This window comes from Brachybacterium vulturis (assembly GCF_002407185.1).
Lineage (GTDB): Bacteria > Actinomycetota > Actinomycetes > Actinomycetales > Dermabacteraceae > Brachybacterium > Brachybacterium vulturis.
Genome location: NZ_CP023563.1, coordinates 1,536,486 through 1,590,908, shown reverse-complemented (window position 1 = coordinate 1,590,908; position 54,423 = coordinate 1,536,486). Strand labels below are relative to the sequence as shown.

Sequence of the window (54,423 nt, the reverse complement as noted above, 5' to 3'; positions counted from 1 at the left end):
GACCACCACGTCCCCCGGCAGCACCCCGGCGAGCCGGGTCACGAGCGCCTCGGCGGGGGTGCGGTCCGAGCGTCCGGGAAGGGTGGCGAGCACGGCATCGGGCAGGTCCAGGTGGCAGACCTGTCCGCGGGCATGCACCCCGGTATCGGTGCGGCCGGCGACCGTGACTCGGGCGGGGACCCGGGCGATCCTGCCCAGCGCCTTCTCCAGCTCGCCCTGGACGGTGCGCTGTCCGGGCTGGGCGGCCCAGCCATGGAAGTCGGTGCCGTCGTAGGAGAGGTCCAGTCGCACGCGGGTGGTGACGCGGTCGCGGGCAGCGGGAGCCGGTGCGGGCGCGGACACGTGCGGGAGGTCGACGGGCATGGGAGCGATCGTAACGGCGCGGGAGCGGAACGTCCCCTCGAGCGCCGACGCGAGCCCGCAGGCCGCTCCTCCGGCTCCGCCGTCTCCGCAGTACGGGCAGGTCTTCGGCGCCGGAGGTCTGCTGGGTACGCTGAGCCGCGTGAAGATCCTCGTCATCGGCTCCGGAGGTCGCGAACACGCGATCATCCGGCGTCTCGCCGCAGACCATCCCGCCCCTGAGCTGCACGCCGCGCCCGGCAACCCCGGCATCGCGCAGCTCGCGACCTGCCACGACACCGCCACCAGCGATCTCGATGCCCAGGTGCGCCTGGCCCGCGAGCTGCAGCCCGATCTGGTGGTGATCGGCCCCGAAGCACCGCTGGTGGCGGGGGCCGCCGACCGTCTGCGGGAGGCCGGTCTGACGGTGTTCGGCCCGTCGGCCGCGGCCGCGGTGCTCGAGGGCTCCAAGTCCTGGGCGAAGGAGATCATGGCCGCAGCCGGGGTCCCCACCGCCGCCTCGGTCACCGTCACCGGGCTCGAGCAGCTCGAGGCCGGACTGGACCGGGTCAACCCCCTGGGCGATGTGCCCTTCGTGGTCAAGGCCGACGGGCTCGCCGCCGGCAAGGGCGTGGTGGTCACCGAGGACCGTGCGGCCGCGATCGTCCATGCCGAGGCGGTGCTGACCGCTGGCGGCCAGGTGGTGCTCGAGGAGTACCTCGACGGTCCCGAGGTCTCCCTGTTCTGTGTCAGCGACGGCACCCGCGTGGTCCCGCTGGCCCCCGCGCAGGACTTCAAGCGCGCGCTGGACGAGGACGAGGGACCCAACACCGGCGGGATGGGCGCCTACTCCCCCCTCCCCTGGGCACCGGCGGGCCTGACCGAGGAGGTGCTGGAGACGGTGGCCCGCCCGACGATCGCGGAGCTCGCCGCCCGCGGCATCCCCTTCACCGGCGTCCTGTACTGCGGCCTCGCGCTCACCTCGCGCGGGATGCGGGTGGTGGAGTTCAACGCCCGCTTCGGCGACCCCGAGACCCAGGTGGTGCTCGAGCGGCTCACCTCGCCGTTCGCCCCGCTGCTGCTGGCCGCCGCCCGCGGCGAGCTCACCGAGGACGTGGAGCTGAGCTGGAGCGAGGACGCCGCGGTCGCCGTGGTCGTCGCCTCGGCCGGTTACCCGGCCGCCACCCGCTCCGGGGACCCGATCACCGGGATCGAGGCCTGCGAGGCCCGCGGCGCGCACGTCATCCACGCCGGCACCGCCGCCGCGGACGACGCCCTGGTCAGCGCTGGCGGCCGGGTGCTGTCGGTGGTCGCCACCGGCGCCGACCTCGAACAGGCCCGGGCGCGAGCGCTCGCGGCGACCGAGGAGATCGTCCTCGAGGGCAGCCACCACCGCACCGATATCGCCCGCCGCGCCGCGGCTGCTGCGCTTACCGCCCCCGGGGCGTCGGAGGAGACCGCATGAGCACCACCACGACGCCCCTGATCGAGGCCCCACAGCTGGAGGGCTGGGACCACATCGTCTCCGGCAAGGTCCGTGAGCTGTACGTCCCCACCGGCGTGGAGCCCTCGGCCGCCGAGGAGGTGCTGGTGGTCGCCACCGACCGCATCAGCGCCTATGACCATTCCCTCCAGCCCGGCATCCCCGACAAGGGCCGGCTGCTCACCGGGATCAGCCTGTTCTGGTTCGAGCAGCTGGCGGAGATCGTCCCCCATCATGTGCTCTCCGGGACCGACGTCCCCGGCGCCGTGGCCGGTCGCGCGGTGCGCTGCCGCGGCCTGGACATGGTGGAGCTGGAGTGCATCGCCCGCGGCCACCTGACCGGCTCGGGCCTGGCCGACTACCGTGCCGGCGGCTCGGTGGGCGGTCACGTGCTGCCGAGCGGGCTGGCCGAGGCCTCCCGCCTGGAGCCTGCGATCTTCACGCCCTCGACGAAGGCCGCGCCCGGGGAGCACGACGAGAACATCACCGTCGCCCAGGCCCGGGAGCTGCTGGGCGAGGGTCTCACCGAGCAGCTGGAGTCCCTCACCCTGGCGGTGTTCGAGCGGGCCCGGCGGATCGCCGATGAGCGGGGCATCATCCTCGCCGATACCAAGCTCGAGTTCGGCCACTCCCGGATCGACGGCACCCTGATGCTCGGCGACGAGCTGCTCACCCCGGACTCCAGCCGGTTCTGGTCCGCGGAGACCTTCACCCCGGGTCGCACCCCGCCCAGCCTGGACAAGCAGTTCGTGCGGGACTGGCTGACCTCCCCGGCCTCCGGCTGGTCCAAGGGCTCCACCGACGCACCGCCCGCGCTGCCGGCCGAGGTGGTCGCCCAGACCCGGCAGCGCTACGTCGAGGCGTACGAGCGTCTCACCGGCCAGGACTTCTGAGCCGGGCCACCGGGCGGGCGGCGATGCCGTTCCGCCCGGTGGCCCCCTCATACCAGGAGCAGTACGGCGATGACCACCGCCGCGATCCCGCCCGCCAGCAGCGCATCCCCCCGACCCAGCGGGACCGGCCGCCAGAGGGTCCGCTCCCCCTCGCCGAGGCCTCGTGACTCGAGCGCGAAGGCGATCCGCTCGGCGCTGCGCACCGCATCGACCAGCAGGCCGAAAGCGCAGCGCAGCAGGTGACGGGGCCGCAGCCGGGCCACGGTCCCCTCGGCGGTCAGCGGCAGCCGTACCCGATGAGCGCGGGTGAGCGTCTCCCACCGGCGCGGCAGCTCCTCCAGCAGCCGGTGCCCGGCCAGCAGCGCGTAGGCGAACCGGGCGGGCAGGCGCGCATGCTGCTGCAGGCTCACCATCGTGGTCCGCGGCTCGGTGGCCCACAGGACGGTGAGGGCGCCGAGCCCGATCACCAGCGCCCGCAGCGCCAGCGCCGCGCCCAGCACGATCCCCTCCTCGGTGATCCGGATCGGCAGCTCGGGCCAGGGTTCGTGCCCGGGACGGCTGACCACGTTGACCAGGAAGATCCCGCTCGCGAACACCACGAAGGGCAGCTGGGCACGCAGCAGGGCGAGCGGTCCGCGGCGGCAGCCGACCATCACGCCGACGCCGAGCAGGGCGTACAGCACCAGCAGCGGGGCCGGCTCGGTCAGCGCGATGCACACGATGCTCAGCCCGGTCAGCAGGGCCAGCAGCACGGTGGGATTGCGCCGGGCGAGCCATCCCCGGGGGCGGGTCCTCGCGGCAGGGTCCGCGGCCGGCGGGGGCTCCGCCGCGGCCGGCGGCTCGTCCGCAGCCGGCCCTCCCGCGACGAGCCCGGCGCGCTGCAGCAGCGCCTCGTCCTGCAGCAGGGCCGCGGGCGGCATCGGCCCGTGCAGCCGGCCATCGGCGATCACGGCCACCGCATCGGCCGCTTCCACGGTGCGCAGGTCATGGGTGGCGATGACCACCCCCTGCCCGGCATCGGCCGCCTCCCGCAGCTGCTGGAGGACGGTGCCCGCGGCGGCCCGATCCAGGCCGTAGCCGGGCTCGTCCGCCAGCAGCACCGGCCGCTCGGCGAGCAGCATCGCACCGAGGGAGAGACGACGCTGCTGACCGCCGGAGAGCGCGAAGGGGCTCGCCTCCCGCTGCTCGTCGAGCCCGAGCCGGGTGAGCATCGCCGCGACCTGTGCGGTCTCCGCCCCGGAGGCCGCGAGCTCCCCACCCACGGTGTCGGCCACGAACTGGGCTTCGGGCCGCTGGAACACGAGGCCCGCCGCGGCCCCCTCCACCTCACCGCGACGCGGCGGGTCCAGCCGGGACAGCGCCCCCAGCAGGGTCGACTTGCCGGCACCGTTGCGGCCGACGACGGCGAGCAGCTGCCCGGAGCGCACGGTGAGGTCGACCCCGGTCAGGACAGGACGGCTCCGAGGGCCGAGATCCGCGCCCCGCACGGTCAGCAGCGGCTCCGTCGCGGGTCCCGGGGCCGGGCCCGGGGCGGGGCTCGTCCCCCGCTCCGGACCCGGCTCCGCCGCGCCCTCCAGCTGCTGCTCGAGCTCGCGCGGCAGCCAGCATCCGGCCTCACGCAGGGTGGCGCCGTGACGGGCGAGGACGTCCCCGGTCGGCCCGTCGGCGAGCACCCGTCCGGAGGCGTCCAACGCGATGGTGCGCGGCGGCAGCCCCGCCACCCCGCGCTCCCCCGCCCAGTCGTCGAGCCGGTGCTCGACCAGCAGCACCGCGACCTCGCCGCCGGCGGCGGCCGTGACGGCCTCGCGCACCGCGGCCACCCCGTCGGCGTCGAGCATCGCGGTCGGTTCGTCCAGCAGCAGCAGGCGGGGCCGGCCCACCACGGCCGCGGCGAGCCCTGCCCGTTGCAGCTGCCCGCCGGACAGCGTCGCGGCGCTGCGCTCGCTCAGCTCGTCGATCCCGGCCTCGGCCAGAGCATGGTGCACGCGCTGTCCGATCTGCGCAGGCGGGAGGCAGCGGCTCTCGAGCGGGAGCGCGACGTCGTCGGCCACCTGCGGCAGGCAGACCCCGTCGGCCGGATCCTGCCCGAGGAATCCGACGGCCGCGGAGGTGGCGAGGACGCCGCCGGCGATCGGATCGATGTCGCCCACCCGCAGCGTCCCGGTGACCCGGCCCCGCTGGTGGGCGGGGATCGCACCGGCGAGCGCACGCAGCAGCGTGGACTTGCCGCAGCCGCTGGGTCCCAGCAGCAGCACCTGCTCCCCGGCCCGCAGGGTCCCGGTCCAAGGGCCGACGCCGGCGCCCGAGGGCAGCACCACCTCGAGGTCCCTCGCCTCGACGACGAGCTCGGCGGGCGCGGCGGACGCGGCGGACGCGGCGGCCTCGACCGGGCGCGACGCGTCCCGGACCGTTCCCCGCTCAGCGGACACGGCGCTGCGGGATCCCGTCGGCCTGCGCCGACGCACCGATCGCGAAGTTCGCCAGCACCCCGGTGCGCTCCAGCGCACGGACGATCACGCGGGCCAGCAGCCCGCCGAGGACGATCCCGGAGAGCACCTGCATGCCCAGCCGCAGCGTGAGCAGGTCCTGCCCGTACCAGCCCAGCCGGTACGCGGACCAGAAGAACACCAGGCCCGCGCCGAGCGCGCCCGAGGCGGCGAACACGCCCCAGCCGAAGCGGCGGTAGCGGGTCAGGGCGAAGGGCAGCTCGCTGCCGAGCCCCTGCAGCGCGGCCGAGAGCACCAGCAGCGGCCCGACGGGGCTGCCCAGGAACACCACTTCGATGGTCCCGGCGAGCATCTCGGCGAGGATGCCCACGCCGGGTCGGCGGACGATGGCGATCGCGATCGGCGCCACCAGCAGCCAGGAGCCGAAGATCAGGTGCTGGGCGACGTCGCCGGCGGGGCCCATCGCGATCGCCAGCCAGCTCCAGGCCTGCACGAACACCCAGTACAGGAATCCGAACAGCACGCCGAGCACGACGACCAGCACGATCTCGCGCAGACCGAGTCGGGAGCGGGCGGCCGTGGGATCGGGGTCCGGGCTCGCAGCGGGCGGCGGGCCGCCGGGATCGACGGCAGGAGCAGCGGTGGGTGCGGAGGCATCACGAGAAGCTGGGATCACGGTCCGTGCCTTTCCAGACGGGCACGGGCGCGCAGCGACATTCGCTCGGCGGAGCTCCCTGCGCCGGCATGATCCGGATCAGGTTCTACGGTCGGAGTTCGAGAACTCCCTCTCAGCCCGGCCTACCGGACTCCCGTGCACGGGGCCACCCTAACCGGAGCGTCCCCTCCCGTGCACGGCGTCCAGGCGGCGGACCCTCCCGTGCCCGGCTCGGCTCACGGCCGGTCCTCGATGAGGGGCACGAAGAGGTAGGCCCCGTGGACGGTCTCCTCCAGTGCGTCCCCGCGGCGGGCGATCCGTCGCAGCTGCTGCGCGACGGGGATGACCAGGATCCCGCCCTCGCCCAGCTGCGCGGGCAGCGCCGGCGGCAGCTGCTCGGCTCCGGCGGAGACGAGGATGCGATCGAAGGGAGCGTCCTCGGGGGCGCCGAGCACGCCGCGCCGGGCGGTGCGGATCCGCGCCCGGCCCTCGGGCACGGTCTCGGCGAGCGCGGCGCGGGCCGGGCCCAGCAGGCTCTCCTGGCGTTCGAGCCCGAGCACGGTCCCGGTGGGGCCGACGAGATGGGCGAGCAGGGCGGTGGTCCAGCCGGAGCCGGCTCCCAGGTCGAGCACCCGGTGCCCCTCGCGCACATCGAGCAGGCGGAGCATGTTCTCCACGGTGGTGGGCTGCGAATTGGTCTGCCCCTCGCCGATCGGCAGCGGGGCGTCCTCCCCCGCCCGATGACGGAGCGAGGCCGGGAGGAAACGGGCCCGCGGCACCGCCCGCATCGCCCGGGCGACCCGGTCGGCGGGCCTCGCCCTGCCCCACAGCTCCTGCATCTCGCTCCCCTCCTGATGTCCTCTGCCCGGCGTGCTCAGTCGGCGCCGACCTCGATGACCCCGTCGGCCGGCCAGTCGCGCACCTCGGTGCCCTCCGGGGCGAGGGACGTGGACTGGCGCAGGAAGATCGGGCGGCCGACGTCGGAGGCGATCGCCTCGTGCACCGGCAGTGCGAGCACCGGGCCGACGGCCCGCAGGAAGTCGATGGTCTCGCCGATCTTCGACCAGGGAGCGACCACCGCGAAGGCGAGCACCTCGATGCCGCGGAACTGCGGGACCGGTTCGAGCGAATCACCGGTGATGCCGAGACGGGGACCGTCCCCGGCGGAGAGCACCAGGCCCGAGTTCCCCACCCGGGGGATGTCCGGATGGATGATCGCGTGCCGGCCGCCGACGGCCTCGAGGCGCACCGCCTGCTCCCCCGGGGCCGCGGGCAGCTCGTGCACGTCACCGGCGGCGAGGGCCAGCAGGCGCCGCGCGGGGACCGCGGCGGCATCGCTTGCGGGCTCGGCGAGCAGCGCAGCCGTCTCCGGCTCGGCGATCACCTCGGCGCCCTCGGCCCGGTCCAGCACCTCCTCGAGCAGCGCCCGGTCGAGGTGGTCGGGATGCTGGTGCGTGATCAGCACCGCGTCCAGGCCCGACAGCAGCTCAGCGTCCAGGCCGCGCACGGCATCCGCGCTGAAGCCTCCGGGATCCACCAGCAGGCGCCGCCCGGCGATCTCCACGAGCAGGCAGGAGTGGACGAGGTGGCGGATCTTCATCGGGTCCTCCCGGGGGCGAGGTCAGGTGTGCCTCGAACATATCGCCGCGGACGGCTCCGTGCCAGGGCCGAGCGGTCCGGAGGCGCGATCCGCAGCCGGCGGACGGCGGGTCACGGCCCGGTGCCGCCGTCCCCGGGCCCCGCGCCCTCCACCGATCGGTGGAGGGCGGGAGGGCCGCTCGACGGTGTCGGTCCCGGCGCACCATCACCAGACTCGGGGGATGACCAGCACCCGCACCGCACTGCCGCCGCCCCTCTGCCACCGACCTGCCGATCCAGGCTCCGGCGGCACTACTGTGGGGGGCGTGGAGCCCTCATGAGACCGGCTGAGACGCGCACCTTCATCGCCGGCGGCAATCTCGACGTTCCCGACGTCTCCCCGCGGAGCTGGGCCACGAACTGGCCCCTGCACCTGGTGGTCGCCGGGACCACGCTGCTGGGGCTGGTGGCCGGGCCCGGCCCGGTCCCGACGCTGCTGGTGCTGCTCTGGCTCGTGGTCTACGCCGCCGCTCACTGGGCGGTGGTGCTGCGCGGCCTGCTCGGCGCGGGCGCGGTGAGCGGCATCCTGCTCGGCGCGATCGCCCTGGCCCTGCTGGCGTTCTCGCACCAGGGGATACACCTGTTCGCGGCCTTCATGCTGATGTGGGTGCTGCTGTCCAGCTATCGCACGGGACTGGTGGCGACCCTGCTGCTGGCGACCGGGATGACCCTGGTGCTGCTGCCCGACGGGCTGGACCGCGGCCCGGCCGGCGTGGCGGTGGTGCTCGCCGTCGGCCTCGGCAGCGCCCTGTTCTCCATCCTCATGGCCTCCTGGATCTGGCAGACCGAGCTGCTCTCCCACGAGCGCCGGGAGCTGGCCGAGCAGCTGGCCGCCACCGTGGCCCGCCTCGAGGACACCCGCACCGAGCTGCTCGCTCTCGAGCACCGGCGCGGGGCGGACGAGGAGGCGAGCCGCTTCGCCGCCGAGATCCACGACACCCTCGCCCAGTCCTTCACCTCGATCACGATGCTCTCCCAGGCCGCCCGACAGACCGACGCCGCAGGCCGCGCCGACGCCGTCCCCTCGGCGCTGCTGGCCCAGATCGAGGAGGTCTCGCGCGAGGGTCTGGCCCAGGCCCGTGCGCTGATCGCCCGCACCCAGCCGCCGCTGGATCTCGCGGCCGGTCTGGACCGGCTGGCCGCGGACCTCGAGGAGCGCACCGGCGTGCGCACCCGCGTGGACGCGTCGGGCTGGTCCCCGGTCGCCACCCGTGCCGAGGTGGTGCTGCTGCGGACCCTCCAGGAGGCCCTGCGCAACATCGAGCGGCATGCCGAGGCCGCGACCGTGCGCATCCACCTCACCCGGGAGGACGCCGTGGCGCTGCTCGAGGTCGCCGACGACGGCATCGGTGTCGATACCGGTCTGCCCACCGCCGGGTACGGGCTGGTGGGGATGCGGTCCCGGCTCGAGGCGGAGGGCGGCGCTCTGCACCTCCGCTCCTCCCGCGGCGGGGGGACCACGCTGCGGGCCTCGCTGCCGGTCGCCCCGGAGGACGGCCCGAGTGGCGGGACCGGCCACCAGGGCGACGGCGCCGCCGCGATGCCGTCGGTCCCCGGCCACCCGGAGGTGCCCCGTGCCCGGTGACCCCCTGCGCGTCGTCCTGGCCGATGACCATCCGCTGTTCCGCTCCGGGGTGCGGGCCGTGCTGGAGACCGCCGGTCACCAGGTGGTGGCGGAGGCCGGCACCGGTGACGAGGCGGTCGAGGCGGTCGAGCACCTGCTGCGCGAGGGGCGGCGAGCCGATGTGGTGCTGATGGATCTGCGGATGCCCGGGACCGACGGGGTCGAGGCCACCCGTCGGCTCAGCAGCGCCCGGGAACCGGTCCCGGTGCTGGTGCTGACCACCTATGACACCGATGCGCTGATCCTGCGGGCGATCGAGGCGGGCGCGACCGGCTACCTGCTCAAGGACACCCCGGCACCGCAGCTGCTCGAGGCGGTGGCCAGCGCCTCCACCGGGTGCACCACCCTCGCCCCGGTCGCCTCCGCCGCGATCGCGTCCTCGCTGCGCGCTCCGCGGCCCGAGGCGCTCACCGCCCGCGAGCTGGAGGTGCTGCGCCTGGTCGCCACGGGCCGCTCGAACGCACAGATCGGTCGGCAGCTCGCGATCGCCGAGTCGACCGTGAAATCCCATCTGCTGCGGGTGTTCGAGAAGCTCGGCGTCGCCGACCGCACCCGCGCGGTGACGCTGGCCCTCGAGCGCGGGCTGCTCTGACCATCCACCACGCCCGGCCAGGAGGCGGAGCCCACCATGGGCAGCCCGCCGCCGCTCGGCTCCGGCTCGGTACCATGTGGGGGCCGGGCCCGTCCCGTCGGCCGCCCCGCGCGCCGGCCGTGCCCGCCCCGCAGCCCTCACCCGCCAGGACCGCATCCCGCGGCCGTCGTCCCTCAGGAGAGCACCCATGCCACGTGTCGTGGTCCACGTCATGCCCAAGCCGGAGATCCTCGACCCGCAGGGCAAGGCGGTCGCCGCCGCGCTCCCCCGCCTGGGCTTCGAGGGCATCGCCTCGGTGCGCCAGGGCAAGCGGTTCGAGCTCGAGGTCGAGGGCGAGGTCACCGAGCAGGTGCTCGCCTCCCTGCGCGAGGCCGCGGAGACCCTGCTGTCCAACCCCGTCATCGAGGACGTCGTCTCGATCGACGTCGAGGACGCGGCCGACGGGAAGGCACGGGCCTGATGCGCATCGGTGTGGTGACCTTCCCGGGCACGCTGGATGACCGGGACGCGCTGCGCGCCGTGCGGATCGCCGGCGGAGAACCGGTCGCGCTGTGGCACGGCGAGGACGACCTGCAGGGCGTCGAGGCCGTGGTGCTGCCCGGCGGCTTCTCCTACGGCGACTACCTGCGCGCCGGCGCCATCAGCAGTGTCGCCCCGGTGATGGAGAAGGTGGTCGACGCCGCCACGGGCGGGATGCCGGTGCTCGGCATCTGCAACGGCTTCCAGATCCTGTGCGAGACGCACCTGCTGCCCGGCGCGATGATCAAGAACGCCCATCGTGCGTTCCTCTGCCGTGACCAGCCCCTCACGGTGGAGAACCACCGCACCGCCTGGACCACCGGGTACGAGGCGGGTCAGGTGATCCGCATCCCGCTGAAGAACCAGGACGGCCAGTACGTCGCCGATGAGCGCACGCTCGCCGAGCTCGAGGGCGAGGGCCGGGTGGTGTTCCGCTACGCCGCCGGCGCCACGCACGGCCCCGCCGGTTTCGAGGCGAACCCCAACGGGTCGCGCCATGACATCGCCGGGATCACCAACGCCGCCGGCAACGTGGTGGGCCTGATGCCGCATCCGGAGCACGCGGTCGAGGCCGGTTTCGGCCCGGACCAGCCCGGCGAGGGCACCCGTTCCGGCACCGACGGCCTGGGGATGTTCACCTCGGTGCTGCGCAGCCTGGTCAGCTGACCCGCGGCGCACCCCGCGCCCTCGGCCGGCGAACGGTCGGGTCAGCGCACCGCGCTGAGCACGGTGAAGCGGCGGTCGCGGCCGCGCTGGCTCACCGCACCGACGCGGGCCTCGAGCTCATGGCGGTAGCGGAGGTGGGAGTTGTGGACGAACCACAGCTGCCCTCCCGGACGCAGCACGCGGGCCGCGGCGTCCAGCAGACCGTGCACGAGGGTCGCGTCCACGACGGTGCCGTCGTGGAAGGGCGGGTTCAGCAGCACCAGATCGGCGCTGCCGTCGGCCTCCTGCGACAGGGACTGGTCCCAGCTCACGCGGACCCCCTCGCGGGAGAGCCCCGACGCCTCGAGGGTGGCGCGGGTGGAGGCGACCGCCTCCGCATCGTCGTCGCTGCCCAGCACCTGCGCCTCGGGCAGGGCCGCGGCGAGGTGGGCGGTGAGCAGGCCGTTGCCGCTGCCGAGGTCCACGGCGTGCTCCGCGGCGACCTCGCCCCCGACGAGTGCCCGATCCAGCGCGTCCAGCAGCAGCAGACTGCCGGCGTCGGCCCGGGCACCGCCGAAGACCCCGCCGCTGCCTCGCAGCGCCAGGTCGAGCTGCTGCCCGTGCACGCTCACCGTCGCGGCACCGGTGGCGGGCGCCGGCGCCGGCGCGTCCGGACGGGGCCCGGAGGCGATCAGCGCCCGGGACTTGCCCACTCCCCGTGAGGCGCGGACCTCGGTGAACGAGCCGGCCAGCACCTCGTTCTGGGAGCGGGTCATGTGCTTGACGCGGCCGCCCGCGACGAGGGTGAGGTCCTCGCGCCCGCCCTGGCCGGCGAGGCGGGCGAGGCGGCGCGCGAGGTCCTCGAGCCCGGCGAGGGACGTGGGCAGGCGGGCGAGCACGAGGTGGGCGTCGGCCTCGGCGGCGAACTCCTCCAGCGGCAGCGGGTCCGCCCCGGCCACGAGCACCAGCCGGCCAGCGGCCACCGGGTCGGCGAAGCGCTTCGCGAGCGCGCTGGTCCCGGCGCGGGAGGCGTTCCAGGACCAGACCCGGGCCTCCGGCTGCTCGGCGAGCGAGTCGAGGGCGGCGGCGGTCAGCGCTCCGGTGCTGTCGGCCACGACGATCAGGTCGCGGGGACGGCCGGTGCCGGTCTCCTCGCCGGCGGCCTGCAGGATCACCCGTTCCGTCTGGTCGGGCGCGGTGCCGGCTTCGTCGGCGCTTCGCGGATCGGTGCTGCTCATATCGGTGCGGTTCATCTCTGCGCTGTTCATGTCGGTGCGGGTCACATCGTCCTTCGTCGGTGGTGCGTCGCGGGGGTCCGTCGACGATCGGGGTGGGGGTCAGAGGGTCATGCGGGAAGCCCGCGCCGGCCGCGGGAGCGCAGGCGGCCATGCGGCAGCGTCGGTGCCGGCAGGGCGTCCGGGGTCTCCGCGGCGAAGGGGCCGAACTGCTCGTCCTGCGCGTCGAGGCCCCCGCGCTCGAGTGCGATGTCCGCGATCGGCGCGTCCGCGAGGGAGAGCTCGAGCCCGATCTCCGCCTGGTAGCGGGCGCGGAACTGCTCGATCTCCTCATGGGTGCGGCCCACGAAGTTCCACCACATGATGATGTCCTCCCCCAGCGGCTCCCCGCCGAGCAGCATGGCCCGCAGGTCCTCGCCGGGCTCGGCGCGGATCGTCAGCTGCGTCGCGCCCTCGGGCAGCACCCTCAGCTCCCGGCTCGTGATCGTGGTCCCGCGCCCTCCGGCCTCACGCGGCGACCCCGCTGGCAGGTCCATGCTCGGCAGCTCCGCACGCAGCTGCGCGGCGCCGCGGTCGACGAGCAGTCCGTACTCGTGCTCGGGATCCAGATCGATGCGCAGGAGGCCGCCGGCCCGCAGATCGAGCTGGACCATGCTCAGCGCTGTATCGGTCCGCACCTCGCTGCGGTCCTCGAGCACGACGCCGTCCTCGCTGGTGGCCCGGAAGCCGCCCAGGCCCACGCGGGCGCGAGCTCCGGCGGTCCCGATCTCGGGCGGAGCGGAGACCTCGAAGCGCGGGTCGCGGAAGCGCGAACGGTCCGGCAGCGCATACCAGAGCTGGATGCCGTGCAGGATCGTGGTGTCGGCGACGGAGAACTCGGAGTGGGTGATGCCGGAGCCGGCCACCATGATGTCCACCTCACCGGGGCGGACCAGGGCGTGGCTGCCGATCGAGTCGCGGTGCGTGATCGCGCCCTCGAACAGCCAGGACACGGTCGCCAGGCCCGTATGCGGGTGGCGGGGCACCTGCATGCCGCCGGAGGCGGAGACGTCATCGGGACCGAAATGGTCCACGAAGCACCAGGCGCCGATGAGGGAGGTGCGCCGAGCCGGCAGCGTGCGGTGCACGCTCATGCCGCGGGGGCCGCCGAGCGGCACCTCCCGCGGCTCCAGCAGCACGAAATCCTCGACGGGGCTCATGGGACGAGTGTAGAGAGCCCGGCTCCGTCGACCCTGTGCCGGACCTCACCTCACCCCTACGCTGTGGCCATGTCCTCGCCGACCTCGCCCGCCGCACTGCTGACCCGCGCCGTCGACGACGGCATCGTGCCGGGAGGCGTGATCGCCCTCGGCCAGGACCCGGCACCGATCGCCGTCGGAGCGATGGCCGTGGGCGGCCCGCCGATGAGAGTCGAGGCGATCTTCCGCATCCAGTCGATGACGAAGCTGGTCACCGCCGTGGCGGCCCTGCGCCTGGTCGAGCAGGGCGCGCTCACCCTCGACGAGCCGGTGGCCACCTGGCTGCCGGAGCTGCGTGCCCCGCGGGTGCTCACCGCACCGGAGGCCCCGCTCACCGACACCGTCCCCGCGGAGCACCCGATCACGCTGCGCCACCTGCTGACGAACACGTCGGGCTGCGGGATGATCCTCGCCCGGTCACCGCTGCAGCGCGCGATGGCGGAGACGGCCACCGAGGCCGGACCCCTGCCGCCGACGCTCGGGGCCGATGCGTGGCTGGCGGCGCTCGCCTCCCTCCCCCTGGTCGGTCAGCCCGGGCAGGTCTGGCGCTACCACCATTCCTTCGGTCTGCTCGGGATCCTGCTGTCCCGGATCAGCGGCACCCGCACCGGAGAGCATCTCGAAAAGTCCCTGTTCACCCCTCTGGGCATGTCCGACACCGGGTACTTCGTGCCGCGGGACCGAGCGCACCGCCTGCCGGCCAGCTACGCGGACGAGGGCGGAGAGCTCGTAGGACGAGAACCCGCGGCCGGCGGACCCCACGTCGGCCCGCCGCCGTTCGACATGAGCCACGGCGAGCTGCTCTCGACCGCGCCCGACTACCTCCGCTTCCTGCGGACCCTCCGCGACGGCGAGCTGATCGGCAGGGAGCACCTGAGGATGCTGAGCAGCGATCAGGTGCCCGCGGACGCGAAGTCCCGCGAATCGTTCTTCCCGGGATTCTGGGAGCACACGGGCTGGGGCTTCGGGGTGTCCGTGGTCGCCGACGGACCGCACCGGGGCCGCTGGGGGTGGTCCGGCGGCGCCGGCACGGACTTCTTCGTCGACCCCGACGGCACGCTCGGCCTGCTGCTCACGCAGGTGGAGATCGGTCCCCGCCTCGCACCGCTGCTCGAGGGGTACGGCGATCTCACCGCCACGCAGGATCCGCTGCCTCCGCGCTGAGCCGCAGCGCTCCGACCCTCCGGCGGCCCTGCACCGCCGCGCCGCCCGGACGCATCGACCCTCGTCCCCTCCTCCCCCGACGCGACGCGGCGTGCGAGCATGGAACGGTGCGTGATGCACATCATCCCGGTGTCCGCTCCGCCGCGGTCCGGCGGAGACCGGATCCGGGGGCGCCCAGCGACCCCGAGGAGATCCTGATGTCCCGCTCGTCCCTCCGCACCACCGTCGCCGCCGCCCTGGGCGTCGCCGGCACGGCCGTGGGCGCTCTGGCCGCCCATGACCTGACGCAGAAGCGTCACACGATCCTGCGCATCTATCCGGTCATCGGCCACATGCGCTACCTGCTGGAGGGCCTGCGCCCGGAGCTGCAGCAGTACTTCATCGAACGCAACTGGGACGGCAGACCCTTCGATCGCGACATCCGCAGCATCGTCTACCAGCGCGCGAAGGGCATCCACGGCGAGCAGGCCTTCGGCACCGAGCGCGACGTCGACGCCGCCGGGTACGAGTACCTCGTCCACTCCATCCATCCGGCCCCCCAGCCGGAGTCCGTCCCGCGCGTGCAGATCGGTGGCCCGGACTGCGCCCGCCCGTACTCGATGGCGCTGCTGAACGTCTCGGCCATGAGCTTCGGCGCGCTGTCCGCCAACGCGGTGCGCGCCCTGAACCAGGGTGCGCAGAGGGGCGGGTTCGCCCAGGACACCGGCGAGGGATCGCTGACCCCGTATCACGAGGAGATGGGCGGAGATCTGATCTGGGAGCTGGGCACCGGCTACTTCGGTGCTCGCACCGAGGACGGCCGACTGGATGAGGACATCTTCCGGGACAAGGCCACCAAGGACCAGGTCAAGTGCATCTCCGTGAAGCTCAGCCAGGGTGCGAAGCCCGGTATCGGTGGAGTGCTGCCGGCGCCGAAGGTCTCGGCGGAGATCGCCGAGATCCGCGGTGTCCCCGCAGGCGAGAAGTGTGTCTCCCCCGCCTCGCACACCATGTTCGACACCCCGGTGGGGCTCATCGAGTTCCTCGTCCGGCTGCGGGAGCTCTCCGGTGGAAAACCCGTCGGCATCAAGCTCTGCGTGGGCAGCAAGGTGGAGGTGCTCTCCCTGTGCAAGGCGATGCTCGAGGTCGGGACCGCACCGGATTTCATCATCGTCGACGGCTCCGAGGGCGGCACCGGCGCGGCCCCGCTGGAGTTCGAGGACCACATGGGGATGCCGCTGACCCAGGGCCTGATGACGATGCACAACGCCCTGGTGGGGACCGGGCTGCGGGACCGCATCCGGCTGGGGGCCTCCGGGAAGGTCGCCGCCGGCAACGACATCGTCAAGCGGATCATCCAGGGGGCCGATTTCACCAACTCCGCCCGCGCGATGATGATGGCGATCGGCTGCATCCAGGCCCAGCGCTGCCACACCGGTCACTGCCCCACCGGGGTCACCACCCAGGACCCGTATCGTCAGCGCGGTCTCGTCGTCGAGGACAAGTCCGTCCGGGTGACGCAGTACCAGCAGGGGACGGTCGCCGAAGCCGTGAAGCTGATGGCGGCGATGGGGGTCTCCAGTCCCTCGGAGCTGCGTCCGTGGATGCTGCGGCGCAACCTCTCCCAGACGGCCAACGCCTCCTATGCGGAGCTGTACGAGTGGCTGGAGCCGGAGCAGCTGCTCACCGACCCGCCGGAGGACTGGGCCGCCGCCTGGGCCGCCGCCTCGGCGCAGTCGTTCCGCACCCACCACTGAGGCCCCGGGTCACCGAGGACCTCCCGCCGCGCTGACCCGCTCCCTCACTGCCAGGTCGCGGTCTCCGGGTCCACGCCGTGGGTCCGGGCGTTCTCCTCGATCACGCGCCGCAGCCAGGCGGCGAGCCCCTCGGCACGCTCGTCGTAGTGGGCGGCGAAGCGCGGATCCTCGGTGTACATCCGGGCGAGCACCACCTGCATCGACGGCGTGCAGTCGTAGTGACGGGCGATGGTGGCCCGATGCCGCTCGGCGAGCGCATTCGCCTCCTCGCCGCCCGGCGCGACGCCGCGGCCGAGGGCCTCGGCGAGCGCGGCCTCGACGGCATCGGTCTCGTCCTTGATCTCCTGCCACTGCGCGGCGCCCCAGTCCCGGGTGCGGGCCGCGGCCTGCGTCCAGGCGTCGGTGCCGCCCCAGCGCTCGCGCGCCTCGTCCTGGTAGGCGGGGTCCCAGTCGGTGCCGAAGATGCGGGCCTGCTCCTCGGGGCTGATCCCGATCGTGCTCTCGGTGCTGTCGCTCATGTCGGTCCTCTCGATCATCTCGTCGACGGCCAGTGCCGTCTTCTCGAGCCGGCGGATCCGCTCCTGGAGCAGGGCCCGCTGGCGCTGGAGGTGCTCGCGCGGGTCGACGGAGGGGTCATCGAGGATCCTTCCGATCTGCGCGAGCGCCAGACCGAGCTCGCGGTAGACGAGGACCCGGTGGATCCGGGCCACGTCGTCGGCGTCGTACAGGCGGTACCCCGACCAGCTGCGCCCGCCGGGGCGCGCCAGGCCGATCGCATCCCAGTGGTGCAGGGTGCGGACGCTCACGCCGACCAGGTCGGCGACGCGCCCCACGGTGAGGTCCTCGTGCACTGTCGTCTCGGTCATGGGCACCACCGTCCTCCCTGACGTCGCGTGACGGTCAAGCGGGGTCATCGGGCCGTGTCATCGAGCTGAGCCACCAGCCGCGTCGGCGCCACCGTGCGGTAGGACTCCTCGATCAGCTCGGCGAGCTCCTGGGCATCGGTCCGCTCGTCCAGATCCACGCCGATCCAGCCGGAGGGGCCGAGGTACGCCGGAACGAAGCAGCGCGCCTCCTCCAGCAGGGCCGCGGTCTCGGCCGTTGGCAGGTGCAGCACCACGGCCCGGTCGTGCGCGTGCCAGTGCCCGTCGGTCCTCACCGAGCCGCCGTAGTAGCAATGGACCCTGGTGGTGAAGAAGGCCGGCCTGCCGTGGCTGATCTTCTCCTGCGCCCCGGGCAGGGCGAGCGCGATCGCACGCACCCGTTCGAGCAGCGGGTCGTCGTCATCGAACATCTGCGGATGCGCCATCCCCCGATCCTCCCGCAGCAGCGGCGACGGCGCCAGCGCCCGCGCGGCCCGCGGCGACCGTACGCTGGTGGCATGACTGTCCCCTTCCTGGTCGACTGCGACACCGGCATCGATGATGCGATCGCCTTGAGCTACCTCGCCGCGCATCCGCAGGCCGAGATCGCCGGCATCGTCTCCACCGGCGGCAACGTCGCGGTCACCGCCGTGCACCGCAACAACCTGGTCCTCGCCGAGCTGCTCGGCGTCGACGCGCCGATCGCCCGCGGCGCGGACCGGCCGCTGGTGCAGGAGCCGATGTTCGCCGACGACACCCACGGTCCGGGCGGTCTCGGCCATGCGGTGCTGCCCGAGTCCGCGCATCCGGGAGATCCGCGCACCGGCGCGCAGCTGTGGGTGGACCTCGCCCGCGCGCGTCCCGGCGAGCTGGTGGGCCTGGTGCTCGGCCCGCACACGAATCTCGCGCTGGCCCTGGAGATCGAGCCGGAGCTCCCGCACCTGCTGCGGCGTCTTCACTTCATGGGCGGCGCGATCAATCACCGGGGCAACACCGGGCCCACCAGCGAATGGAACATCGCCGTGGATCCCGAGGCCGCCCAGCGCGTGCTCTCCGCCTTCACCGGCGCCGCGCAGCGCCCGGTGATGGGCTCGCTCGAGGCGACCGAGACCGTCCGCTTCACCCAGGACACCCTGGACCGGGTCACGGAGCTCGCGACCGACGGCGGTCACCCGATCGCCCGGATCCTGGTGGAGGCGCTGCGCTTCTACTTCGAGTTCCACCAGGCCGACGGCTTCGGCTGGATGGCGCACGTCCACGACCCGCTGGTCACCGCCCACGCCGTCACCGGGGACTTCGCGTCCACCCGACCGCTCGCGGTGGACGTCGAGCTGGCCGGCACCCTGACCCGCGGGCAGACCGTGGGCGATGAGCTGGGCCGCTGGGGCCGTGCCCCGAACCTCGAGGTGCTCACCGAGGTGCGGCCCGACGAGTTCGTCGAGCACCTGCTGGAGACGCTGCGGGCCGGGCTGGGCCGGCTCAGCGATCCAGCGTGGTCACCTCGGCCGTGAAGCACCGGCGCGGGCCCTTGTCGCCGCGCCCGGCACGCCAGCCGAGGCAGCGGACCGCGCCCCCTCCCGGATCGTCCTCGTAGGCGACGAGCACGGTGCCGGGGATCGTCACCGGCGCGTCGAAGGACACGTCCCAGCGCAGCGGCCGCGAGAGGTCCGCGCGAGACTCCGTGAAGGCCCGCGAGGCGGTGTACATGCCGTGCGCGATCGCGCGGGGGAACCCGAAGGCCTTGGCGGAGACCGCCGAGAGGTGGATCGGGTTCACATCCCCGGAGACCGCGGCGTAGCGGCGGCCGGTGTCACCACCCAGCGTCCAGCGGCCCGTGGGGCGGGGCGGCTCGAAGTCCCGGCGATCGGAGGAGGTCCCGGCGGCCGACGGGGCGGTGCCGGACGGCTCCCCGGCCGAGGGCGCGTCGCCGCGCACCAGATAGGTGGAGACGTCGGTGGCGATGATCACTCCGTTCTCGCCGAGGATGGTCGAGACGGCCTCGAAGGTGCGGCCCTTGCGATGCGGGCGCAGGTCCCGCACCCGGCACTCGACGTCGACCAGTTCGCCCACCTGCACCGGCCGGTGCTGGAGCACCTGGTTGCGCAGGTGCACCAGCCCCAGCAGTGCGAAGGGGAAGTCCCGACGGGCCATCAGCGCGAGCGAGAGGGGGAAGGCGAGCACGTGGAGTACCCCGGGATGGACCAGGTCGGTGGCCGGCCCGCCCATCAGGTGGTCGAAGTCGCGGGCGCGCTCGGCATCGATCCGCACCGCGCGCACCCGATAGGCGAGCTGCGGGAGCTCCGGCTCCCCGCCGCTCCTGCCGCCGCCGCGCCTGCCTCGACCGGAGCGGGGATCCAGCGCCGCGGCGTAGATCGTCGGGAAGGAGGGGAGGTCGGCGAGATCCTTGACCTCCTCCGACGACGCGCCGGCGGGGGTCGTGCCCGGGGCGGTGCGGGACATGGCGCTCACTTCCCCACCATGTTCTGGCCGCACACGCGCAGCGTCTCGCCGCGGATCCCGCCCGCCTCGGCGGAGCACAGGAAGGCGATCGCCTCGGCCACGTCCACCGGCAGACCGCCCTGCTGGAGGGAGTTGAGCCGGCGCGCGACCTCGCGGGTCAGCGCCGGCATCCTCGCGGTCATCTCGGTCTCGATGAAACCGGGGGCGACGGCGTTGGCGGTGCCGTCGAGGGCCTCGAGCCGCGCGGCGAGCGCGCCGACGAGGGCGATCACCCCGGCCTTCGAGGTCGCGTAGTTCGTCTGCCCGCGGTTGCCGGCGATCCCGCTGGTGGAGGCCAGCGACACCACGCGCGGCTGCTCACCGAGCACGTCCCCGGCCTCGATCAGAGCCTCGGTGAGGGTGATCTGGCTGGTGAGGTTCACCGCCAGGACAGGATCCCAGCGGTCCGGGGTCATGTTGGCCAGCAGCTTGTCGCGGGTGATGCCGGCGTTGAGGACCACCACGTCCAGGGTCAGGTCCCGGTCGCGGAGGAAGGAGACCAGGCGCTCGCCGGCTCCCGTCGCGGTGACGTCCAGCTGGATCGGCACCGCGCGCAGCTCGTTGGCCAGGCGTGAGAGCTCCGTGCCGGCACCGGAGACGTCCAGCACCACGAGCTGGGCGCCGTCGGCCGCGAGCGTCCGCGCGATCGCCGCTCCGATGCCGCGGGCCGCCCCGGTGACCAGTGCGGTGCGGCCGGCCAGCGGCAGCGAGCGGTTCTCGGTCGCACTGCCGGCCTCGCCGGAGACGGTGAGGAGCTGTCCGGTGACGAAGGCGCTGCGGGCGGAGAGGAAGAAGCGCAGTGCCCCGATCACTGCCGGGGCGTCCAGCGCCACCCCGTCCTGGACCAGGACGCCGTTGGCCGTCGCGCCACCGCGCATCTCGTGGGCGAGGGAGCGCAGGAAGCCCTCGACGCCGCCGCGGGCGGCGGCTCGGGCGGGGTTCTGGTCCCCGGCGGGGCGGGAGATCGTGACCACCCTCGCGCCGGGGGCGAGGGAGCGCATCGCGCCGGCCAGCGGCAGCATGATCGGTCCGATCTCCGCCGGGGCGGAGATCTCGTCGAGCACCACGATCACGGAGCCGACGCGGCGGAGCTCCTCGAAGCGGCGGCGCACATCGGCACCCTCCTCCAGGAGCAGATGGGCGATCCGGTCCGCGCCGGCGGAGTCGCCGAGCACCACGACCGGCCCGAGCACCGGCTCGGGGCGGTCCGGGCGGCGCAGGAGCCGTGAGGGGCGGGGCAGGCCCAGCTGCTTGGCCAGGGCCCCGCCGGGGGCGGAGCGGATGAAGCGGGTATAGGCATCGGTCATGAGGACCTCCGGGTCGAGAGTGCGGTCGCGGGCGGCGGTGGTGCGGGTGCCGCGTCAGTCGGTGACGGACTCGAGCAGCACGACGGTGCCCTGCCCGGCGGCCGCGCACACCGAGAGCAGGCCGCGCTGGACGATCCCGGTCTCCTTCGCCCGCTCATGCAGGAGCTTGGCCAGGGTCGCGACCAGGCGCCCGCCGGTGGCGGCGAAGGGGTGGCCGGCCGCGAGGGAGGAGCCGGCGACGTTGAGCTTGGAGCGGTCGATGCTGCCGAGCGCTCCGCCGCGGCCCAGGCGCTCACGGCAGAACTCCTCGGACTCCCAGGCCTTCAGGGTGGCCAGCACCGTGGAGGCGAACGCCTCATGGAGCTCGTAGAAGTCCAGATCCTGCAGGGCCAGGTCGTTGGCGTCCAGCAGTTCGGGCACGGCATAGGCCGGGGCCATCAGCAGGCCCTCCTCGCCGTGCACGAAGTCCACCGCGGCGCTGCGCGCGTCGACCACGCGGGCGAGCGGGGTCAGGCCCTTCTCAGCGGCCCAGTCGGCGCTGCCCAGCAGCACCGAGGAGGCGCCGTCGGAGAGCGGGGTGGAGTTGCCGGCGGTCATGGTCGGCTCGGCGACCTGCGGCGACCTCGTGCCGAAGACGGGCCTGAGCGAGCCGAGCTTCTCCAGCGTGGAGTCGGGGCGCAGGTTCTGGTCCCGGGCGAGGCCGCGGTAGCCGGTGACCAGGTCGTCGAAGAAGCCGGCGTCGTAGGCGGCGGCGAGCTTCTGGTGCGAGGCGAGGGCGAGCTCGTCCTGGGCCTCGCGGGTGATGCCCCACTGGGCGGTGGTCTGCGCCTGGTGCTCGCCCATGGACAGACCGGTGCGGGGCTCGCCGTTGCGGGGCGGGACCGGGGCGAGGTCGGCGGGCCTGAGCGTGCTGAACGCCGTGATCCGCTGCCTCGCGGTCTTCGCGGCGAAGGCGCGGTGCAGGATCCGGCGCAGCCGCGGGGTGACCTCGATCGGGGAGTCCGAGGCGGAGTCCACGCCGCAGGCGATGCCGGAGTCGATCTGGCCGAGCTGGATCCGGTTGGAGACGTGGATCAGGGTCTCGAGGCTGGTGGCGCAGGCCTTGGACATGTCGATCGTGGGGGTGCGCGGGTCCAGCGGGGTGCCCAGTGCGCTCTCGCGGGTGAGGTTGAGGTCCCCGGCGAGCTTCAGCACGGCGCCGCCGGCGACCTCGCCGAGCTTCTCTCCCTGCAGGCCGAACCGGGCCACCAGACCCTCGAGGGTCGCGGTGAGCATGTCCTGGTTGGAGATGCCGGTGTAGGGGCCGCCCGAGCGGGCGAAGGGGATCCGGTTGCCGCCGAGGATCAGGGCGTCGCGCGGGAAGTCGGGATGGGTCACTGTGTGCACCTCTTCGTGGTCACTGCGGGTGATCGTGGTTCTGCGGGAGCGGAGCACCGCGGGATCGGGTGGGGGACGGATGTCGTCCCGCGAGAAGACTTTACATAGAACCGGGGGTACTTGATACCCTAGGTTCTGTGAATGCGACGACGCAAGCCCCCATGGACGGCCGATCGGCCCGCTGGGCCCGCCACCGGGAGGAGAGGCGGGCCGAGCTGCTCGACGTGGCCCGCCATCTCATCCATGAGAAGGGGCCCGAGGTGACGATGGAGGACATCGCCGCGGCCTCCGGCACCTCGAAGTCCATCGTCTACCGGTACTTCGAGGACAAGGCGCACCTCCAGCGGACGCTGGGCCGCAGCATCCTGTCCACGATGCACGCCAAGCTGCTGGAGGAGATGCGCGCGCTGGAGGCCGACGTCGGCCGTGAGGCAGGAGCCGACGAACGCATCCACGCGATGATCCGCGCCTACGTCGAGACCGCGCAGCGCTCCCCCGGCGTGTACCGCTTCGTCACCCGGCCCAGCGACGGGCTGAACCACTTCCTGTCCGCTGTGTCGCGCCTGGTGGCGACGTTCCTGCCGGCCGACATCCCCGCTCCGCAGGTCTGGGCCCATGGCGCCGTGGGCTTCGTCGAGCGGGCGGTCGACACCTGGATGACCACCCAGGAGACGGCCGCTCGGACGGCCGACGAGCCCGGGCCCGCCGAGGTGGGGGACACCGATCCCGCCACCGCTCTCCCCCGCTCCGCCCCTGAGGCCCACCCCACTCCGCTCACCGCTGATCAGCTGGTCACCCATCTGGTCACCTGGCTCATGAAGGGACTGCACGCATGACCACCGATTCCCGCACCGCCACCACCCCGGCGGCGGACCTCACCGACGAGTCCGCCACCGCCGATCCCACCGGCCCCATCCCGGTCCTGCCCGGCGGGGCCCCCCGCCTCGACGTCGCCCAGGTCTCCGAGGCGCTGCTGGGGCGGTGGGCCGAGGCCCGCCTGGCGGCCCGCGAGCGCGCGGCCCGTCCCGAGCTGCACCGACCGCTGGACGCCAGCGTCGCCGAGCACCGCGAGCGCGTCTTCCAGCAGCTGCAGATCCTGGTCGACGACGACGTCTCGCACCCGATGCTGCCCGAGCACCTCGGCGGCCCCAACGACAACGGCGCCAACGTCGCCGGCTTCGAGGAGCTGATCGTCGCCGACCCCTCCCTGCAGATCAAGGCCGGGGTGCAGTGGGGCCTGTACACCTCGGCGATCATCCAGCTGGGCAACGAGGAGCAGCAGCAGGCCTGGGTGCCGCCGGCGATGACCCTGCAGACCCCCGGTGCCTTCGCCATGACCGAGATCGGTCACGGCTCCGACGTGCAGTCGCTGGCGACCACCGCCACCTTCGACCCCACCGGCGGGGACGACGGGGAATGGGTGCTCCACACCCCGTTCCGCGCCGCCTGGAAGGACTTCCTGGGCAACGCCGCGATCCACGCGCGGGCCGCGACGCTGTTCGCGCGCCTGATCACGGGGGGCGTCGACCACGGGGTCCACTGCTTCTACGTGCCGGTGCGTGATGCCGAGGGCGAGCTGCTGCCGGGCGTCTCCAGCGAGGACGACGGCGAGAAGGGCGGGCTCAACGGCATCGACAACGGTCGCCTGGCCTTCGATCATGTGCGCATCCCCCGCACGAACCTGCTGAACCGCTACGGCGATGTGGCACCCGACGGCACCTACACCTCCCCCATCGAGTCCCCGGGACGGCGCTTCTTCACCATGCTCGGCACCCTCGTGCAGGGCCGCGTCTCCCTGGACGGCTCGGCGATCCGGGCCAGCGAGCTCGCCCTGCACATCGCGATCACCTACGCGACCCAGCGCCGCCAGTTCAGCGCCGCCGATCCCACGCAGGAGACGGTGCTGATGGACTACCAGGCCCATCTGCACCGCCTGCTGCCCAAGCTCGCCGCCACCTATGCCGGCGCCTTCGCGCACGAGCAGCTGCTGCAGGCCTTCGACGACGTCTTCTCCGGCCGGGCGGAGGATCCCGAGTCCCGCGAGGATCTCGAGACCCTCGCCGCGACGCTCAAGCCCACCTCGACCCGCCTGGCGCTGGACACCATCCAGGAGTGCCGGGAGGCCTGCGGCGGCGCCGGCTTCATGGCCGAGAACCAGCTGGTGGGTCTGCATCAGGATCTGGACGTGTACGCCACCTTCGAGGGCGACAACACCGTCCTGCTGCAGCTGGTCGCCAAGCGCCTGCTCTCGGACTACACCGATGAGCTGAAGAGCGTGGACCGGGCCGGGATCGGGCGCTTCATCGCCCAGCGCGCCGAGGTGCTCGCCAAGCGCCACACCCCGTGGGCGCGCCTCGGCCAGAGCGTCAGCGACCGCGGCAACGCGCGCCGCGCCTTCGACTCGATGCGTCAGGCCGAGTTCCAGGAGGAGCTGCTCGCCGATCGTGCCCGGGTCAAGGTCGAGGAGGTCGCGCTGGCGCTGCGGGGAGCCGCGAAGATGAGCCCCGCCGATGCCGCCGCCGAGGTCAACAAGCATCAGGTGGAGATGCTCGATGCGGCCCGTGCCCATGCGGACCTGGTCCACTGGCGCGCCTTCACCAGAGGCATCGAGGCGCTCGAAGGACCCGGAGCCGAGGGCTCCCGCACCGTGCTCACCGACGTTCGTGATCTGTTCGGTCTCACCGCGATCAGCGGCGACCTGGCCTGGTTCCTGCTCAGCGGCATGATCTCCACCCAGCGCGGCCGGCAGATCGAGAGCGATCTGCGCCGTCTGCTGTGGCGGCTGCGCCCGCACGTGCTCGACCTGGTCGCAGCGTTCGACGTGCGCCCCGGCCACGTGCGCGCGCCCATCGCCCTGGGCGGCGAGCAGGAGCGGCAGGACGAGGCCGCCGCGTACTTCCGTGCCCAGCGGGCCAGCAACGACTCTCCGGTCAGTGAGAAGACGCTGCGCGATCGGGAGAAGAAGGCGCGCCGCGCGGCCGAGAAGCGAGACGGGAAGCGCTGAGGGGGCGGGTGCCGCCTTGGTCTCAGCAGACGCCCCGGGACGCCCGTGACCGCACCGCGCTCGTAGACTTGTGGGACCGCGCCGGGCCCCCTCGGCCCCACCGCTCCCCCAGCCCTCGTGATGAACGGATCCGAACCCGCGATGACCGCTGAGAACGCCCCCTCCACCCCGCACGACGGTGCCTCGCCGGACGCGGATGTCGACACGGTCGATCACGCCGCCGCCACCCCCGACCAGGCTCAGCCCTTCGCCGAGCTCGGGCTGAAGGCGGAGGAGTACCAGAACATCCGAGAGCTGCTGGGGCGTCGCCCCACCAACGCGGAGCTGGCCATGTACTCGGTGATGTGGTCGGAGCACTGCTCCTACAAGTCCTCCAAGAAGCACCTGAGCACCTTCGGCGAGCACACCACCGACACGATGCGCGAGAAGCTCCTGGTCGGTATGGGCGAGAACGCCGGCGTGGTCGACATCGGCGATGGCTGGGCGGTGACCTTCAAGGTCGAGTCCCACAACCACCCCTCGTACGTCGAGCCCTATCAGGGCGCGGCCACCGGCGTCGGCGGCATCGTGCGCGACATCATCTCGATGGGCGCCCGCCCCGTCGCCGTGATGGACCAGCTGCGCTTCGGTGCGATCGACCATCCCGACACCGCCCGGGTGGTCCACGGCGTGGTCTCCGGCGTGGGTGGCTACGGCAACTCCCTGGGCCTGCCGAACCTCGGCGGTGAGACCGTGTTCGATGCCGCCTACCAGACCAACCCCCTGGTCAACGCACTCGCCCTCGGCGTGCTGCGCCATGAGGACATCCACCTCGCCTCCGCCACCGGCGCCGGCAACCAGGTGGTCCTGTTCGGTGCCCGCACCGGCGGGGACGGCATCGGCGGGGCCTCCATCCTCGCCTCGGAGACCTTCGAGGAGGGCGGCCCGGTGAAGCGCCCGAGCGTGCAGGTGGGCGACCCCTTCATGGAGAAGGTGCTCATCGAGTGCTGCCTCGAGCTGTTCGCCGCCGGCACCGTCGAGGGCATCCAGGACCTCGGCGCCGCCGGCATCTCCTGCGCCACCAGCGAGCTGGCCGCCAATGGCGGCTCCGGCATGCACATCCACCTCGAGGAGGTGCTGCTGCGCGACCCCAGCCTGAACGCCGGCGAGATCCTGATGAGCGAGTCCCAGGAGCGCATGATGGCCGTGGTGAGCCCCGAGAAGCTCGGTCAGTTCCAGGCGATCGCCGCGAAGTGGGACGTGGAGGCCGCGGTGATCGGTGAGGTCACCGGCGACGGCCGGCTCACCATCGACCACCACGGCCACCGCATCGTCGACGTGGACCCCGCGACCGTCGCCGTCGACAGCCCCGTCTACGACCGCCCCTACGCGCGGCCCGAGTGGCAGGACGCGCTGCAGGCCGATGCCGCCGAGGCCCTCCCCCGCCCCGGCGCCGCCGAGGAGCTCGCCGCGACGCTGCGCACCCTGATCGCCTCCCCGGACCTCGCCTCCAAGGGCTGGGTCACCGACCAGTACGACCGCTACGTGGGCGGCAACACGGCGCTGGCGATGCCCGATGACGCCGGGGTGCTGCGGATCGACGAGAGCACCGGACGCGGCATCGCCCTGGCGACGGACGCCAACGGCCGGTACACGAAGCTCGACCCGCGTGCGGGTGCGCAGCTGGCGCTGTCGGAGGCCTACCGCAACGTCGCCACCTCCGGCGCGGTGCCGCTGGCGATCACCGACTGCCTGAACTTCGGCTCCCCCGAGGATCCGGGCCCCATGTGGCAGCTGGTCGAGGCCATCGGCGGTCTCGCCGAAGCCTGCGAGACCCTCGAGGTCCCGGTCACCGGCGGCAACGTCTCGCTGTACAACTCCACCGGCGAGCCCGGGCTCATCGACTCGGCGATCCACCCCACCCCGGTGGTCGGCGTGCTCGGCGTGTTCGAGGACGTCGCCCGACGAGTCCCCTCCGGCTGGCAGGGCGAGGGAGAGTCCGTGCTGCTCCTGGGCACCACCCGCGAGGAGCTCTCGGGCTCCGCCTGGGCCGATGTGGCCCACCAGCACCTGGGCGGGCTGCCTCCGCAGGTCGACCTCGAGGCCGAGCGCTCGCTGGCCCGCGTGCTGATCTCCTCGGCCGCGCAGGGCCTCGCCTCTGCGGCCCACGACCTCTCCGAGGGCGGCCTGGCCCAGGCGCTGGTCGAGTCCGTGGTCCGTTTCGGGTCCGGCGCCCAGGTCGATCCGGCGGGGCTCCTCGAGCGCGACGGCGTGGATCTGTTCACCGCGCTGTTCTCCGAGACGCAGGCCCGGGCCCTGGTCGCCGTCCCGGCGGCGCAGGAGGAGCAGCTCACGGCCCTCGCGGCCGAGCACGGCGTCCCGGTGCTGCGCCTGGGCACCACCGGCGGCGACGCCCTCGACCTCGCCGGCGTGGGCACGTTCACCGTCGGTGAGCTGCGAGAGCTGCGCGAGGGCACCCTGCCGCGCTACTTCGGCTGACGCCTCGCAGGCCGGGCGCCGAGGTGCCGCGGCGCGGGAGAGTTCAGCTCTCGCGCCGCGGCAGCGCCCGGCGCCCGACGCCCAGGGCTCGGCGCCCGGCACGGCGCACGAAGCTCTCGGTGCGGTCCGCGGTGTCCCGCCCGGCGCCGGCGGACGCGGTCCCGTCCAGCCGCTCGTGCAGCTGCGCGACCTCCGCGCGCAGCGCCCGCAGCTCCTCGAGCAGACGCTCTTCGCTGCGCGCGACATGGGTCTCGGTGTTCTGGGACAGGAACATCGGCAGCCCGATGCCGTGCTCCTGGACCCAGGGCCGGAAGTAGCGCTCCCGCAGCTCCGCGTCGTAGTGCCGGTGCCCCGCCGAGAGGGCATACATCGAGTTGCTGCTCGCTCCCACCGCGGAGGGACGCTGGCGCCATTGCGCGAGCGGACGGGGCAGGAACCCGACCGCGTATCGCTGCAGCAGCTGGAGATGGAAGGCGTAGTCGCCGACCACGGGGAGGGACTCGTCGTAGGACCCCACGTCGTCGTGGACCCGTCGGCGATGGAGCATCGAGATCGGCACGTGGCGATTGACCGCCAGATAGTCGACCAGCCGCACTCCCTCGAGCTCCGGCCAGGACGGGAACACCTCGTCCTCGACGAGGCCGGTGGGCGTCTCGTGCTCGTGCACGATCAGCGTGCGCACCACCACCGCCTCGTGCTCCGGATGCGCGGCCAGGTGGGCGAGGGTCTCCTGCAGGAAGGTGGCGTGCCAGGTGTCGTCGTCATCATGGATGACGACGGAGGGGGCCGTGGACTCCCGCAGGCCGTGATTGCTCGCGGCCTCCATGCCCACGGAGGTCTCGCGATGGATCACGCGCAGTCGGCCGTCGGCTTCGGCCGCGTGGCGGGAGGCGATCTCGTCGACCCCGTCCCGGTCCCCCGCGTCGTCGACGATCACCAGTTCCCAGTCCTGGCGGGTCTGGGCGAGGACGTCCTGGACGGCACGGTCGAGCATCGCGGGCCGATCCCGGGTGCGCATGATGATCGATGCCGAGGGATCCGCAGCGGACTCGACGGCGCGCGTCCAGGGCGCGAGCCGTGCCCGCAGCGCGGGATCCCAACGCTGCACGAGGTCCAGCCCGGCGCCGCGGGGGTCAGCGCCCGCCCCGGGAGCCGCGTCCCTCCCCGCGGCCGCCAGGGTCGCGGAGACACGATCCCACCAGGACTCCGCGGCGGCGAGCAGGTGCGGACGCGCGGACGCCAGCTGCGCGCTGTGCGCCTCATGCCCGGTGACCAGCGCGTCGACGACCGGGCCGACGAGCGCGGAGGGCCCCCCGGAGACCGGATCCCAGAGCGCCGCGGCGGGGACGGCGCTTCCGGCCAGACCGATGTTGGCCAGCGCGCCGTCCATGCGGGAGCGGCCATAGCGGTTCAGCGGGAGCGCCAGCACCGAGGCCCCGGCCGACGTGCCGAACACCACCGGGTGGAAGCGGGTGGTGAGCACCCATGCGGCCGCCGTGGTGCGGGCCGCGGCGACGGTGTCCTGCTCGATCGGCAGCACCCTCGCCGGGCACCGCAGGCGGGCGCCGACCTCCTGGTGCAGCAGCAGGTCGCCGCCGCCGTCGTCGGGGTCGGCCATGTGCGGCACCAGGTCGACCCGCGCGCCGGTGCGCTCCGCGATCTCCTCGATCACGGCGCAGGCGACCGCGACGTAGTCCTCGTGCGGCAGCGGATCCCCGTCACCGCCCAGGGTGACGCTGAGCAGCTCCCGGTCGAGGGTCGGCGGCTCCTCCCCCTCGGGCAGGCCCAGCCCGATCGCGTCGTCAAGGGTCTGCACCAGGCCCGGATGCGTCGGGCACAGCTGACGGGCGGTGCGCACGCTGTGCGCATCGCGCAGGCCCACCAGGGTGCACAGCTCCAGCAGCTCCCGCATGCTCTCGCGGTCCGCTGGGGTGAGCTCGGGACCGAGGCTCTGCCCGGAGAGCACCACGGGCTTCCCCAGTGCGCGAGCCACCAGCGCGGTGGCCAGGCGTTCGTCCAGCAGCCAGCCGTAGCGGGAGGTGAGGCTGCCACCTCCCCCGATCACCACGGCGTCGACCGCGCGCAGCTGCTCGATGATGGGGAACAGCTTGTCCTCGGCCGGCAGGGCGTCCCGGTCCCCGGCCAGCACCCGGCGGATCTCCGCAAGATAGCGGGCACGGTCCACGAGCGGCCAGGGGAAGGTCAGCGCCGGGATGCTCACCTGCGGAGCGAGTCCCCCCGGCCCGTACTTCTCGCGCCGGGACAGCGGCACCACCTCATGGCCCCGGGCGCGGAGCCTCCGGGCGCTCATCGTCGCGATGGCCTCGTCCCCGACGTGGTAGACGGTCTGATCGACATCGCACAGCAGGGCGACCTTCACCGGCATCTCCTTCTCGGCGGTCCGGCTGAGGATGAGCTCAGAGCCCGCGGTGCTTCATCCAACGGATCATGAACGCCGCCATCGCGTCGCGGGCGATCGGTGCCACCGGACGGAACGTGCCGTCCGGCCAGCCGGTGGTGATCCCCGCATCGGCGAGCCAGGTGATCTCCTTGGCGAACTGATGGTTGCGCGGGACGTCCGAGAACCGCGTGGAGGTCTTCGTGGAGGTCGCCCCGGACGCACGGTACAGGAAGGCCGCCACGGCACCTCGCTCCACCGGCGCCGTGGGTCGGAAGGTGCCGTCGGGCCAGCCGTTCGTGATGTGCCTGTGGCGCGCCCAGGTGATCTCCTTGTAGAACATGCGGCTGGGGGGCATGTCGCTGAAGGGCGAGGTCTTCGGCGGATCGAAGGCCGGTTTGCCGAGGGCCCGGTAGACGAAAGCGACCATCGCGTCGCGCTGGATCTCGGCGAGCGGACGGTAGGTGTGGTCCGGCCAGCCCCTGGTGATCTCCCGCCCGGCGAGCTTCTCGATCTCCGCGCGGTACATGAGGTCCGGCGGCACATCCAGGAAGGTCCCGTCGTGGAACACGGTGGAGCTGCCGGTACGCAGAGCACCACCGTGGTCGAACTTCTGCATCGTCTGGCCGTCGAGGCTGAACGCCGCCTTCTCGGGCCGTCCCCAGCCGGCTCGCCACTGCTTCCCGAAGGGGGTGGCATAGCCGTGGGCGCGCCCGTCCTCCTGGAGGACGAGGCCCTTGGTCAGCTGGGTCGCCGTGAAGCGGCCGGTGCGGTGCGCGCTGCGGACCACGGTGCCGAGCGCCGAGGCGCCACCCGCGCCCTCGAAGGCCCACAGGTGCTCCTTCCACCCGCCGTTGTGGAAGTCCTGCGCGTCGTCGCGGATGGCGCCGAAGCGGGCGTAGAGGCTGTCACCCGGGCAGGCCGTGTAGTTCACGTCCCGGTGACCCATCATGACCGGCAGCGTGATCCGGCGTCCGGCGGAGTACTTGTCGCTGCCGCCGGAGGTCCACCGGACGGTGGCATCGGTCCGGGTATGGAAGGTGCTCAGCAGCTTCCAGCCGACCAGCTGGGAGAGCGCGACCTGCGCCGCCCGGGGCGGGGCGGAGCTGCTGTAGTCGCCCATCACCGAGATGCCGAAGGACTCGGTGTTGAAACCGAGGGCATGGGCTCCGATGATGTTGCGGTGCAGACCGCCGCCACGGCCCTCGAAGACCTGGCCGTACCGGGAGACCAGCATGTTGTAGCCGATGTCCGCCCAGCCCAGCGTGACCGCGTGGTACCGCTGGATGCCGCGTACGATCTGTGCGGACTCCGCACGCGAATAGTTGTTGGACCCCGCCGTGTGGTGGACGACCACCGACTTGAGCTCATCCGCCGCCCGGGTGGACCGCACCCAGGACTCGTTGGCGCCCCAGGCGGCGCGCGAGGTGAACGAGGGCGCGCCCACCAGCGTGGGGGTGGCGGGGTTGACCGACCTCGCCGCGCTCATCATCCGCATCTGCCGGGGCTCGGTCTCCGCCGCCTCCGCGCCGGAGGCGGCGGTATCGGTCACCGGGGCGTCCGCGAGCGCCACCACCTGCGCGTCGGCCGGGGCGGGCGAGGTGGTCACGACATGCGCGACGAGCCGCTCGGTGACGTCGGCACCGTCGAGCAGTGCACGGATCTGCAGCGCGGAGACCGCACCGATCCATCCCGCTTCCGTGCCGGCGACGGCCTCTCCGGTCTCCGGGTCCTCGGTGGATTCCAGGAGCAGCCACGGGGTCCATTCACCCTCGAGGTCGAGCCCCCGGGCCTGCACCTCGGGCTCGTCCATATCGTCGGGCCAGGTCACGCCCACCATGGTGGCCGGCTGCTCCGCGAGCTCGCGGGTGGGGGCACCGTCGACCTCGCCCAGCGGGACCTCCGCGAGCGGCACGTCGACGATGCGGGTCTCACCATCGGTGACCGAGGGATCCGCGAGCGCCGGGGCGGCCCCGAACAGGGCAGCACCCGTCGGCACCGCGGCCGCGGTGGCGGCGAGCAGCGTGCGCCGGGTGAGGGATGCGGATGACGAGGCGTCGGTGGCAGGGGGAAGATGCCGCTGAGACATGAGGAGTTGCTCCGGGGGAAAAGGATGGGACGGGGCGCGGCCCGGAGCACTGTGCGGTGGCACGGCAGAGCGCCGGAGGGACACCCGCCCGCCACGCTAGTGCACCGCCGTCGCACCTGCTCGCCGCTCTTGGTCACGATTCGGCAAAGGGGGGAGATTTTTGTCGCTCCACCGGGTATAAGCGCATTTCGTCCGAAAGGTCCAGTTCCCTGGGATCCGGTCGTCTCGGCCGCTGCCCCGCACGACCGCGAGGGCGGGCCGCGGAGATCTCTCCCTGCGACCCGCCCTCGTGAGAGCCGGCGTCAGACGCTGCTCAGGCGTCGGCGTCCTCATCGGCGGCCGGCGCGGCGCTCTCCTCCGCCGCAGCGGTGTCGTCGGCCTTGGAGGCGTGCTTGGCGGCGCCCTCGGCCTCCTTCACCACGGCCTGCTTCGGGGAGTACTCCTCGGTGACCAGCTCGATGACGGCCATCGGGGCGTTGTCGCCGCGACGCGGGGCCACCTTGGTGATGCGGGTGTAGCCGCCGGGACGCTCCGAGAAGGTCGGGGCGATCTCCTCGAACAGGGTGTAGACGACGCCCTTGTCACGGACGGTCTCCATGACGCGGCGGCGAGAGGCGAGGTCGCCCTTCTTCGCCTGGGTGATGAGGCGCTCCGCGTGGGGGCGCAGGCGCTTGGCCTTGGTCTCAGTGGTGGTGATCGCCTTGTGGCGGAACAGCTCGGTGGCGAGACCCGAGAGGATCATCCGCTCATGAGCGGGGGATCCCCCGAGGCGCGCGCCCTTGGTGGGTGCAGGCATGGTCGTTCTCCTTGAAGAAAATTTTGGTCAGTACTGGTCGCCGAAGTCGTCGGAGTAGGAGTCCAGGGCCGACGGGTCGAAGCCGGCCGGGGAGTCCTTCAGCGACAGTCCGAGGTCGACGAGCTTGGCCTTGACCTCATCGATGGACTTCTGGCCGAAGTTGCGGATGTCGAGCAGATCGGCCTCGGAACGGGCGGTCAGCTCGCCGACGGTGTGGACACCCTCGCGCATCAGGCAGTTGTACGACCGCACCGTGAGGTTGAGGTCGTTGATCGGCAGCGCCAGATCGGCGGCCAGCGCCTGGTCCGTGGGCGAGGGGCCGATCTCGATGCCCTCCGCCTCCTGGTTCAGCTCGTGGGCCAGTCCGAACAGCTCGACCAGGGTCTTGCCGGCAGAGGCCACCGCGTCACGCGCGGAGATGGCCGGCTTGGTCTCGACGTCGACGATGAGCTTGTCGAAGTCGGTGCGCTGCTCGACACGGGTCGCCTCGACCTTGTAGGTCACCTTGAGCACGGGCGAGTAGATCGAGTCGACCGGGACCCGGCCGATCTCGCCGTCGACGCCCTTGTTCTGCGCAGCGGAGACGTAGCCGCGACCGCGCTCGACGATCAGCTCGATCTCCAGGCGGCCCTTCTCGTTGAGCGTCGCGATGTGCAGGTCGGGGTTGTGGATCTCCACACCGGCCGGCGGGGTGATGTCGGCGGCGGTGACGCGACCGGCTTCCTCACGGCGCAGGTACATCACGACGGGCTCGTCGTTCTCCGAGGAGACGACGAGGTTCTTGATGTTGAGGATGACCTCGGTGATGTCCTCCTTGACCCCGGGGACGGTGCTGAACTCGTGCAGCACGCCGTCGATGCGGATCGAGGTGACCGCGGCGCCGGGGATGGAGGACAGCAGCGTGCGACGCAGGGAGTTGCCGAGGGTGTAGCCGAAGCCGGGCTCGAGCGGCTCGATGACGAACCGGGAGCGATTCTCCGACACGACCTCTTCGGTCAGCGTGGGGCGCTGTGCAATGAGCACTGTGGATCCTTTCCGCGAGCGTCCGCCATATGACGCTCAGAAGGGGGCGGTGGGCCAGATGAGTGAGTGGTGTCCAGGGTGCCGGGCACGGGGATGCCGTGCCCGGCACGGGACGACCGGGGCGGAGCAGCGGGCTCCGCCCCGGTCGACGCGGTCAGACGCGGCGGCGCTTGGCCGGGCGGGTGCCGTTGTGCGGCTGCGGGGTGACGTCCTGGATCGACCCGACCTCGAGGCCGGTCGCGGTGAGCGAACGGATCGCGGTCTCACGGCCGGAGCCCGGGCCCTTGACGAAGACATCGACCTTCTTCATCCCGTGCTCCTGCGCCTGGCGGGCAGCGGCCTCGGCGGCCATCTGCGCGGCGTAGGGGGTCGACTTGCGCGAGCCCTTGAAGCCGACCTGGCCGGCGGAGGCCCAGGAGATGACAGCACCGGTCGGGTCCGTGATGGACACGATGGTGTTGTTGAACGTGCTCTTGATGTGGGCCTGGCCGTTGACGATGTTCTTCTTGTCCTTGCGGCGCGGCTTGCGCGCGGCGGCCTGACGGGTCTTGGTTGCCATACGGCAGAACTCCTCTGGTGGATGTGGGGTGCGCCGGATCCCTCAGCGGCGCGAAGTGACTACGGGTCGGAAGGCGCCTGCGGTCCGACGGCGGAGGCCGTGGATCAGCGGGTCTTCTTCTTGCCGGCGACCGTGCGCTTGGGACCCTTGCGGGTGCGCGCGTTGGTCTTCGTGCGCTGACCGTGGACGGGCAGGCCACGGCGGTGGCGCAGGCCCTGGTAGCTGCCGATCTCGACCTTGCGGCGGATGTCCGCGGCGACCTCGCGGCGCAGGTCGCCCTCGATCATGTAGTGCTCTTCGATGTGATCGCGCAGCTTGACGAAGTCCTCATCGCTGACCTCGCGGACCCGGAGGTCGCCGGAGACGCCGGTTGCGGCCAGGGTCTCCAGGGCGCGGGTGCGTCCCACGCCGAAGATGTACGTCAGGGCGACTTCGAGGCGCTTCTCGCGCGGAAGGTCCACTCCCACCAGACGTGCCATGTGCAGATTCTCCTACTGTTTCGGAGGCCTGATCCGATCCCTCGCCTCGGGTCTGCCCCGGGCGCCGCAGCCTCCGTACTGCGGGTGGCCGGCTCGGGCCGGTGGGATCGTCTCTTCTCTTGTGTGCCCGCGATGCGGGCGGTGCCCCCTCGGGGGCGGGCCGCTCGAGGCGGCGGTCACGGCAGGGGCCGGGACGGGCGGAATGCTCCGCTCAGCCCTGGCGCTGCTTGTGACGGGGGTTCGAGCAGATGACCATGACTCGCGCGTGGCGACGGATCACCTTGCAGTTGTCACAGATCGGCTTGACGCTCGGCTTGACCTTCATTGCTTTCCTTCTCCCGGGACGATCACTTGTAGCGGTACACGATGCGGCCACGGTCGAGGTCGTAGGGGCTCAGCTCGACGACCACGCGGTCCTCGGGAAGGATGCGGATGTAGTGCTGGCGCATCTTCCCGGAGATGTGCGCGAGCACCTTGTGCCCGTTGTCGAGCTCGACCCGGAAACGCGCATTCGCGAGCGCCTCCGTGACTCGCCCCTCGACTTCGATCACGCCGTCCTTCTTCGCCATGCCTCCCCAATCTCTCGCCTCCGGCACGCCGGGTCCGAGTTCCGCGTTCCTGATTCCTCAGGCCGTGCTCACCGACCGTCGGGTGACGGTGCGGTGGTCGACACGGGTGACGCCTCGGCGAATCGTCGGTCTCGCTGATCGACACGGCGGAGCCGGTCGATGAGTCGGCACGACGGGACTGCACGACCTGCGAAGGGGACGACGCGCGCGGAGCACACCCGATGGACCAGCCTACACGCGCCTCCCCCTCGAGGCGAGGGCCGGCGGTGATGACGCCGCTCACGTCACACTGCTCGGCGGGCTCGCCCGCAGCCCGTCAGCCAGCGGCGTCGGCGAGCGGGTCGGGGGCGGCGACCACCCCGCGCAGCGCGAGCTCGGCGGCGCCGCCATCGCCCGCCGTGAGCACCAGCAGGCCCTGCTCGGTCACGGCGACGGAGTGCTCGCTGTGGGCGGCCCGGCCGCCCGCGGTGGCCCGCACGGTCCAGTCGTCGTCCTCGAGCACCCAGTTGCCGGGGCCCTGGATCAGCATCGGCTCGATGGCCAGGCACAGCCCGGGGCGCACCCTCGGTCCGCGGGACCGGGTGCGGTAGTTCATGACGTCGGGGGCCTGGTGCATCGCGCTGCCGATGCCATGGCCCCCGAAGCCCTCGAGGTGGGAGAGGGACTCGCCCGCCGCGTCGGCGACGAAGTCCTCGATCGCGGCGCCGATCTCGCCCACCCGAGCGGCGGTGGCCAGCGCCGCGATGCCGGTCCACAGCGCCTCGCGGGTGATGCGCACCAGCTCTGCATCCGCGACGGAGCGGGGCTCCCCCACCACATGGGTGCGGGCGGCATCCGAGTGCCAGCCGTCGATGATCAGTCCACCGTCGATCGAGACGATGTCGCCGTCCTGGAGCGGACGGTCGTCGGGGATCCCGTGGACCACGACGTCGTTCACGCTGAGGCACAGCGTGGCCGGGTATCCCTGGTAGCCCAGGAAGTTCGGGGTGGCCCCGGCATCCCGGATCATGTCGTGCGCGAGGGTGTCCAGCTGGTTGGTGGTCACCCCGGGACGGATCTGCTCGGCGAGCATCTCGTGCACGCGGTGCAGCAGCTGGCCGCTGCGCCGCATCACCAGGATCTGCTCGGGAGTCTTCAGCTCCACCCGCTCCGGCAGGATGCTCATCAGCCGGCGAGGGCCTCGCGCAGCGCGGCGGTGACCTCGTCGATCGAGGCCATGCCGTCGACCCGGCGCACCAGGCCGCGCTTCTCGTAGACGTCGATCAGCGGCGCGGTCTGCTCCGCGTAGACGTCGAGACGCTTGCGGATGGTCTCCTCGGTGTCGTCGCTGCGGCCCTGCTCCTTGCCGCGCTCGACGAGGCGGCCGACGACCTCCTCGGTCTCGACCACGAGCAGCAGCACGGCATCGAGGGAGGTCTCGAGCTCGGACAGCATCGAATCCAGCGCCTCGACCTGGTCGAGGGTGCGGGGATAGCCGTCCAGCAGGAAGCCGCCCTGCGCGTCGTCCTCGGCCAGGCGCGAGCGCACCATGTCGTTGGTGACGGAGTCCGGGACGTACTCTCCGGAGTCCATGTAGGACTTCGCGAGCACGCCGAGCTCGGTCTGGCCGGAGACGTTCGCGCGGAAGATGTCGCCGGTGGAGATGGCCGGGATGGACAGCTGCTCGGCGATGCGCACGGCCTGGGTGCCCTTGCCGGCGCCGGGCGGGCCGACGATGAGCAGCCGGCGCGCGGAGGTGTCGGTGGTCGAGGTGTTCACCGGAGGATCCCTTCGTAGTGGTGCTGCTGGAGCTTCGCATCGATCTGCTTCACGGTGTCGAGGCCGACGCCGATGATGATCAGCAGGGACACGCCGCCGAGCGGGAAGTCCTGCGAGGTTCCGAGATAGACGAGTGCGATCAGCGGGATCAGGCAGATCACCGCGAGGTACACGGCGCCCGCGGACTGGATCCGGTTGATCACGTAGCGCAGGTAGCGCTCCGTGGGCCGGCCGGCGCGGACGTTGGGGACGAAGCCCCCGTACTTCTTCATGTTGTCCGCGATCTCCTCGGCGTTGAAGGTGATCGAGGTGTAGAAGAAGGCGAAGAAGACGATCAGGGTCACGTAGACGATCGCGTAGATCCAGGAGAACGAGAAGCCCATGACCAGGTGCGCGTTCACCCACTGCACCCAGCCGGCCTCCGGATCCCCGAAGGAGCTCGCCATCTGGGGCAGCGCCAGGATCGAGGCGGCGAAGATGACCGGGATGACGCCGGCCTGGTTGACCTTGACCGGGATGTAGGTGGAGGTGCCGCCGTACATGCGCCGGCCCACCATGCGCTTGGCGTACTGGACCGGGATCCGGCGCTGCGCCTGTTCGACGAACACCATCCCGACCATGATCACCAGGCCGACGAGGAGCACCAGCGAGAAGGTGAGCCATCCCTGCATCTTGAAGACCTGGCCGAAGGAGGCCGGGAAACCCGCGGCGATCGAGGTGAAGATCATCAGCGACATGCCGTTGCCCACGCCGCGCTCGGTGATCATCTCGCCCATGAACATGATCAGCACGGTGCCGACGGTCATGGTCAGCACCATGGTCAGCAGCGTCAGGAGCGACTGGTCCGGGACCAGCTCGAGGTTGCAGCCCACGAAGAAGTTGCCCGAGCGCACCAGCGTGATGATGGTGGTCGACTGGAGCACGCCGAGCCCGATGGTGAGGTACCGGGTGTACTGGGTGAGCTTCGCGGTGCCGGAGGCGCCCTCCTTGTGGAGGGCCTCGAACCGCGGGATCACCACCCGCAGCAGCTGCACGATGATGGAGGCGGTGATGTAGGGCATCACGCCGAGGGCGAAGACGGAAAGCTGCAGCAGGGCGCCACCGGAGAACATGTTGACCATGCCCAGGACGTTGGAGCCACCGGCCGAGGCCGCCTGGTCTGCGCACATCATCACGTTGGTGGCGTCGAATCCCGGGGTGGGGATGAAGACGCCGAGGCGATAGACGGCGATCAGACCGAGCGTGAAGAAGATCTTCGCTCTCAGCTCGGGGGTGCGCAGCGCGCGCACGAACGAGTTCACCTGTTTCCCTCCTGGGGGTCCGGGGACGGGACCTAGGGTGTCATGCCCGTCCCGGTGCCGCGTGTCTGCACGGCCGTCGGACCGGCCCCGTATGACCACGGGATATGACGACGGGGCACCGCGGAGCAGAGTATTCTGCGCCGCGGTGCCCCGTCAAAAGAGACTCACGCGGTGGTGACGGACCCGCCAGCCGCCGCGATCTTCTGCTCCGCCGAGGCGGAGAACTTCTGCACGGTGACGTCGAGCTTGACGCTCACGTCGCCCGAGCCCAGCACCTTGACCGGCTGGTTCTTGCGCACCGCACCCTTGGCGACGAGCTCCTCGACCGTGACGGTGCCGCCCTCGGGGAACAGCTCCTGCAGGGTCGCCAGGTTCACGACCTGGTACTCGACGCGGAAGGGGTTGGTGAAGCCGCGAAGCTTCGGCAGCCGCATGTGCAGCGGCACCTGCCCGCCCTCGAACAGCGCCGGCACCTGGTACCGGGCCTTCGTGCCCTTGGTACCACGACCGGCGGTCTTGCCCTTGGAGGCCTCACCACGACCGACGCGCGTGCGTGCGGTCTTCGAACCCGGCGCGGGGCGCAGGTCGTGAAGCTTCAGAGGAGCATCGGAGTTGTCAGCGTTGTTCATCATCTGTCAGTCCACCTCTTCGAACGTCACCAGGTGGGTGACGGTGCGGATCATGCCGCGGATCTCAGGGCGGTCTTCCTTCACCACGGTGTCACCGATGCGCTTGAGGCCGAGGCCGCGCAGGGTGGCTCGCTGGGTCGGGTTGCCGCCGATCTCGGAACGGGTCTGGGTCACCTTGATCTGCATCAGGCACCCACCTTCTCCGCACGGGCCGCGGCGCGACCCTCGGCCTGTGCCCGCAGGAGCGCCGCCGGGGCGACGTCCTCGACCGCGAGGCCACGACGTGCTGCCACGGCCTCCGGCTCCTCGAGCTGCTTGAGCGCATCGACGGTCGCCCGCACGATGTTGATCTGGTTGGTCGAACCGAGCGACTTGGAGAGCACGTCGTGCACTCCGGCGCACTCGAGGACGGCGCGGACCGGACCGCCGGCGATCACACCGGTGCCCGGGGCGGCCGGGCGCAGCAGGACGACGCCCGCCGCATCCTCACCCTGGACCGGGTGCACGACGGTGCCCTGGATGCGCGGGACGCGGAAGAAGTTCTTCTTCGCCTCCTCGACACCCTTGGAGATCGCCGCAGGGACCTCCTTGGCCTTGCCGTAGCCGACACCGACGGTGCCGTCGCCGTCACCCACCACCACGAGGGCGGTGAAGGAGAATCGACGGCCGCCCTTGACGACCTTCGACACGCGGTTGATGCTCACGACGCGCTCGAGGAATGCCGACTTCTCGGCCTCCTGCCCGCGGCCGCGGCCACCCTGGCGACCACCGCGGTCGCCACCCTGGCGTCCACGATCGTTGCTGGTGTTGGAGTTGTCGTCCCGTCGGCCGGAGGCCGCGGGACCGTTGTTCCGCTGCTGTGCAGCCATATTCAGATCCTCTTCTCGTCCTGTGTCCGGGCGGCGATCACAGCGCCAGGCCAGCCTCGCGGGCACCGTCAGCGACGGCGGCCACACGGCCGTGGTACTTGTTGCCGCCGCGGTCGAACACGACGGAGTCGATCCCGGCGGCCCGGGCACGCTCGGCGACCAGGGTCCCGACGGTGCGGGCCTTGTCCGACTTGGTGCTCTCCGAGCCGCGCAGGTCCGCCTCCATGGTCGAGGCCGACGCGATGGTCTTGCCCAGGGCGTCGTCGACGACCTGCACGAAGACGTGGCGCGCCGAGCGGGTGACCACCAGGCGGGGGCGCTGGGCGGTGCCGATGACACGACGACGGACCCGCAGGTGACGACGGCCGCGCGAGCGCAGCTTGCTGCCGCGGTTGCCCTTGGTGTGCTTGAGTGCGTAACCCATGATCACTTACCAGCCTTTCCGGCCTTGCGGACCACGATCTCGTCGGCGTAGCGCACACCCTTGCCCTTGTAGGGCTCGGGCCTGCGGATCTTGCGGATGTTCGCCGCGACCTCGCCCACCTGCTGCTTCGAGATGCCGCTGACCGAGAACTTGGCCGGGGTCTCGACGGTGAAGGTGATGCCCTGGGGCGCCTTCACCACGACGGGGTGGGAGAAGCCGAGGGCGAACTCGAGGTCCGTGCCCTTCGCGGTGACACGGTAGCCCGTACCCACGATCTCCAGCTTCTTGGTGAATCCCTCGGTCACGCCGAGGACGATGTTGTTGACGAGCGTGCGGGTCAGGCCGTGGAGGGCCTTGGTCTCACGCTCCTCGTCGGGGCGGCGCACGACGATGGTGCCGTCCTCACCGCGCTCGACGGTGAGGGGTGCCGGCACCTCGTGGGTGAGCTCCCCCTTGGGGCCGGTCACCGTGATGGTGCGGCCTTCGATGGCGACGTTCTGCACTGCTGCCGGTACTGCGACCGGTCGGAGTCCGATGCGGGACATAGCTGTTCTCCTCTCCCGCTCACCAGATGTAGGCGAGGACTTCCCCACCCACACCCTTCTTGGCAGCCTGCCGGTCGGTCAGGAGGCCGGAGGACGTGGACAGGATCGCCACGCCCAGGCCGCCGAGGACCTTGGGCAGATTGGTGGACTTCGCGTACACACGCAGGCCCGGCTTCGAGATACGACGGATCCCGGAGATGGCGCGCTCACGGCTGTCCGAGTACTTGAGCTCGAGGACGAGCTTGCTGCCCACCTCGGCCTCTTCCTCGGTCCAGCCGAGGATGTAGCCCTCAGCCTTCAGGATGTCCGCGATGCGGACCTTCAACTTCGAGTACGGCATGGACGCGGTCTCGTGGTACGCCCCTGAGGCGTTACGGATCCGCGTGAGCATGTCCGCGATCGGGTCGGTCATGGTCATGTCTGTTGCTTCTTCCTCACCTGGTTTCCCGCTGGCGCGATGAATGCGCCCGGGGACCTCTGGCGGTAGTCCTTACCAGCTGCTCTTGGTGACGCCGGGGAGCTCTCCGCGGTGAGCCATCTCGCGAAGGCAGACGCGGCAGAGACCGAACTTGCGGTACACCGAATGAGGGCGACCGCAGCGCTGGCACCGGGTGTAGGCGCGGACCGCGAACTTGGGCTTGCGCTCCGACTTCTTGATCAGGGCTGTCTTCGCCATATCAGTTCTCCTTGAAGGGGAAGCCGAGCATCTTGAGCAGCGCGCGTCCCTCGTCGTCGGTCTTCGCGGTGGTCACGACCGTGATGTCCATACCGCGGACGCGGTCGATCTTGTCCTGGTCGATCTCGTGGAACATGACCTGCTCCGTGAGACCGAAGGTGTAGTTGCCGTTGCCGTCGAAGTGCTTCGGGGACAGGCCCCGGAAGTCACGGATACGGGGCAGAGCGGTGGACAGCAGACGATCCAGGAACTCCCACATGCGGGCGTTGCGCAGGGTGACGTGCGCTCCGATCGGCATGCCCTCACGCAGCTTGAACTGCGCGATCGACTTGCGTGCCTTGGTGACCTGGGGCTTCTGGCCGGTGATGGCCGCGAGGTCCCGGATGGCGCCGTCGATGACCTTGGAGTCGCGAGCGGCGTCGCCGACGCCCATGTTCACGACGATCTTGGTCACACCGGGCACCAGCATGACGTTCTGGTAACCGAACTGCTCGGTCAGCTGCGTCTTGATGGTCTCGTTGTACTTGCTCTTCAGGCGCGGGGTGGGCGCCTGGGTGGCGGTCTCGCTCATCTCAGATGTCCTTCCCGGAGCGCTTCGCGAAGCGGACGCGCACCTGCTTGGTGCGGCCGTTCTCGAGCTCGACGGTCTCGACGCGGTAGCCGACCTTGGTCGGCTTGTTGTCCTCCGGGTCGACCAGGGCCACGTTCGAGACGTGGATCGAGGCCTCGCGCTGCTCGATGCCGCCCGCTCCGCCGGCCTGGTTGGGCTTGACGTGGTGGGTGCGGCGGTTGATGCCCTCGACCAGCACGCGCTGGCTGTCGGGGAACACCTGCAGGACGCGACCCTGCTTGCCCTTGTCGCCGGCCTCGAGGCCGCGCGCGGCGACCTTGTCACCATCGCTGATGCGACCGGTGATCACCTGGACGAGGTCGCCCTTCTTGATCTTCATCTTTGCCATGTCACACCACCTCCGGTGCCAGCGAGACGATCTTCATGAAGCGCTTGTCCCGCAGCTCGCGGCCGACCGGGCCGAAGATGCGGGTGCCGCGCGGCTCGCCGTCGGTCTTGAGGATGACCGCTGCGTTCTCGTCGAAGCGGATGTAGGAGCCGTCGACGCGACGGACCTCCTTGGACGTACGGACGACGACCGCCTTGACGACGTCGCCCTTCTTGACGTTGCCACCGGGGATGGCGTCCTTGACGGTCGCCACGATGGTGTCGCCGATGCTGGCGTAACGGCGACCGGAGCCACCGAGAACACGGATGCAGAGAATCTCCTTGGCACCCGTGTTGTCGGCGACCTTCAGTCGCGACTCCTGCTGAATCACTCGTTCTCCTATCGTCTCACCGGTTCTCTTCCCGCCCGCGGGAGCGAGCAGGCCGAGCCTTGCGGAACGGAATCTGGACACTGCATGCTGCACAGCGTCGCACCTGGTCACAGCTATGACTCCGGACGCTGCCGTCGACCGGCCCCGGGCATCAGAAAACCCTCTGCCGGACTCAGGCACTGGCGTGGTGAACGCGCGGCGTTCGCCTCAGGTGCGAGGTCTCCGACGAGGATGGATCTGGTGGCCCGGATCCGGTCGCGGACTCCTGAGCGCTTCCACCGCAGGGGTGAGGGCGCCAGTTCTCCGGCAACCGTTCAAGACTACGCGCCCGCCGCTGGCCTGTCACCCCTGCGCGAGCGGTTCCGACGTGTGTGCTTGCTCTCGCGGACTCGGTGCGGGGCGCGCCCGCGGAACCCCGCCTCCCCCGCCCTCGCGCTGCGGGACGGAAGGGTAGGTTCGGCCCATGATCGATATCGATGTGGCCCGGAAGCTGCGGGACGCCGGCCTGGCATGGCAGCCGGCCGACGGCGACCGCTTCGTGATAGACGTCCAGGAGCTGCGCAACGAGGTGTTCATGCTCTCCTCGATGGTGATCGAGCGGGTGCTGGGACGCGCGGGTCTGCCGCTGCTGCGGTTCAACGGCACCACGGAGTGGGCGCTGGACTCCGTCGAGCAGCACGAAGTGGTGTGGATCCCGCGGGAGGACCAGCTGCGAGAGGTGCTCGGTGAGGACTTCCTGGCGCTGCGTCGGGCGGACGACGGCACCTTCACGGTGACCCTGCGCACCGCCGACGCCGCGGTGCGCGAGGTGCCCGCTCCGCATGCGGAGGACGCCCTGGCCGGCGCGCTGCTGATCCGGCTCACGGCCGGCTGACGACCACCCGCGCGCCGTGCCGGCGGAGCGCTCCCCCACCTCCGCCGCCCCACCTCCGCCGGGACGACGAGCAGGGCCGACACCCCCGTGGGGGTGCCGGCCCTGCTCAGGAACCGTCGGCGATCACGCGGACCGCCCGCGGATCACTTGGCGCGCTCGAGGATCTCCACCAGACGCCACCGCTTGGTCGCGGAGGTCGGACGGGTCTCCATGACGACGACACGGTCGCCGACGCCGGCGGTGTTCTCCTCGTCATGAGCCTTGAACTTGCTCGTCTTGGTCGTGACCTTGCCGTAGCGAGCGTGCTTCACACGCTCCTCGACCTCGACGACGATGGTCTTGTCCATCTTGTCGGAGACCACGAAACCGCGGACGGTCTTGCGGTACGGGCGCTCGGACGAGGACGCGTGCGCGCCCTCCTTCTCGAGCACGTCGAGCTCCTCGGCGGCCGGGGTCTCGGCCTGGGTGTTGTCAGTCATCTCTGTTCCTCGCTTCGCGGTCACTCGGCGCTGCCGGGCGCCTGACGGATGCCCAGCTCGCGCTCGCGCAGGATCGTGTAGATCCGTGCGATGTCCTTCTTGACGGACCGCAGACGGCCGGGGCTCTCGAGCTGGCCGGTGGCGGACTGGAAACGGAGCTTGAACAGCTCGTCCTTCGCCTTCGCCAGCTCTTCGGCCAGCTTCGCGTCGTCCAGCTTGTCGAGTTCGTCGGCGGTGAGCTTGGTCGCTGCCATCAGATGTCACCACTCTCTCGGCTCAGGATGCGGCTCTTCATGGGGAGCTTGTGCTGCGCCAGGCGCAGTGCCTCGCGAGCCACCTCCTCCTCGACGCCGGCGATCTCGAACATGACCCGTCCCGGCTTGATGTTGGCGATCCACCACTCGACCGAACCCTTGCCGGAGCCCATGCGGACCTCGGCAGGCTTCTTGGTGAGCGGACGATCGGGGTAGATGTTGATGAACACCTTGCCGCCACGCTTCATGTAGCGGGTCATGGCGATACGTGCGGCCTCGATCTGGCGGTTGGTGACGTAGGCCGGCGCGAGCGCCTGGATGCCGTAGTCGCCGAACGCGAGATCGGTGCCGCCCTTGGCCATGCCGGTGCGGTGCGGGCGGTACTGCTTGCGGTGCTTGGTCCTGCGAGGGATCAGCATGTCGCTCAGGCCTCCGTTCCGGGCTGCTGTGCGGGAGCGGCAGCCTGCTCGGCGGGAGCCGCGGCCGGAGCAGCGGACTGCTCGGCGTTGTCCCCACGACGCGCGGTGGCGTTGCGCTCGTTACGACGGCCGCGCGGACGCTCGGCACGCGGGCCGCGACCGCCGGAGCGGGGACCCTGCGAGGCGGCCTGCTGAGCCGCGAGCTCCTTGGCGGTGACGTCGCCCTTGTAGATCCACACCTTCACGCCGATGCGGCCGAAGGCGGTGCGGGCCTCGTAGAAGCCGTAGTCGATGTTCGCGCGGAGGGTGTGCAGCGGCACGCGCCCCTCGCGGTAGAACTCGTTGCGGCTCATCTCGGCGCCGCCGAGGCGGCCGGAGACGGCCACTCGGATGCCCTTCGCGCCGGCGCGCTGCGCGGACTGCATGCCCTTGCGCATCGCACGACGGAAGGAGACACGGGCGGCGAGCTGCTCGGCGATGCCCTGAGCGACCAGCTGAGCGTCGGCCTCGGGGTTCTTGACCTCGAGGATGTTCAGCTGGATCTGCTTGCCGGTGAGCTTCTCGAGCTCACCGCGCAGGCGCTCGGCCTCCGCGCCGCGACGCCCGATGACGATGCCCGGGCGGGCGGTGTGGAGGTCGACGCGCACGCGGTCACGGGTGCGCTCGATCTCGACCTTCGAGATGCCGGCCCGCTCCATGCCCTTGGACATGAGGCTGCGGATCGCGACGTCTTCCTTCACGTAGTCGCGGTAGCGCTGACCCTCCTTGGAGGAATCGGCGAACCACCGGCTGCTGTGCTCCGTCGTGATCCCGAGACGGAACCCGTTCGGATTGACCTTCTGGCCCATTCGGGACTCCTTACTTGTTCACGGGAGCGACGACCACGGTGACGTGGCTGGTGCGCTTCTTGATCTGGAAGGCTCGACCCTGTGCTCGCGGCTGGAACCGCTTCATGGTCGGGCCCTCATCGACGAATGCGGCGGAGACGGCGAGTTCGCGCTCATCGAAGCGCTCCCCTGCCTGATCTGCCTTCACCCGCGCGTTGGCGATCGCGGACTCGACGAGCTTGAGGACGGGCTCACTGGCTCCCTGCGGCGCGAACCGCAGGATGTCCAGGGCCTCGCCCGTGCTCTTGCCACGAATCAGGTCCACAACGCGGCGAGCCTTCATGGGCGACATGCGGAGGTACCGCACCTGCGCCTTGGCTTCCATTGCTGTCCTGCTTTCTTCTGGATGTCGGGACGTGCTGCCGTGCTGACCGAGATCAGCGACTCTGACTCGAGGTCAGCGACGGCGGCCCTTTCTGTCGTCCTTCTCGTGGCCCTTGAAAGTCCGCGTGGGAGCGAACTCGCCGAGCTTGTGGCCGACCATCGACTCGGTGACGAACACCGAGACGTGCTTGCGGCCGTCGTGCACTGCGAAGGTGTGGCCGAGGAAGTCCGGGGTGATGACCGAACGACGCGACCAGGTCTTGATGAGGTTCTTGGTGCCCTTCTCGTTCTGGACATCCACCTTCTTCTGAAGGTGGTCGTCCACGAAGGGGCCCTTGGCGATACTGCGAGGCATAGTCTCTGATTCTCCCTATCAGCGCTTCTTGCCGGACCGACGACGGCGCACGATGAGCTTGTCGCTCTCCTTGCCCGGCCGACGGGTACGGCCCTCGGGCTGACCCCAGGGCGACACCGGATGGCGACCACCGGAGGTGCGGCCCTCGCCGCCACCATGGGGGTGATCGTGGGGGTTCATGACGACGCCGCGCACGTGAGGGCGCTTGCCCTTCCAGCGCATGCGGCCGGCCTTGCCCCAGTTGATGTTGGACTGCTCGGCGTTGCCGACCTCGCCGATGGTGGCGCGGCAGCGGGCGTCGACGTTGCGGATCTCGCCGGACGGCATGCGCAGCTGCGCGTACGGTCCTTCCTTGGCGACCAGCTGCACGGAGGCGCCGGCGCTGCGGGCGATCTTGGCGCCGCCACCGGGACGCAGCTCGATGGCGTGCACCACGGTGCCCAGCGGGATGTTCCGCAGCGGCAGGTTGTTGCCGGGCTTGATGTCCGCGCCCGGACCGTTCTCGATCCAGTCGCCCTGACGCAGCTTGGCCGGCGCGAGGATGTAGCGCTTCTCGCCGTCCAGGTAGTGCAGCAGCGCGATGCGCGCGGTGCGGTTGGGGTCGTACTCGATGTGAGCGACCTTCGCGCCGACGCCGTCCTTGTCGTGACGACGGAAGTCGATCACGCGGTAGGCCCGCTTGTGGCCACCGCCCCGGTGACGGGAGGTGATACGACCGTTGTTGTTGCGGCCGCCGGACTTGGACAGCGGACGGACCAGCGACTTCTCCGGCGTGGACCGGGTGACCTCGACGAAGTCGGCGCCACTCGAGAAACGACGACCGGGTGTGGTCGGCTTGCTCTTACGAATTGCCATGTGGGTTTCCCTCAGACTCTCTTCGGCTCCTCGGATATCGATCGCCTCAGGCGACCGACCCTCCGAAGATGTCGATGGCTCCGTCAGTCAGGGTGACGATGGCGCGCTTGGTGTCCTTGCGCTTGCCGGTCCCGAAGCGCGTGCGGCGCGACTTGCCCTGACGGTTGATCGTGTTGACCGAGTTCACCTTCACGTCGAAGACCTTCTCGACGGCGATCTTGATCTCGGTCTTGTTGGCGTCGGCAGCCACCAGGAAGGTGTACTTGCCCTCGTCCATCAGCCCGTAGCTCTTCTCGGAGACGACCGGGGCCAGCAGGACGTCGCGGGGATCCTTGTTCAGCGAGGTCACTTCGACTCCTCCTCAGCGGCGTCAGCGGCCGCGGTGGACTCCTTGACGGCGTTCACGAAACCGGCGGCCTGGGCGGCCTCCTCGTTCGCGAACCAGACCTCGGCCTTGGTGCGGCCGTACCACGGGGAGTCCGGGGTGTGGAACTTCATCGAGCCCTGGTTGCCCTTGATCGAGAAGCCCTCAGGGGCGGAGCCGTCGGCCGTGGGGGCCGCCGATCCCTCGCCGAAGGGGGCGTTCTGCGCAGCGGCGGGGGCCACGGCGGCAGCAGCCGGTGCGGCCTTCGCCGCAGCGAAGTTCGAGGTGGGCAGGGCCAGGGTCGCCTGAGCCACGAAGTCCTCGAGCGCGCCGGCGGTGAAGACCACGTCGTCGGAGAGCATGACGTCGTAGGTGTTCACCTGATCGGCGTACAGGACATGGGTGGTCGGCAGGTTGCGCGAGCTGAGCGCGCCCAGATCGTCGTCGCGACGCACGACCACCAGCAGGTGGCGACGATCGGAGACGTTCGACAGGGTCTGGCGCACGGACTTGGTCGACGCGACATCCCCCGCCAGGAGCGAGGACACGACGTGGACGCGGCCGTTGCGGGCCCGATCCGAGAGGGCTCCGCGCAGGGCGGCGGCCTTCATCTTCTTCGGGGTGCGCTGGCTGTAGTCACGCGGGACGGGACCGTGGACGATGCCGCCGCCGGCGAACTGCGGGGCGCGCAGGGAGCCCTGACGGGCACGACCGGTGCCCTTCTGCTTCCAGGGCTTCTTGCCGCCGCCGCGCACCTCGGCGCGGGTCTTGGTCTTGTGGGTGCCCTGGCGGCCTGCCGCCTGCTGGGCGACGACCACCTGGTGGATCAGGGGCACGTTGGTCTGCACGTCGAAGATCGACGCAGGCAGCTCGACGGAGCCGGACTTCTTGCCGGCCGGATCGAGCACGTCGACAGTCAGGTTCGCTGCCATCGGGCTCAGGCCTCCTTCGCGGGGCTCTTGACAGCCGAGCGGACGAGCACGAGGCCGCCCTTGGGGCCCGGGAGGGCACCCTTGACGAGCACGAGGCCCTTCTCGACGTCGACCGCGTGAACGGTCAGGTTCTGGACACTGGTGCGGTCGCCGCCCATGCGGCCAGCCATGCGCTGACCCTTGAACACGCGACCGGGGGTGGAGGCGCCACCGATGGAGCCGGGCTTGCGGTGGTTGCGGTGCTGGCCGTGCGAGGCGCCGACACCGGCGAACCCGTGGCGCTTCATGACGCCCGCGGTGCCCTTGCCCTTGGAGGTGCCGACGACGTCGACCTTCTGGCCGGCCTCGAAGATCGAGGCGTCGATCTCCTGGCCGAGGGTGTACTCCGCGGCGTTGAGGGTGCGCAGCTCGACGAGGTGGCGGCGCGGGGTGACGCCGGCCTTCTCGAAGTGCCCCTTCAGCGGCAGGGAGACCTTGCGGGGATCGATCTGCCCGTAGGCGATCTGCACCGCGTCGTAGCCGTCCGTCTCGACGGAGCGGATCTGGGTGACGACGTTCGCACCGGTCTGCACGACGGTCACGGGGACGAGCTTTCCAGCCTCGTCCCAGACCTGGGTCATGCCGAGCTTGGTGCCGAGCACGCCGGACACCGGAGCGGCCTTCTGGCCGGTCAGTTCGTTGCTCATGTCCACCACCCTCAGAGCTTGATCTCGATGTTGACGTCCGCCGGCAGGTCGAGACGCATGAGCGAATCCACGGCCTTCGGCGTGGGATCGACGATGTCGATCAGGCGCTTGTGCGTGCGCATCTCGAAATGCTCACGGGAGTCCTTGTACTTGTGCGGCGAACGGATCACGCAGAACACGTTCTTCTCCGTCGGCAGCGGCACCGGGCCCACGACAGTCGCGCCAGCGCTGGTGACCGTATCGACGATCTTGCGCGCCGAGCTGTCGATCACCTCGTGGTCGTACGACTTGAGCCGGATGCGGATCTTCTGTCCCGCCATGGCGTCCTGTCTCTCTTCCTCGTCTGGCATGGATGCAGCCGTCTCCCGGTACCCGAGGACGGGCGTGTCGGCCTCCGCGGGGCATACGAGCCCAGCACGAGACCGCCGAGAATCGGCTGCGTCTGCGTCGTATCCCTGCGACGATGCGCACTTCGCGCCATGGGGCGCGATTCGCATCCTCGGGACGGGCCCCATCCGGTGATCATTCGCCGAGGAGACCCTCGGAGAACGGAACCGGGCATGTCGGCCCGCGCAGACAACTCGAACAGTCTGTCAGAAGCGGTCCGCCACGACAAGACGGGCCCGGGTGCACCCTGTCACATCCAGGGTCCCGGGCCCGTCGAGGGCCATGCACGAGGAGCTGTCGCTCCTCACTTGTCCGAGCTGCGGCCGACTCCGCCCTGCAGCTGACGCTGGAAGAACGCGTAGATGATGAGCACCGGCAGGATCGTGATCGTCACGGCAGCGAACATCGCTCCCCAGTCCGACTGGTAGCCCTGCTGGGCCTGCATGTTCGCGAGCCCTTGGGCGAGCACGAACTTGCTCTGATCCGTGTTGAGCACGACCGGCAGCAGGAACTGGTTCCACAGGCCCAGGAAGTTGAAGATCGTCACGCTCGCGAGACCCGGGAGCGCCATCGGGACCATCACCTGGAAGAAGGTGCGGAAGTCCCCCGCACCGTCGATGGCGGCGGCCTCGGCGATCTCCTCCGGCAGCTGCCGGAAGAACGCGTAGAGGAAGAACACCGTGAACGGCAGCGCGAACCCTGAATAGGCCAGGATGAGACCCAGATACGTGTTCCTCAGCTGCAGCGACTCGAGCACGAAGAACAGCGGCACCACGGCGAGGAACAGCGGGAACGTGAGACCTGCGATCAGCGCGTAGTAGATCATCCGCCGTCCGGGGAAGGTGTAGCGCGCCAGGATGTACGCGCACATCGAGCCGAGCAGCATCACCAGGAACAGGGCTCCGCCGACCACGATCAGCGTGTTCCCGAAGAACCGGCCGATGCCGGCCTCGGTCCAGGCGTTCACGAAGTTGTCGAAGTTCAGCTTCTCCGGGAGGCTGAAGGGCGAGATGAGGATCTCCCGCGAGTTCTTGAACGAGCTGTAGAAGGTCCACAGCAGCGGCAGGATCACCAGCAGCGCCCAGATGCTCAGGACCACGTTGGCGATGACGCCGAACGTCCGGTCACCGCCGGAGGCCTTGGGGTGCGCTCCGCTCTTCCGCCCCCCGGACGCGCCGGCGCCGTCCCGGACCGGCACCGCGGTCGCGGAGTCGAGTTTCTCGGTCGCCATCACACGTCCTTCCGTCGGAAGCTGAACAGGACGATCACGGCCATCAGCATGGTCACCAGAGCGAGCACCACACCCATCGCCGAGGCCAGCCCGAAGCGCGAGTCGAAGAATGCCGTCTGGTAGAGGTACCGGGAGATGACCTCGGTGCTCTTGCCGGTGCCGCCGTTGGGGGTCATCACCTGGATGTACACGAACATATCCAGGGCGACGATCCCCATGTAGACCGCGGCCGTGGAGACGTTCTCCCGGACCATCGGCAGGATCACCTGCACGGACAGTCGCAGGCGACCGCACCCGTCGAGGCGCGCGGCCTCGACGACCTCTGCGGGGACCGAATGGATCGCCGCGACGAACAGCACCATGTAGAAGCCGAGCAGGTTCCAGACCACGGCCAGGCCCACCGCGATCAGCGCGAAGTTCGGGTCCCCTAGCCAGGCGATCCCCGGATCCAGACCGATCAGGCCCAGGGTGCCGTTCAGCAGTCCCCCGTTGGGCGAGTAGATGAAGGCGAACAGGATGCCCACCACGACGGCCGGGATGACGTACGGGAAGAAGCTGACCATGCGGAAGAAGTTCGCGCCGCGCACGCCGCGGATCTCACCTCGCGTGCTGCCGCCGACCGTCACCAGGATCGCCAGCGCGAACGCGAGCACGATCACGACCGTCGGCAGCGCGACCATCAGGATGAGGTTGTTGGTCAGCGCCTTGAGGAACGTGGGGTCCTGGAACAGCCGGGCGTAGTTGGCCAGCCCGATGAACTCTGGGGCGGCCCCCAATCCCCGCCAGTCCGTCAGCGAGTAGTAGATCGCCTGCACGATCGGCCAGACGACGATCACGACGTACAGGAGCAGGGGCAGCCCGAGGAAGCTCGCGAAGAACAGCACCCGGGACGGCGTGACCCTGCGGCGTGCCCCTCGGGTGCGCACCGGCGCACCCGAGGGGACTGCAGTGGTGGCGCTCGTCATCACTCGGGAACGTCGAACTTCTCGATGCTGTCGTCCTCGCGGACAGCGTCGATCATCGACTGCTCGCGCTCTCGGGCCTCGTCAGCAGTGAGGTCGCCGCTGAGGAACTCCGTCCACAGGGTGACCGTGTCCGGACCGAGGCCGTACCAGTCCCGGTGGCTGATGTGGAAGGTGTTCTCTCCGGCCGCGGTGATCATCTCGTTGGTGGAGGCGAGCGCGGTGGAGCCGAAGGCGTCCTCGGGGATGGTGTCCTTCAGGACCGTCGGGGACGAGGTGATCTTCGAGAAGTTCTGCGCCTGCTCCTTCGAGAGCATGACGCGCAGGAACTCGAGACCGCCGGGCCCGTTGGCGGCATCGCTGGGGACGAAGAAGGGCTCGCCGGCCGTGCCGTGGATGGCCTCCGCCGGCATGGCCCCGTTCGTGCTCAGCTGAGGCGTGGGCACGCCGACCATCTCGTAGTCCTCCGGGGTGATGCCCTTCTGCTCGTTCTCGATCCACGAGCCCGACGGATACATCACCGCGTTCCCCGTGACCCACTGGGCCTGGGCCTCGGTGTGCTTGATCCCCGCACCACCGGAGAGGAAGTACCCGGCCTTGACGGCGTCCTCGATCGCCGCGTACGCCGCGACGACCGAGTCCTGCTCGAAGGCATCGGGCTCGAGCCGGTCGAGCTTCTTCTGCACCTCGACGCCACCCTCCTTGACGGCCATCGAGAGAGCGAGTTCGCGGTAGTAGTTCGAAGCGTTCTGCCCGCCCCACGGGAACAGGGCGATGCCCTCGGCCTTCGCCGCCTCACCGATGGTCATCACGTCGTCCCAGGTGGCGGGCATGGCCCAGCCCTTCTCCTCGAACTGCTTGCGCGAGAGCCACACCGCATAGACGGTGTAGACGTAGTTGAGCGCGTACAGCTTGCCGGAGTAGGTCCCCGCATCCAGCGAACCCGGGATCAGCGAGTCCTTGATGGTGCCGCCGTCGAGGGAGGTCGCCTCGATGAGCGGATCGAGCTCGGCGACGCTGCCCTCACCGACCAGGGCGCCGGCGTTCATCGACTGCGCACCGGAGTTGTCGAAGAGGTCCGGCGGGTTCCCGCCGATGAAGCGCGGCTGCAGATCCGGCTGGATGTTCACCGTCGAGGAGACCTTGACCTTGGCGTCCGGGTACAACTCCTCGTACTTCTTGCCGGCGTCCTTCGCGTACTGGTCGCCGTATCCGCCATTGAAGATGACGACGTCCACCGGCAGCTCGCCGGAGACCCCGAAGGGGTTGTCCTCGGAGACCTCGCCCTCGCCGGTCCCGATCCCGGCCTCACCGTCGCCCTCGTCGCCCGAGCCGCCACCGGCGGCGCAGGCGCTCAGGGCCGCAGCACCGGCACCGGCGCCGGCGAGGCCCAGGAACAGTCGTCGGGACGCACCCAGCTTCTCGGCCGGGGTGTCGAGGATGGTGGGGTCCTTGGAGTCGTCCATAGCGCCCTCTTTCGTCGTTGAAGCGGAGAATCTGCTGTCGAGCGAGCGCGAATCCAGTCCGCACCGTGCAGTGAGAATACCCGCGACCTGCTCGAATCTGCATGCCTCGCGGTCAATGTGACCAAAATGTTGCAGAAGTGGACGATTCTCGGTCAGCCCGGCGTCGGGAGCCTGCACGCTCCTCTTCGACCTGCAGCGCTCGCAGATCTTCACACCTCATGCTCGGTGCTGATCCAGCCAGTTCGCGAACTCCTGCTCTACGGTGGTCCCATGAGCCAGCCTCCGCAGTCTCCGCGCTCCGCCTCCCCGCTGACGGCGCGCCTCTACGATCTCGAATACCCCCGCTCCCTCGGCGTGTACAGCACGTATCAGGAGGTGCAGTCGGTGGTGGACACCCTCGCGGACAAGCAGTTCCCGGTCCAGAGCACCCTGATCGTCGGCACGGATCTGAAGCTGATGGAGCGGGTCACCGGCCGACGCACCTGGCCCAAGGTGATCTCTCAGGGTGCCCTCTCCGGCCTGTGGATGGGACTCTTCCTCGGCCTGCTGCTGCTCCTGCTCTCCCCGGGCAACCTCACGGTCATCCTCACCAGCGTGGTGCTGGGCATCGTGTTCTTCACCGTCTCCTCGGTGATCGGGTACACGATGTCGGGGGGCCGGCGGGACTTCACCTCGATGACGGCTACCATCCCGATGCAGTACGAGCTGCTGGTCGAGCACAAGCACGCGGCGCAGGCGCAGCAGCTCCTCGCCGAATCCGGCGCCGCG

61 protein-coding genes and 1 riboswitch (2 of these 62 running past the window's edge) are annotated in these 54,423 nt (G+C 71.1%); of the genes, 14 read left to right on the top strand and 47 right to left on the bottom strand.

What is annotated here, in order from left to right:
• Positions 1-363: the 5' portion of a tRNA pseudouridine(38-40) synthase TruA gene (gene truA, locus CFK38_RS07140; RefSeq protein ID WP_096802453.1), read on the bottom strand. 597 nt of this gene lie to the left of the window's left edge; 363 of the gene's 960 nt are visible here — the first part of the coding sequence; the start codon lies at positions 361-363; its stop codon lies off the left edge, out of view.
• A gap of 139 nt (positions 364-502) precedes the next feature.
• On the opposite strand from truA, the gene purD reads away from it, so the two are divergent.
• Both purD and CFK38_RS07130 read left to right on the top strand, forming a co-directional pair.
• Complete coding sequence (gene purD / locus CFK38_RS07135; RefSeq protein WP_096804257.1) at positions 503-1,804, top strand: phosphoribosylamine--glycine ligase; 1,302 nt, start codon at positions 503-505, stop codon at positions 1,802-1,804.
• A complete protein-coding gene (locus CFK38_RS07130) occupies positions 1,801-2,715 on the top strand; it encodes a phosphoribosylaminoimidazolesuccinocarboxamide synthase (RefSeq protein ID WP_096802452.1) in 915 nt (304 codons plus the stop codon). The genes purD and CFK38_RS07130 overlap by 4 nt, the downstream gene beginning before the upstream one ends.
• Positions 2,716-2,762: 47 nt before the next feature.
• Here the strand turns inward: CFK38_RS07130 and CFK38_RS07125 are convergent, their stop codons facing one another.
• From CFK38_RS07125 to CFK38_RS07110, 4 genes are all read right to left on the bottom strand, one after another.
• Entirely contained in the window at positions 2,763-5,144 is a 2,382-nt protein-coding gene (locus CFK38_RS07125; RefSeq protein WP_096802451.1) for an ATP-binding cassette domain-containing protein, read from the bottom strand.
• Positions 5,134-5,838, bottom strand: a complete 705-nt coding sequence (locus tag CFK38_RS07120) for an ECF transporter S component (RefSeq protein WP_245851255.1) — start codon at positions 5,836-5,838, stop codon at positions 5,134-5,136. The genes CFK38_RS07125 and CFK38_RS07120 overlap by 11 nt, the downstream gene beginning before the upstream one ends.
• A gap of 38 nt (positions 5,839-5,876) precedes the next feature.
• Positions 5,877-5,985: riboswitch (TPP riboswitch) on the bottom strand.
• Positions 5,986-6,053: 68 nt separating this feature from the next.
• Positions 6,054-6,656: a protein-L-isoaspartate O-methyltransferase family protein gene (locus tag CFK38_RS07115; RefSeq protein WP_096802450.1), complete on the bottom strand. Its 603-nt coding sequence runs from the start codon at positions 6,654-6,656 to the stop codon at positions 6,054-6,056.
• Between the two features lie 35 nt (positions 6,657-6,691).
• Positions 6,692-7,417, bottom strand: a complete 726-nt coding sequence (locus CFK38_RS07110) for an MBL fold metallo-hydrolase (RefSeq protein ID WP_096802449.1) — start codon at positions 7,415-7,417, stop codon at positions 6,692-6,694.
• A gap of 315 nt (positions 7,418-7,732) precedes the next feature.
• Between CFK38_RS07110 and CFK38_RS17565 the strand changes: the two genes are divergently transcribed.
• The 4 genes from CFK38_RS17565 to purQ all read left to right on the top strand — a co-directional run bounded on the left by CFK38_RS17565 (position 7,733) and on the right by purQ (position 10,856).
• Positions 7,733-9,040, top strand: coding sequence for a sensor histidine kinase (locus CFK38_RS17565; protein ID WP_096802448.1), 1,308 nt, complete (start codon positions 7,733-7,735; stop codon positions 9,038-9,040).
• Positions 9,030-9,671 (top strand): response regulator, encoded by a 642-nt coding sequence (locus CFK38_RS07100; RefSeq protein WP_157773397.1) that lies wholly within the window; start codon positions 9,030-9,032, stop codon positions 9,669-9,671. Before CFK38_RS17565 ends, CFK38_RS07100 begins: the two co-directional genes overlap by 11 nt.
• 187 nt (positions 9,672-9,858) lie before the next feature.
• On the top strand, positions 9,859-10,131 hold the full coding sequence (gene purS, locus CFK38_RS07095) for a phosphoribosylformylglycinamidine synthase subunit PurS (protein ID WP_096802446.1): 273 nt from the start codon (positions 9,859-9,861) through the stop codon (positions 10,129-10,131).
• Positions 10,131-10,856: a phosphoribosylformylglycinamidine synthase subunit PurQ gene (gene purQ, locus CFK38_RS07090; RefSeq protein ID WP_096802445.1), complete on the top strand. Its 726-nt coding sequence runs from the start codon at positions 10,131-10,133 to the stop codon at positions 10,854-10,856. The genes purS and purQ overlap by 1 nt, the downstream gene beginning before the upstream one ends.
• 41 nt (positions 10,857-10,897) lie before the next feature.
• Here the strand turns inward: purQ and CFK38_RS07085 are convergent, their stop codons facing one another.
• Together CFK38_RS07085 and CFK38_RS07080 are read right to left on the bottom strand one after the other, a co-directional pair.
• Complete coding sequence (locus CFK38_RS07085; protein WP_245851254.1) at positions 10,898-12,118, bottom strand: class I SAM-dependent methyltransferase; 1,221 nt, start codon at positions 12,116-12,118, stop codon at positions 10,898-10,900.
• A gap of 62 nt (positions 12,119-12,180) precedes the next feature.
• Positions 12,181-13,269: a pirin family protein gene (locus CFK38_RS07080; protein WP_096802444.1), complete on the bottom strand. Its 1,089-nt coding sequence runs from the start codon at positions 13,267-13,269 to the stop codon at positions 12,181-12,183.
• Between the two features lie 69 nt (positions 13,270-13,338).
• On the opposite strand from CFK38_RS07080, the gene CFK38_RS07075 reads away from it, so the two are divergent.
• Positions 13,339-14,472, top strand: a complete 1,134-nt coding sequence (locus CFK38_RS07075) for a serine hydrolase domain-containing protein (protein ID WP_096802443.1) — start codon at positions 13,339-13,341, stop codon at positions 14,470-14,472.
• 197 nt (positions 14,473-14,669) lie between these two features.
• Positions 14,670-16,208: an FMN-binding glutamate synthase family protein gene (locus tag CFK38_RS07070; protein WP_096802442.1), complete on the top strand. Its 1,539-nt coding sequence runs from the start codon at positions 14,670-14,672 to the stop codon at positions 16,206-16,208.
• Positions 16,209-16,252: 44 nt separating this feature from the next.
• Here CFK38_RS07070 and CFK38_RS07065 read toward each other — a convergent pair whose 3' ends face one another.
• Together CFK38_RS07065 and CFK38_RS07060 are read right to left on the bottom strand one after the other, a co-directional pair.
• Entirely contained in the window at positions 16,253-17,074 is an 822-nt protein-coding gene (locus CFK38_RS07065) for a MerR family transcriptional regulator (protein ID WP_096802441.1), read from the bottom strand.
• 44 nt (positions 17,075-17,118) lie between these two features.
• A complete protein-coding gene (locus CFK38_RS07060; protein ID WP_096802440.1) occupies positions 17,119-17,517 on the bottom strand; it encodes an MmcQ/YjbR family DNA-binding protein in 399 nt (132 codons plus the stop codon).
• 72 nt (positions 17,518-17,589) lie between these two features.
• Here CFK38_RS07060 and CFK38_RS07055 point away from each other — a divergent pair, with 72 nt between their 5' ends.
• Positions 17,590-18,582, top strand: coding sequence for a nucleoside hydrolase (locus tag CFK38_RS07055; RefSeq protein WP_096802439.1), 993 nt, complete (start codon positions 17,590-17,592; stop codon positions 18,580-18,582).
• Here the strand turns inward: CFK38_RS07055 and CFK38_RS07050 are convergent.
• Genes CFK38_RS07050 through CFK38_RS07040 form a run of 3 tightly spaced genes read right to left on the bottom strand, consistent with a single transcriptional unit; the run spans position 18,551 to position 22,254 of the window.
• Positions 18,551-19,531 (bottom strand): MaoC/PaaZ C-terminal domain-containing protein, encoded by a 981-nt coding sequence (locus tag CFK38_RS07050; protein ID WP_096802438.1) that lies wholly within the window; start codon positions 19,529-19,531, stop codon positions 18,551-18,553. The genes CFK38_RS07055 and CFK38_RS07050 overlap by 32 nt on opposite strands.
• Before the next feature lie 5 nt (positions 19,532-19,536).
• Positions 19,537-20,877: a 3-oxoacyl-ACP reductase gene (locus CFK38_RS07045; protein ID WP_096802437.1), complete on the bottom strand. Its 1,341-nt coding sequence runs from the start codon at positions 20,875-20,877 to the stop codon at positions 19,537-19,539.
• 54 nt (positions 20,878-20,931) lie between these two features.
• Positions 20,932-22,254: an acetyl-CoA C-acetyltransferase gene (locus tag CFK38_RS07040; RefSeq protein WP_096802436.1), complete on the bottom strand. Its 1,323-nt coding sequence runs from the start codon at positions 22,252-22,254 to the stop codon at positions 20,932-20,934.
• 161 nt (positions 22,255-22,415) lie between these two features.
• Here CFK38_RS07040 and CFK38_RS07035 point away from each other — a divergent pair, with 161 nt between their 5' ends.
• The 3 genes from CFK38_RS07035 (at position 22,416) to purL (ending at position 27,736) form a co-directional block, all read left to right on the top strand.
• A complete protein-coding gene (locus CFK38_RS07035; RefSeq protein ID WP_245851253.1) occupies positions 22,416-23,090 on the top strand; it encodes a TetR/AcrR family transcriptional regulator in 675 nt (224 codons plus the stop codon).
• Complete coding sequence (locus CFK38_RS07030; protein WP_096802434.1) at positions 23,087-25,258, top strand: acyl-CoA dehydrogenase family protein; 2,172 nt, start codon at positions 23,087-23,089, stop codon at positions 25,256-25,258. The genes CFK38_RS07035 and CFK38_RS07030 overlap by 4 nt, the downstream gene beginning before the upstream one ends.
• A gap of 141 nt (positions 25,259-25,399) precedes the next feature.
• On the top strand, positions 25,400-27,736 hold the full coding sequence (purL, locus tag CFK38_RS07025) for a phosphoribosylformylglycinamidine synthase subunit PurL (RefSeq protein ID WP_096802433.1): 2,337 nt from the start codon (positions 25,400-25,402) through the stop codon (positions 27,734-27,736).
• A 43-nt stretch (positions 27,737-27,779) separates the two neighbouring features.
• On the opposite strand, the gene CFK38_RS07020 is transcribed toward purL, so the two are convergent.
• From CFK38_RS07020 to rplN, 21 genes are all read right to left on the bottom strand, one after another.
• Positions 27,780-30,116, bottom strand: a complete 2,337-nt coding sequence (locus tag CFK38_RS07020) for a glycosyltransferase (protein ID WP_172895772.1) — start codon at positions 30,114-30,116, stop codon at positions 27,780-27,782.
• 37 nt (positions 30,117-30,153) lie between these two features.
• On the bottom strand, positions 30,154-32,223 hold the full coding sequence (locus tag CFK38_RS07015; protein WP_096802431.1) for an S-layer homology domain-containing protein: 2,070 nt from the start codon (positions 32,221-32,223) through the stop codon (positions 30,154-30,156).
• Between the two features lie 313 nt (positions 32,224-32,536).
• Entirely contained in the window at positions 32,537-33,019 is a 483-nt protein-coding gene (rplQ, locus tag CFK38_RS07010; RefSeq protein ID WP_096802430.1) for a 50S ribosomal protein L17, read from the bottom strand.
• Between the two features lie 27 nt (positions 33,020-33,046).
• Complete coding sequence (locus tag CFK38_RS07005) at positions 33,047-34,042, bottom strand: DNA-directed RNA polymerase subunit alpha (RefSeq protein WP_096802429.1); 996 nt, start codon at positions 34,040-34,042, stop codon at positions 33,047-33,049.
• A gap of 154 nt (positions 34,043-34,196) precedes the next feature.
• Positions 34,197-34,601 (bottom strand): 30S ribosomal protein S11, encoded by a 405-nt coding sequence (rpsK, locus tag CFK38_RS07000; protein ID WP_062947608.1) that lies wholly within the window; start codon positions 34,599-34,601, stop codon positions 34,197-34,199.
• Between the two features lie 104 nt (positions 34,602-34,705).
• Positions 34,706-35,080, bottom strand: coding sequence for a 30S ribosomal protein S13 (rpsM, locus tag CFK38_RS06995; RefSeq protein ID WP_096802428.1), 375 nt, complete (start codon positions 35,078-35,080; stop codon positions 34,706-34,708).
• 211 nt (positions 35,081-35,291) lie between these two features.
• Positions 35,292-35,405, bottom strand: a complete 114-nt coding sequence (gene rpmJ, locus CFK38_RS06990; protein WP_015776353.1) for a 50S ribosomal protein L36 — start codon at positions 35,403-35,405, stop codon at positions 35,292-35,294.
• 22 nt (positions 35,406-35,427) lie between these two features.
• Positions 35,428-35,649: a translation initiation factor IF-1 gene (infA, locus tag CFK38_RS06985; protein WP_089064401.1), complete on the bottom strand. Its 222-nt coding sequence runs from the start codon at positions 35,647-35,649 to the stop codon at positions 35,428-35,430.
• 316 nt (positions 35,650-35,965) lie between these two features.
• Entirely contained in the window at positions 35,966-36,814 is an 849-nt protein-coding gene (map, locus tag CFK38_RS06980; protein WP_096802427.1) for a type I methionyl aminopeptidase, read from the bottom strand.
• On the bottom strand, positions 36,814-37,407 hold the full coding sequence (locus CFK38_RS06975; RefSeq protein ID WP_096802426.1) for an adenylate kinase: 594 nt from the start codon (positions 37,405-37,407) through the stop codon (positions 36,814-36,816). The genes map and CFK38_RS06975 overlap by 1 nt, the downstream gene beginning before the upstream one ends.
• Positions 37,404-38,708: a preprotein translocase subunit SecY gene (secY, locus tag CFK38_RS06970; protein ID WP_096802425.1), complete on the bottom strand. Its 1,305-nt coding sequence runs from the start codon at positions 38,706-38,708 to the stop codon at positions 37,404-37,406. The genes CFK38_RS06975 and secY overlap by 4 nt, the downstream gene beginning before the upstream one ends.
• A gap of 164 nt (positions 38,709-38,872) precedes the next feature.
• Positions 38,873-39,340 (bottom strand): 50S ribosomal protein L15, encoded by a 468-nt coding sequence (gene rplO / locus CFK38_RS06965; protein WP_157773396.1) that lies wholly within the window; start codon positions 39,338-39,340, stop codon positions 38,873-38,875.
• 3 nt (positions 39,341-39,343) lie between these two features.
• The gene (gene rpmD, locus CFK38_RS06960; protein WP_157773557.1) at positions 39,344-39,526 is read right to left on the bottom strand and encodes a 50S ribosomal protein L30; all 183 of its coding nucleotides are present in this window, start codon (positions 39,524-39,526) and stop codon (positions 39,344-39,346) included.
• The gene (gene rpsE, locus CFK38_RS06955; RefSeq protein ID WP_096802423.1) at positions 39,523-40,206 is read right to left on the bottom strand and encodes a 30S ribosomal protein S5; all 684 of its coding nucleotides are present in this window, start codon (positions 40,204-40,206) and stop codon (positions 39,523-39,525) included. The genes rpmD and rpsE overlap by 4 nt, the downstream gene beginning before the upstream one ends.
• A 37-nt stretch (positions 40,207-40,243) precedes the next feature.
• The gene (gene rplR / locus CFK38_RS06950) at positions 40,244-40,630 is read right to left on the bottom strand and encodes a 50S ribosomal protein L18 (protein ID WP_096804253.1); all 387 of its coding nucleotides are present in this window, start codon (positions 40,628-40,630) and stop codon (positions 40,244-40,246) included.
• A 2-nt stretch (positions 40,631-40,632) separates the two neighbouring features.
• The gene (gene rplF / locus CFK38_RS06945) at positions 40,633-41,175 is read right to left on the bottom strand and encodes a 50S ribosomal protein L6 (RefSeq protein WP_096802422.1); all 543 of its coding nucleotides are present in this window, start codon (positions 41,173-41,175) and stop codon (positions 40,633-40,635) included.
• A gap of 19 nt (positions 41,176-41,194) precedes the next feature.
• On the bottom strand, positions 41,195-41,593 hold the full coding sequence (gene rpsH, locus CFK38_RS06940) for a 30S ribosomal protein S8 (protein WP_089064409.1): 399 nt from the start codon (positions 41,591-41,593) through the stop codon (positions 41,195-41,197).
• 72 nt (positions 41,594-41,665) lie between these two features.
• On the bottom strand, positions 41,666-41,851 hold the full coding sequence (locus CFK38_RS06935) for a type Z 30S ribosomal protein S14 (protein WP_010550318.1): 186 nt from the start codon (positions 41,849-41,851) through the stop codon (positions 41,666-41,668).
• 1 nt (position 41,852) lies between these two features.
• Positions 41,853-42,422, bottom strand: coding sequence for a 50S ribosomal protein L5 (rplE, locus tag CFK38_RS06930; RefSeq protein WP_096802421.1), 570 nt, complete (start codon positions 42,420-42,422; stop codon positions 41,853-41,855).
• 1 nt (position 42,423) lies between these two features.
• Positions 42,424-42,810 (bottom strand): 50S ribosomal protein L24, encoded by a 387-nt coding sequence (gene rplX, locus CFK38_RS06925; RefSeq protein WP_096802420.1) that lies wholly within the window; start codon positions 42,808-42,810, stop codon positions 42,424-42,426.
• 1 nt (position 42,811) lies between these two features.
• Complete coding sequence (gene rplN / locus CFK38_RS06920) at positions 42,812-43,180, bottom strand: 50S ribosomal protein L14 (protein ID WP_096802419.1); 369 nt, start codon at positions 43,178-43,180, stop codon at positions 42,812-42,814.
• A gap of 463 nt (positions 43,181-43,643) precedes the next feature.
• Here rplN and CFK38_RS06915 point away from each other — a divergent pair, with 463 nt between their 5' ends.
• A complete protein-coding gene (locus tag CFK38_RS06915; protein ID WP_096802418.1) occupies positions 43,644-44,054 on the top strand; it encodes a hypothetical protein in 411 nt (136 codons plus the stop codon).
• Between the two features lie 143 nt (positions 44,055-44,197).
• On the opposite strand, the gene rpsQ is transcribed toward CFK38_RS06915, so the two are convergent.
• From rpsQ to ngcE, 14 genes are all read right to left on the bottom strand, one after another.
• The gene (gene rpsQ, locus CFK38_RS06910; RefSeq protein ID WP_096802417.1) at positions 44,198-44,533 is read right to left on the bottom strand and encodes a 30S ribosomal protein S17; all 336 of its coding nucleotides are present in this window, start codon (positions 44,531-44,533) and stop codon (positions 44,198-44,200) included.
• A gap of 20 nt (positions 44,534-44,553) precedes the next feature.
• On the bottom strand, positions 44,554-44,787 hold the full coding sequence (rpmC, locus tag CFK38_RS06905) for a 50S ribosomal protein L29 (protein ID WP_096802416.1): 234 nt from the start codon (positions 44,785-44,787) through the stop codon (positions 44,554-44,556).
• On the bottom strand, positions 44,787-45,206 hold the full coding sequence (gene rplP, locus CFK38_RS06900) for a 50S ribosomal protein L16 (protein ID WP_096802415.1): 420 nt from the start codon (positions 45,204-45,206) through the stop codon (positions 44,787-44,789). Before rplP ends, rpmC begins: the two co-directional genes overlap by 1 nt.
• Before the next feature lie 5 nt (positions 45,207-45,211).
• Complete coding sequence (gene rpsC / locus CFK38_RS06895) at positions 45,212-46,054, bottom strand: 30S ribosomal protein S3 (RefSeq protein WP_096802414.1); 843 nt, start codon at positions 46,052-46,054, stop codon at positions 45,212-45,214.
• 10 nt (positions 46,055-46,064) lie between these two features.
• Positions 46,065-46,418 carry a 50S ribosomal protein L22 gene (gene rplV / locus CFK38_RS06890; protein ID WP_096802413.1) on the bottom strand — a complete coding sequence of 118 codons (354 nt, stop codon included), beginning with the start codon at positions 46,416-46,418 and terminating at the stop codon, positions 46,065-46,067.
• Between the two features lie 72 nt (positions 46,419-46,490).
• On the bottom strand, positions 46,491-46,772 hold the full coding sequence (gene rpsS, locus CFK38_RS06885; RefSeq protein WP_015776373.1) for a 30S ribosomal protein S19: 282 nt from the start codon (positions 46,770-46,772) through the stop codon (positions 46,491-46,493).
• Positions 46,773-46,790: 18 nt separating this feature from the next.
• The gene (gene rplB / locus CFK38_RS06880) at positions 46,791-47,627 is read right to left on the bottom strand and encodes a 50S ribosomal protein L2 (protein WP_096802412.1); all 837 of its coding nucleotides are present in this window, start codon (positions 47,625-47,627) and stop codon (positions 46,791-46,793) included.
• Positions 47,628-47,673: 46 nt separating this feature from the next.
• On the bottom strand, positions 47,674-47,976 hold the full coding sequence (rplW, locus tag CFK38_RS06875; RefSeq protein WP_089064420.1) for a 50S ribosomal protein L23: 303 nt from the start codon (positions 47,974-47,976) through the stop codon (positions 47,674-47,676).
• Positions 47,973-48,923 (bottom strand): 50S ribosomal protein L4, sunset domain variant, encoded by a 951-nt coding sequence (rplD, locus tag CFK38_RS06870; RefSeq protein ID WP_096802411.1) that lies wholly within the window; start codon positions 48,921-48,923, stop codon positions 47,973-47,975. Before rplD ends, rplW begins: the two co-directional genes overlap by 4 nt.
• Positions 48,924-48,928: 5 nt before the next feature.
• Positions 48,929-49,609 carry a 50S ribosomal protein L3 gene (gene rplC, locus CFK38_RS06865; protein WP_096804252.1) on the bottom strand — a complete coding sequence of 227 codons (681 nt, stop codon included), beginning with the start codon at positions 49,607-49,609 and terminating at the stop codon, positions 48,929-48,931.
• A gap of 11 nt (positions 49,610-49,620) precedes the next feature.
• Positions 49,621-49,929, bottom strand: a complete 309-nt coding sequence (gene rpsJ / locus CFK38_RS06860; protein WP_015776378.1) for a 30S ribosomal protein S10 — start codon at positions 49,927-49,929, stop codon at positions 49,621-49,623.
• Between the two features lie 371 nt (positions 49,930-50,300).
• The gene (locus CFK38_RS06855) at positions 50,301-51,227 is read right to left on the bottom strand and encodes a carbohydrate ABC transporter permease (protein WP_096802410.1); all 927 of its coding nucleotides are present in this window, start codon (positions 51,225-51,227) and stop codon (positions 50,301-50,303) included.
• Positions 51,227-52,192, bottom strand: coding sequence for a carbohydrate ABC transporter permease (locus CFK38_RS06850; RefSeq protein ID WP_096802409.1), 966 nt, complete (start codon positions 52,190-52,192; stop codon positions 51,227-51,229). The genes CFK38_RS06855 and CFK38_RS06850 overlap by 1 nt, the downstream gene beginning before the upstream one ends.
• Positions 52,192-53,655 (bottom strand): N-acetylglucosamine/diacetylchitobiose ABC transporter substrate-binding protein, encoded by a 1,464-nt coding sequence (ngcE, locus tag CFK38_RS06845; RefSeq protein ID WP_096802408.1) that lies wholly within the window; start codon positions 53,653-53,655, stop codon positions 52,192-52,194. The genes CFK38_RS06850 and ngcE overlap by 1 nt, the downstream gene beginning before the upstream one ends.
• Before the next feature lie 270 nt (positions 53,656-53,925).
• Here ngcE and CFK38_RS06840 point away from each other — a divergent pair, with 270 nt between their 5' ends.
• Positions 53,926-54,423 carry the 5' portion of a YflT domain-containing protein gene (locus CFK38_RS06840; protein ID WP_177371005.1) on the top strand. 339 nt of this gene lie beyond the right edge of the window, so the window shows 498 of its 837 coding nt (coding positions 1-498); its start codon is at positions 53,926-53,928; the stop codon falls past the right edge of the window.

Bases quoted from the DNA above. Each gene is read 5' to 3' on its own strand.
- purQ (WP_096802445.1), top strand. From the start codon at position 10,131: ATGCGCATCGGTGTGGTGACCTTCCCGGGCACGCTGGATGACCGGGAC.
- CFK38_RS07045 (WP_096802437.1), bottom strand. From the start codon at position 20,877: ATGACCGATGCCTATACCCGCTTCATCCGCTCCGCCCCCGGCGGGGCC.
- rpsJ (WP_015776378.1), bottom strand. From the start codon at position 49,929: ATGGCGGGACAGAAGATCCGCATCCGGCTCAAGTCGTACGACCACGAG.
- rpsQ (WP_096802417.1), bottom strand. From the start codon at position 44,533: ATGACTGACAACACCCAGGCCGAGACCCCGGCCGCCGAGGAGCTCGAC.
- CFK38_RS07050 (WP_096802438.1), bottom strand. From the start codon at position 19,531: ATGTCCCGCACCGCCCCGGGCACGACCCCCGCCGGCGCGTCGTCGGAG.
- CFK38_RS07115 (WP_096802450.1), bottom strand. From the start codon at position 6,656: ATGCAGGAGCTGTGGGGCAGGGCGAGGCCCGCCGACCGGGTCGCCCGG.
- infA (WP_089064401.1), bottom strand. From the start codon at position 35,649: ATGGCGAAGAAGGACGGCGTGATCGAAGTCGAGGGGCGAGTCACGGAG.
- CFK38_RS07075 (WP_096802443.1), top strand. From the start codon at position 13,339: ATGTCCTCGCCGACCTCGCCCGCCGCACTGCTGACCCGCGCCGTCGAC.
- rpsE (WP_096802423.1), bottom strand. From the start codon at position 40,206: ATGGCTGCACAGCAGCGGAACAACGGTCCCGCGGCCTCCGGCCGACGG.
- CFK38_RS06935 (WP_010550318.1), bottom strand. From the start codon at position 41,851: ATGGCGAAGACAGCCCTGATCAAGAAGTCGGAGCGCAAGCCCAAGTTC.
- rpsS (WP_015776373.1), bottom strand. From the start codon at position 46,772: ATGCCTCGCAGTATCGCCAAGGGCCCCTTCGTGGACGACCACCTTCAG.
- rpsC (WP_096802414.1), bottom strand. From the start codon at position 46,054: ATGGGCCAGAAGGTCAATCCGAACGGGTTCCGTCTCGGGATCACGACG.
- CFK38_RS07080 (WP_096802444.1), bottom strand. From the start codon at position 13,269: ATGAGCCCCGTCGAGGATTTCGTGCTGCTGGAGCCGCGGGAGGTGCCG.
- ngcE (WP_096802408.1), bottom strand. From the start codon at position 53,655: ATGGACGACTCCAAGGACCCCACCATCCTCGACACCCCGGCCGAGAAG.
- rpsH (WP_089064409.1), bottom strand. From the start codon at position 41,593: ATGACCATGACCGACCCGATCGCGGACATGCTCACGCGGATCCGTAAC.
- rplC (WP_096804252.1), bottom strand. From the start codon at position 49,609: ATGAGCAACGAACTGACCGGCCAGAAGGCCGCTCCGGTGTCCGGCGTG.
- CFK38_RS06850 (WP_096802409.1), bottom strand. From the start codon at position 52,192: ATGACGAGCGCCACCACTGCAGTCCCCTCGGGTGCGCCGGTGCGCACC.
- CFK38_RS07060 (WP_096802440.1), bottom strand. From the start codon at position 17,517: ATGGCGCATCCGCAGATGTTCGATGACGACGACCCGCTGCTCGAACGG.
- CFK38_RS07030 (WP_096802434.1), top strand. From the start codon at position 23,087: ATGACCACCGATTCCCGCACCGCCACCACCCCGGCGGCGGACCTCACC.
- rplF (WP_096802422.1), bottom strand. From the start codon at position 41,175: ATGTCCCGCATCGGACTCCGACCGGTCGCAGTACCGGCAGCAGTGCAG.
- rplV (WP_096802413.1), bottom strand. From the start codon at position 46,418: ATGGAAGCCAAGGCGCAGGTGCGGTACCTCCGCATGTCGCCCATGAAG.
- CFK38_RS07035 (WP_245851253.1), top strand. From the start codon at position 22,416: ATGGACGGCCGATCGGCCCGCTGGGCCCGCCACCGGGAGGAGAGGCGG.
- rplO (WP_157773396.1), bottom strand. From the start codon at position 39,340: ATGATGAACAACGCTGACAACTCCGATGCTCCTCTGAAGCTTCACGAC.
- rpsM (WP_096802428.1), bottom strand. From the start codon at position 35,080: ATGGCACGTCTGGTGGGAGTGGACCTTCCGCGCGAGAAGCGCCTCGAA.
- CFK38_RS07110 (WP_096802449.1), bottom strand. From the start codon at position 7,417: ATGAAGATCCGCCACCTCGTCCACTCCTGCCTGCTCGTGGAGATCGCC.
- CFK38_RS17565 (WP_096802448.1), top strand. From the start codon at position 7,733: ATGAGACCGGCTGAGACGCGCACCTTCATCGCCGGCGGCAATCTCGAC.
- CFK38_RS07070 (WP_096802442.1), top strand. From the start codon at position 14,670: ATGTCCCGCTCGTCCCTCCGCACCACCGTCGCCGCCGCCCTGGGCGTC.
- rpmJ (WP_015776353.1), bottom strand. From the start codon at position 35,405: ATGAAGGTCAAGCCGAGCGTCAAGCCGATCTGTGACAACTGCAAGGTG.
- rplD (WP_096802411.1), bottom strand. From the start codon at position 48,923: ATGGCAGCGAACCTGACTGTCGACGTGCTCGATCCGGCCGGCAAGAAG.
- rplR (WP_096804253.1), bottom strand. From the start codon at position 40,630: ATGGGTTACGCACTCAAGCACACCAAGGGCAACCGCGGCAGCAAGCTG.
- CFK38_RS07055 (WP_096802439.1), top strand. From the start codon at position 17,590: ATGACTGTCCCCTTCCTGGTCGACTGCGACACCGGCATCGATGATGCG.
- rplB (WP_096802412.1), bottom strand. From the start codon at position 47,627: ATGGCAATTCGTAAGAGCAAGCCGACCACACCCGGTCGTCGTTTCTCG.
- rpsK (WP_062947608.1), bottom strand. From the start codon at position 34,601: ATGGCAACCAAGACCCGTCAGGCCGCCGCGCGCAAGCCGCGCCGCAAG.
- map (WP_096802427.1), bottom strand. From the start codon at position 36,814: ATGAGCATCCTGCCGGAGCGGGTGGAGCTGAAGACTCCCGAGCAGATC.
- rpmC (WP_096802416.1), bottom strand. From the start codon at position 44,787: ATGGCAGCGACCAAGCTCACCGCCGACGAACTCGACAAGCTGGACGAC.
- rplP (WP_096802415.1), bottom strand. From the start codon at position 45,206: ATGCTGATCCCTCGCAGGACCAAGCACCGCAAGCAGTACCGCCCGCAC.
- CFK38_RS07015 (WP_096802431.1), bottom strand. From the start codon at position 32,223: ATGTCTCAGCGGCATCTTCCCCCTGCCACCGACGCCTCGTCATCCGCA.
- purL (WP_096802433.1), top strand. From the start codon at position 25,400: ATGACCGCTGAGAACGCCCCCTCCACCCCGCACGACGGTGCCTCGCCG.
- rplQ (WP_096802430.1), bottom strand. From the start codon at position 33,019: ATGCCTGCACCCACCAAGGGCGCGCGCCTCGGGGGATCCCCCGCTCAT.
- rplE (WP_096802421.1), bottom strand. From the start codon at position 42,422: ATGAGCGAGACCGCCACCCAGGCGCCCACCCCGCGCCTGAAGAGCAAG.
- CFK38_RS07065 (WP_096802441.1), bottom strand. From the start codon at position 17,074: ATGACCGAGACGACAGTGCACGAGGACCTCACCGTGGGGCGCGTCGCC.
- CFK38_RS06855 (WP_096802410.1), bottom strand. From the start codon at position 51,227: ATGGCGACCGAGAAACTCGACTCCGCGACCGCGGTGCCGGTCCGGGAC.
- purS (WP_096802446.1), top strand. From the start codon at position 9,859: ATGCCACGTGTCGTGGTCCACGTCATGCCCAAGCCGGAGATCCTCGAC.
- CFK38_RS07130 (WP_096802452.1), top strand. From the start codon at position 1,801: ATGAGCACCACCACGACGCCCCTGATCGAGGCCCCACAGCTGGAGGGC.
- CFK38_RS06915 (WP_096802418.1), top strand. From the start codon at position 43,644: ATGATCGATATCGATGTGGCCCGGAAGCTGCGGGACGCCGGCCTGGCA.
- rplX (WP_096802420.1), bottom strand. From the start codon at position 42,810: ATGGCAAAGATGAAGATCAAGAAGGGCGACCTCGTCCAGGTGATCACC.